Genomic DNA, 57671 nt, shown 5'->3' with positions numbered 1-57671 from the left:
TGTATACACAATGCAACCTTACTTCATGATGATGTTTTGGATGAAAGCAAGGTGCGTCATGGAGTTAAAACAGCAAACAAAATATGGGGAAATAAATCAAGTATTTTAGTTGGTGATCTGTTGTTGACTCTAGCATTTCAGTGGCTTATAGAATGTGGAAATTTAAATATTCTGTCTATTTTATCTGAAGCATCCCACTTGCTTGTGAGAGGTGAAATAAAGCAGATGAGAACACTTTTTGACCCCAGCACAATGAAGAAAAATTATTTTGATATCATTGGAGAAAAGACAGCATCTTTATTTTCCGCGTGTTGCGAAGCTGCAGCTATGGTATCTGGTGCTACAAATGATGAAACAGATAGGCTAAAGAATTTCGGTTTTAATTTTGGTATGGCATTTCAAATAATCGATGATGTGCTTGACTATACTGCCGATCAAAGCACTTCTGGAAAACAAGTTGGAAAAGATTTTTTTGAAGGTAAAGTGACATTACCTGCTATTATAGCATATGAAGAAGGCAATTCGGAAGAGCAAAAATTCTGGCAAAAGTGTTTTTCTTCAGCTGAGCGTAATTTTGATCAGGCAATGCGTTATATTAATTATCGCAGTGCGATTCAGCTTTCTATTGAAAAAGCAAAGCACTATATTAATGAGGCACAAAACAGTATAAGCACTTTTTCTGACTCTCTTTATAGGAATGCTTTAGTTGACTTTTTAAATGTGAACATAGAAAGGAGAATGTAGTTGATATTTTTAGATTAATTGCTATATATTTATTAGATTCTTGAAGGATAGCGATATGTCAGATAATGGTAAGGAAAAAAAGAAGAAGTTTGTTGATATGGTAAATAAACACACAAGTGATGAACAACAAGATGATAGCAATAAACAAACTGGTGACTTGAACGAAGATCTGAACATATTGAGAGAGCGTGCAGCTCAGCTTGAAGATCATTTACGCCGTGCTGTTGCGGATAATGAAAACGTTAAACGCATAATGCAAAAACAAATTAGTGATGCAAATGACTTTGCAGTTACAAAGTTTGCACGTGATATGATCGATTCGTGTGATAATTTAAAAAGAGTAATAGAAATTTTGAAGGATGACGACCCTGTACATGAAGGAATAAAAGTTGGTAATCAAAAAATTATAAATGATCTAAAAAAACATGGAATAGAAGAAGTGAATCCACTAGGTGAGCCTTTTGATAGTAATTTTCATCAAGCTGTTATAGAAAAAGAGGACAATGAAAAAGAGTTAGGCACTATTGTGGAAGTCTTACAAACTGGTTACACGATTAAAGGTAGGTTGCTCCGCCCTGCAATGGTGATTATTTCTAAAAAATCAGGTGGAAATTAGGGAATGTTTAACAAACTATACGCGTCAAGTTAAGAAGCAAGGGTAAGAAAATTCAATGAACTTAAGGTTAGTCTTTCTATACCTGTCTTTCACAGAAAATTGTTGGTAACCGTTCACGGAGTATTTTCCAACTAAGTAGGAATAGCGACTAAATTCTGTAATTTCTGGACAGGATTCTGATTATTCAAGCGTGCAGTCAAAAATATCGAGAGCATTCTTTAGACCTCCTGCGAAAAGGTAGAAAGTAGGTAAAACGACTAAAAAGCATGTAAAATGAAAGTTTTAGAAGAGGGAAGATGGCAATAAGTTACGTAAAAATAGCAAAAACACCATATGTTTTTAGACAATTGACAGGGCTCACAACATCTGAATTTGAAAAAATTGTGGCAAAAGTGCGTCCAGAATGGGAAAAAATGGAGGCGAAAAAGAAATGTCACGGAAGAAAATCGCATGTTAAGGTGCTAGAAGACAAAATTTTATGTGTTCTAATTTATTACAGAACGTACATAACGCATCCATTTTTAGGGTTTTTGTTTAATTTGCACAACTCAAATATTTGCCGACTTTTGAAGAAAATGGAGCCATTATTGGCCAAAAAAATTGCGATAAAAAAGGATAGAACGCTGACTCCAAAAAGGATTTAAAAATTTTAGCAGATGTCACGGAGCAACCGATACAGCGGCCAAAAGACGCAAAAAAACGTAAAAAATCTTATCCCAGAAAGAAAAAAATGACCACAATAAGAACCGAAATTGTGATTGAGGGAAATGGGCAAATTTTGTCGATTTCAAAGTCACATCGAGGTCGAATGCATGATTTTCGCATAAGGAAACAGGAAAAATTGTTGCCCAAAGATAGCATAAAATATGCTGATTCTGGCTATCAAGGTTGGCAAAAACTGCAGAAAAATGTTGTGATTCCATACAAAAAACACCGTAAAAAACCGCTAACGGAGGGGCAAAAGGAGCATAATCGAAAATTGGCATCGTTCAGGATGCGAGTGGAAAATAAGATTCGCGAGATCAAAATTTTTAAGATTATGTCAAATATTTACAGAAATTTTCAGAAGAAATACAACATGAGATTTAATATTATTGCGGGTATTGTGAACTTGCGGCATAGTTTTTAATAATTTTTGGGCTGGGGATTTCTTACCAGATTTTATCAGCAACTTGCTTTACGTTGTTTCGCAGGGGGTCTGGTGCAACTATTGCATATCTTGCAGGAGCTGCTACTTTGCCTATTATTGCCGCTATTGCAGTATTTTCTGCCGTTTCTGGTGCGTTAATGGGCTGCGGCATTGCAAAGATTTGTGAAAAAGTAAGTAGAAAGAGGCAAAATGACCCTAAAATGGGTATATTGACTGCTTTGAGTATTGTGCTTACTCCTAAATGGTTGAATGGCAATGTTGCTACAAAAACCTAGGCCATCTTATAGATAGCAGAACTCTTACATAACCTACTTTCTGAACGTAATTTTGCCGTCAAAGGTTATTCATTACAGCCCCATAAATTATAGTTGCAATAAGTTAACCTTACTACTGCCACTCTGTAAAGTCTTTGTTGCTTCAATTTGACAAATGTTAAGATTTTTGATAATATTAAGATGTGTGTGAATAATGAAAAGAGGTAATAGATATGTTTGCTAATTCTAATAATAAAGCTAGAAATATTAATGATATATTATCTCATGCACGCTGTAGCTTTGCAAGCTATGAATCAGGGCAGGGAATTCGTTTAATTGTCTGAAGCAGAAATTGATATCATAAAGAAAACTGCTATCAAAGGCATTGTAGAAGTGCGTACTAGGCTGATGATAGCACTTGATAATCTTGACTTAGAAAAATATGTGAGTGAAGGCAAGGTAGAAATGCTAGAAAAATATTTAGATATGGTTGGACGATATTTCAAAATTACTGCAGATATTTTACATGAGCGTGAAGCACTGGATGATAAGGACAAATCTGAATGTGAGGATTTAGTAGCAAAAAAGCTTAAGAGAATAAAGAAAATTTTAAGTGAGAATGCACAGAGTCAAAATGGTCCAAAGACAAATGGTGATGATGAGAGTGAAGCACAGAATGAAAGTGAACAGCCTCAACAAAGAGCACAATCTGCAGATAATATTCCCAATCAAAAGATAAAGAATGAATCAAATCCACAAACAGATCCTCACGAACCACAAAACACTTATGATAATGGGATGTACTGTGCTGTAGGTGTTGCTGCTCTTGGTTTCACATTAATAGGAGTGATATTATGTGCTACAGTTAATCCTATTGCTGGTGGGATAATTATTGCAGCAACTACAGTTTCCTTAGTTGGAGTAGTAGCAATGAAAACTTATGAAAAGAAAAAAGAAAAGCCAGAAATGGATACGTGGACTGCCTTTAAAGAAGTGTTTACTTTTAAATGTATGAGTGATAACGATGTTGTAAATCCTAGTCTTGGTACGTCAAGAGGTGCGTAAAAAAAATTACTGGCGACCTATACAGAGTGCGCTCAATTTCTGGTTTATTTTTCAAGAATCCGTTAAATCTTATTTACTTTATCTATACAACAAAACTTATTAGTTTATTACAAACTTCTTTTCATGTATAAATCTATAGCGGATTTGTACAGAAGGTCTTTTTTATGAGCAAAGTTATAGAAATCAGAGCACCAAAAACTCTTGGTGGTGAATCAGTTACGGAAGGTATAGTAAAAATAAAGAAAAATATTGGTGAGGAAGTAAAGGTAGATGATTTAATTTTCGAAATTGAAACCGATAAAACAGCACTTGAATTAACAGCAGAAGTACCGGGGAATATAACTGAATTCTTTGTTAAGGAAGATGATGTCATAAGCCCAGACCAATTATTAGCAAAGCTTTCCATTGGAGAGCTGAAAAAAGAGGAAGTGAAAATAGAAGATAGAAGTGAAAGTGCTGACAAAAAAGATGCTCCATCAGCTTGCAAAATTATGGAAGAAAATGCAATTAGATCAGAAAACGTCAAAGGAACCGGCATGGGAGATCGTGTTACCAAAGCAGATGTTATAGGTTATATGAACAAAAGCGTAGCTACAGAGCAACAAAAGCAATATGAGTTACCAAAAAGTATAGCAAACGGAGAAAGAAGAGAAGAACGAGTAAAAATGAGCAAAATAAGGCAGGTGATAGCTGCTCGCTTGAAGGCATCACAAAATACTGCTGCAATACTGACCACGTTCAATGAAATCGACATGAAAAATGTGATGGATTTAAGAGCTAAATATAAAGACACTTTTGAAAAGAAGTACGGAATAAAACTGGGCTTTATGTCATTTTTCATAAAGGCGGCGGTGCAAGCGCTGAAAGAGATTCGCGAAATTAATGCTGAAATTTCAGGTGATGAGATTATATACAAATATTATTATGATATAGGTGTTGCAGTTGGCACTGATAAAGGACTTGTAGTACCGGTTATTCGAAATGCTGACCAGATGTCATTTGCTGAAGTAGAGTTAACATTAGTGTCACTTGGTAAAAAAGCTCGAGAAGGCAAATTGCAAGTATCAGAAATGGAAGGTGCAACATTTACTATTTCAAACGGTGGAGTATACGGTTCACTACTTTCAACCCCTATAATAAACCCTCCACAATCTGGAATACTTGGAATGCATTCAATACAAAATAGGCCGGTTGCTGTTGGTAATTCAATAGAACTAAGGCCTATGATGTATATTGCTTTATCCTATGATCACAGAATAGTGGATGGTAAAGGAGCAGTAACCTTCCTTGTGAAAATTAAAAATTATATAGAAGATCCAAGTAGGTTGGTTTTGGAAATATAAATGTATCCGTTCACCCAATGGTGTCAACTTAAGGGACTTCATTAGCAAAATCTCCTAAAAACATTATGACGTTTAGGCTTATCGACTTTTTATTGGTGAACAAATTCCAATAAACGCCTGATATGGTTAACTAAGATAAGGTTTACCTAGATGAATTCTATGGTAAGATGATAGATTGAATAATAAAGAGATGGAGTTAGAGCCCTTCTCCCAATAATCAAAATGATTCATAAGAAGGTAGAATCAACAGCCAGGCGGAAAGATTTAAAGATAGGGATATTTTTCCTTGCTCTATTTTAATAGGAAACCACTGGTGCTCAATTTATTAAAATCAGGAAAATACGTCCGAGATTCCCGCAAGTATTCCAGTGCAATAAGCAGCATATTCTCCCCGCTCAGTTTATTTTTTCTACCGCCTTTAGCCTTCTTTTCCTTATTTGCCTTCCATAAAATCTCTCTCCTTTTTTGCAATATCCATACTCATAATCCTCCGTGTTGTCTATTCCAGATTCATCAATATATACGAGATTATCAGGAGGTTACGTTGCTATAACTTTCAAGAATTCTGCTCGTTTTTCTTCGCTTCTTTCTTTGTATCCATAGGTCTTTTTTTCGTGTAAATCCAATATTTTTGAGGGCAGGGTGGATCGTTTGGCGGCTGATATTGCCCCAAAGTTCAGCCATCTCTGATTGAGTTTTACCTCCATGTTTTTTCGCAAATTCAGTGAACGCATTCCTGTCGGTAATTTTATGATTATAGCCTACACTTCCCGGCTTTTTCGATGCAAAACTCCCGTTTCTTTGCGCCTTACTTGCCATTCGTATAAAGTTGTTTCTCCTATCTTAAATCTTTTTGCCACAACTGCCCTGCTTGCTCCTTGCGTCCAGAGCCTCCATTGCTTTTTCCTTAAATCGTAACTATATCTATATGCTGCCGGCATTCAACACTCCTCATACCCTAAATCCTTAGCTTACACTATTTGGATTATTGGGAGAAGGGGTATAACTATACTAATTAACTTTTTATTTAAAAATAGTTATCCAAAATAAGTTGATCAGAGTAAACTGTTTTACCGGATACAACAGTGCGTACTACGCGTCCTTTTACCTTACGCTCATCAAATGGAGAATTTTTTGATTTGCTAGCAAAGTTTTCAATCTTAATTTTCCACTCATGACTTAAGTCAACTAGGATTAAATCTGCTGCTAAGTTTTTTTGTATGCGCCCACGTGGTACATGTATGATATTTGCAGGTTTATATGTAAGCTTTGCAAGCACGTCAAACAGACTCATCTGCCCACTGTGGTAAAGCTCAAGTGAAAGAGGCAACATCGTCTCAAGACCAACAATACCAAACGCAGCATTTTCAAGTGGCAAATCTTTAGAACTCCGGTCGTGCGGAGCATGATCAGTTGCAATGCAATCAATCACACCATTCTTTAAACCTTCAATCATAGCCAAACGATCTTCTTCTGTGCGCAGTGGCGGATTCATCTTTGCGATTGCTCCATGTTGTTTTACTATATCCTCGGTCAAAGTGAAGTGATGTGGCGTTACTTCGCAGGTAACGTTCAGCCCTAATTTTTTTGCATGTTCAATTGCATCAAGTGAATCCTTAGAAGAAATATGTAGAATGTGGTAGTGTACATTTTCAATGTCTTTCATTAGTAGTATATCGCGATTTACCATGACAGATTCTGATGCACTTAAAATTCCTTTAACTCCTAGCTCTTCAGAAATTTTGCCTTCGTTGATTGCACCGCCTGCTGATAGATTTAAGTCTTCTGCATGTTGAGCAATGGGAACATTTAACATACTTGAGTAAAGTAGTGCCTCCCTCATAATCATTGGATTCATAACTGGCATACCATCGTCAGTAAACCCAACAGCACCTGCTTCCTTTAAAAGTGCCATTTCAGTTAATTTCTCTTCTGAGGTGGTGATTTTAGCATAAAATTCAACGTTTACATGCGAAGTTTCAAGTGCTCTATATTTTAGGTACTTAGCCAAAACAACACTATCAATTGATGGAACAGTGTTGGGCTGGCAAACTACAGTTGTGACGCCACCTGCAGCTGCGGATTTACTTCCTGTATGTATAGTTTCCTTATGCTCCTGACCAGGTTCACGAAAATGCACGTGAATATCAACAAGGCCCGGCATCAGAACAAGTCCTTTGCAATCTATAAGTTCATCAATACCACTTGGAACGCCATTTGAAAACAGCGATTCACTAAAATCAACAATTTTACTTCCTTCTGTTAAAAGTGAGCCATTTATATCAAGTTTTGTCTCAGGATCAATAATACGAGCGTTTATATATGCTATTTTGTAATTTTCTTTCTGCCCTGTTTCTAATAAATTCCAAATTTGAGTCATTATATTTGAGTGCTAATTGTACAGTAAACCTAAAGGTTTTTAGAATTAAATGCAATTAAAACTAAACAATAAGCCTGTCTAGTAGAGATCATAACTTTAAATCCTCCTATTAGATTTAACTGCCATGATCTCCCAAGGCTTTGTTACATACCCAATGAGGTGCTATGCAACAAAGCCCCAGAATTGGGGTTTGTAGGCTATTGCCAACTAGTCAATATTTTGTTAGTAATTAGGTAAAATGAGGTTATTGTGTTCAGATTAGGTAATAGAAAATTCTTAGTTACTGGTGCGTCGGGTGGAATAGGGCAAGCAATTGTAAGAGTTATGCACGAAGCTGGAGTAACTTTGTGTATTTCTGGCACAAAAAAAGAGGTGCTTGAAAAAACTTCTAAGCAATATGAAAAAAATATACATATACTACCTTGCGATTTATCCAATTCTGAAGAAGTAAGTCAATTAATAGGCAAGGCAAGTGAATTAATGGAAGGTTTTGACGGACTGATATGCAATGCTGGCATCACACAAGATAGCTTGTTAATGAGAATGACGGACGAAGCGTGGCAGAAAGTAATTGATATTAATTTAACTTCCACTTTTAAGCTGAGTAAAGAAGCATGTAAAAAACTAATTAAAAATAATTGGGGAAGGATTATAAATATCTCCTCAGTAGTAGGACTAACAGGGAATGCAGGACAGGCAAACTATGCAGCTTCCAAAGCCGGAGTAATAGCTATGAGTAAATCTATAGCAAAAGAAGTTGCAAGTCGCGGTATAACAGTAAATTGTATTGCTCCTGGGTTTATAGATACTAAGATGACCGAAGTTTTAAACAAAGAGCAAAAAGAAAAAATACTAGATAATATTCCAATGAAAAGGATGGGAACAGCAGAAGAAATAGCAGCAGGAGTAATGTTTTTGGCAAGTGATGAAGCTAGGTATATAACAGGGCATGTATTAAATATCAATGGTGGGCTATTTATGTAGTTCCAAGGGCAAAATCAATAAGAAAAAATTATTATAAACTGGGAGTGTTAAATAAACCATACGCGTCAAGTTAAGGAAAAGTGAGAGGAAAGTTGACGGAGAGAAGGAAAAAATAGGGTATAAGTCCTCTTAAACTTATCAAACAAAACAAGAGAACTTATAATGAGCAAAATAACTAATTTATCGAAAACTCTCAACGAATTTTTTAATGAGAAAGCAGATGAAATATCAATTACAACAGGAGACCCCCCTGCGAAACAACGTGAAGCAAGTTGCTGATAAAATCTGGTAGAAATCCCCAGCCCAAAAATTATTAAAACCCGTGCCTCAAATTCACAATTCCTGCTATAATATTGAATCTCATGTTGTATTTCTTCTGAAAATTGCGGTAAATATTTGACATTATTTTGAAGATTTTTATCTCGCGAATCTTATTTTCCACACGCATCCTGAACGATGCCAGCTTCCGATTATGCTCCTTTTGCTCCTCCGTTAGTGGCTTTTTACGGTGTTTTTTGTATGGAATCACAACGTTTTTCTGCAGTTTTTGCCAACCTTGATACCCAGAATCAGCATATTTTATGCTATCTTTGGCCAACAATTTTTCCTGTTTTCTTATGCGAAAATCGTGAATTCGGCCTCGATGTGATCTTGAAACAGACAGAATTTGTCCACTTTCCTCGATCACAATTTCGGTTTTTATTGTGGTTGTTTTCTTTTTTCCGGAATAACTTTTCTTACGTTTTTTGTTGTCTTTCGGCCGCTGTATCGGTTGCTCCGTGACGTCTGCTAAAATTTTTAAATCCTCTCTCGAGTCAGCGTTCTGTCTTTTGTAACGTTGTCAGACCCGTTAATTGCCTGAAAATATACTGGGTCTTTGAAACTTTTGCATAACTTATTGCTATTTTACTCTTCTAAAATTTTCATTTTATACGCTTTTTAATGTTTTTCATCTGTTTTCTACCTTTTCGCAGGGGGTCTAATGGTATTCAATTCACCAACCAAGAGCGCCATAAATATGCTTTTAAACATATATTTGCCGACTTTTGAAGGAAATAATATCGAGCATAGGCTTACAAAAATCAGCCATCCTTGGACAAATGGCCAAGTTGAGCGTATGAACAGGACCATTAAAGATGCCACAGTTAAGAAATATTACTACAAGTCCCATAAGCAACTTAAAGAACACTTATACAACTTTGCTATGGCCTATAACTACGCAAAAGACTTAAAACTCTTAAAGGTCTGACTCCTTATGAGTTTATATGTAACCAGTGAACACTATCTACAGAATTATTTATACTTAATCCATGCCATCACACTCCGGGACTGTATATCTAAAGGCATTACATATGGAAAATAAAATAGATTATATGATCATTAAATTGAAATAAGACCGTGTATTATAAAATTATATCCTTCAGAACCTGCATCTTGAATTTGTTGATAGCTTAATTCAGCTCCATATTTTCCAACTGCATTACCACTCTCATCATAAAACGTTAAGTTCATATTGAAATGATCAGACTGATTATCATATTTTTCCTCAACTCTAATCTTATTACCAGGTGCTGTGTCTTCTGCCAAACCATACTCCATAGTTCTTGTGCAGTGATCATTTACACACAATTGTTCATATCTAGTACTACTAAAGTCTACCTTATAATTATCAGATGATTCGTATAACGGATTATCACCAGAATAGACTGCAAAATTCACGCTATCATCTTGCTGTTGATTAATTTTTAAAATATGATCTCCCTCTCTATTTTGTTCTAGCTGACCTGCTAAAAATTCGATTTCATTCATTAAATTTTTATTAGCAACGCTCATAAACACCTCTTGTTAATTTAGTAACTCATTATATAAATGTAATAAATAAAAGTCAACCTCATATTAAAAAAACTTGCCTTTAGGTGAAAACAATTATAGATTTTAATAAATTAGAGTTTTACTAAAAATAATGAAGAGCTTAAAGGAATTATCCTTAAGAATTAAGACTATTAAATCTTCACAGAAGATCACGAAAATAATGCAGATGGTTTCTGCAGCAAAATTATTACAAAGTCAAAAAAAGCTATCAAATTCAAAGTTATATATATCTAAGCTCCGTGGCATTATTTCCTTATTGATGCTGATTGCTGATGAGGAATTACTAGCGAAAATTTTAAATGTCAGTAGCGAAGCTTCTTGCTTAGCATTTATTATAGCGTCTGATCGTGGCTTATGCGGCAATTTCAACTCTTCTGTTATCAAATTTAGTCAAAATAAATTAATCAGAAATGGTGAAAAAGTAGATATCGTATTTCTTGGTAAAAAAGCCTTTGATATGGGTAAAAATAGATTTGATTCTAAAAATATTTTAAAAACTGATAATAGCAAGGGAATTACGCTAAAAGATGTAGGTAATTTAATTAGTGATATAGACTTGAGCAAATACAGTAAGGTTAAAGTTTTTTATAGCAAGTTTTATAATACTTTTACGCAAAAACCAATGATGGAAACAATAAAGCCATGGGGTAACGAGTCGTCTTTAATTGATAGCTCTTTGATTAGTGCAACAACGGATTACAACTATGAGTATGAGCCGCAAAATATTGAGTTCATTTTAAAATCTTTGATTCAAGATTATGTTGCAGTTGCTCTTTACTCTTCTTTGCTTGAAAGTGCAACAAGTGAGCATAGTGCTAGAATGGTGGCTATGGAATCAGCCAATAGAAACACTAAAGAAATGTTGAACAAATTAGCACTACTTTATAATCGCTCTCGTCAAGCAGCAATTACAACTGATTTGATTGAAGTAATAGGTGGTGCAGAGTCTTTATAGAAACTCAAGGAATAAAAAATGAATATACTAAATATTGCAGCAGATATCACTAAGCTAATAAAAAAGCAAAATCTTGATGCGGAGGTAACTATATATGAAACTAATAAAATCTCAGTTTCTCAGCGTCTATCAAAGATAGAGCAAATATCGCAATCTAAAAATTGCACTGTAGGAATCAGAGCTATAGAAGATAGAAATAAAGTTGCATATATTTCCACTAACGACCTAAATAACCTTAGCGATACGGTGAGTCAAGTAGTAGAAATGGCAAAAAATGCTCCAGAGGACCCTTATATTAATTTTGCTGTAGAGATTGGTAGCCATATCTCTTCTGCAGATTTAAATATTTTGGATCATAATGTTGTAACTATTGATAATCTAAAAGAAATTGCTGAAGCTGCAGAAAATTCCGCTCTTTCGCATGAAAATATCACTAATTCTGAAGGAGCATCTTCTTCATATGCCTTAGTAAATACAGTATTATCCACTGTTTCTGGTTTTGTAGGCTCATTCAGTAAATCGACTTTTGCTAACCAGGTCTCTGTTGTTGCTGGAAAAGAAAACGAAATGAAGGTTGGCTATGACTACGATGTAGCATGTAATTTTAACGATTTAAAGTCACCAGAGTTAATGGGGAAAGAAGCGGCAAAAAGAGCAATTGAACAGCTAAATTCACGTACAATAAAAACCGGTAAATTTCCGGTTATTTTTGAAAAAAGGGCAGCAAAGGCGCTAGTAAAAAGCTTTGCTTCTGCTATAAATGGCAATAGTATTGCAAGCAATAGCTCTTTCTTACGGAATAGTTTAAATACTCAGATCTTTAGCGATAGAATTAACATTATTGATGATCCACTGCTCTCAAGGGGCATAGCATCAAAGCCGTTTGACGGAGAGGGTATAACCAGTAAAGAAAATATATTTGTAAAAAATGGAATACTACAGAACTGGATTTTAGACCTATATTCAGCTAAAAAATTAAACTTAAAAACAACTGGCAATGCAACTCGTGCAAGCAATGCTGCGGTTACTCCTGCGGCCAGTAATTTCTACATTGAAAATGGCAGTATATCATTCGATGAATTGATTCAGGAAATAAAAGAAGGAATATATGTAACAGATTTATTTGGCTTTGGTGTCAATTTAATTAATGGTGATTATAGCCAAGGAGCATCAGGATTTTTTATAGAAAATGGAAAAATAACCTACCCAGTGCATGAAATTACAATTGCTAGCAACTTAAACTACATGTTTAGCGACTTAGTTCTTGCAGATGATCTCACATTTTGTGGGCAATTTAATTCACCAACAATTAAAGTTAATGAAATGACAGTTGCTGGTTCGCTTAGTAATTAAAAAATTTAGTTGCGTCAAGATCAATAACTGTGTATTATAAATCTATAATGTTAAGAATAGACTATGGAGTATAAGAGTTTAGTTTCAAGAGCTAGACTTAAGACATTCTCAATCGTAATTTCAAAGTTTTTCATCACATTAATAATATTAGTTAATAATTTAGGAGTAGTTTAAATGGAATATGGTAATGTAAAGTGGTTTAATCCTGAAAAAGGCTATGGTTTTATCACACCAGAAGGTAAAAGTAAAGGAGTGGACATTTTTGTGCATATCAGCGAGCTAGAGCGTTCAGGAATAAGACCTGGGGACCTTAGAGGAGAGAATAAGGAAAAAGGAATAAAAGGAGAAAGAGTCAGTTACGAGCTTAAAGAGGAGCGCGGTAGAAACGGAGAAGACAAAAAGTCTGCAATAAATTTAAAAATAATCACAGCAGATGCAGGTTAATCTATTATGAAACTTTTTAATATAGTTAACATATTGTGAGTAATTTTCATGAGATGGGCCTCCCAGTCTCGCTTAAGCAAGCGCTAGATAAAAACAACCTTTCCGTTCCAACTCCGATTCAGATGCAGGCAATTCCTTTAGCTTTGCAAGGTAAGGATATTCTTGGGTCTGCACAGACTGGAACAGGGAAAACTCTAGCGTTTGCTATTCCACTGGTTGCAAAATTACTGGATGAATCTAATGCTGGGTTAGCTTTAGTTATCGTGCCTACCAGAGAGCTTGCAGGTCAAGTAAAAAGGGAAATAGAAGAAAAGCTTCTACCCAAAGGTTCAATTTTTAAGCTTGCTTTGTTAATTGGTGGAGCGCCTATCTTTGAACAAATAAAGCAGCTTAATGTAAGACCTAAAATTATAGTAGGTACACCAGGTCGTATTATTGATCATATTAAACGCAAAACTCTATCCGTTCGCAATATTAGTACTCTTGTACTTGATGAAACGGATCGTATGTTTGATATGGGCTTTGGAGTTCAGATTGAAGAAATTATGAAACATTTGCCAAAAATAAGGCAAACTCTTATGTTTTCTGCAACTCTTCCCGGAGATATAGTCAAGCTTGCTGAGAAATATCTTGATCAACCAGAACGTGTTTCTGTTGATTGTCAGGTTACAACTTCTGTAAAAATAAAGCAGGAAGTTATTTATGTGTCAGAACTCGGAAAATATGAGAAACTCCTGGGACAGTTATGCCAGCGTGAAGGATCAATCATTATTTTTGTAAAAACAAAGCAAGGAGCAGATCAACTAGCTAGCAAGCTATGCAAAGACGATTATAGTGCTTTAGCGATTCATGGTGATTTAAGGCAGCAAAAACGCGAAAGGGTCATTAATTCTTTTCGTCGTGGTCGCAACCAAATCATGGTTGCAACGGATGTAGCTTCTCGTGGTCTTGATATTCCGCATATTCAGCATGTTGTCAATTATGACGTACCACAATCGCAAGCTGATTATATTCACCGTATAGGAAGGACCGCGCGTGCTGGAGCTGAAGGATTTGCATTATCTTTTGTTACACCACAGGATAAGAGAAAATTGCCTGCGTTAGAGGAAAAGGAAGGAGAGCTGAATTTTGATAGTAAAGTACCGTTTAAAAAACACAATAGCAAAGGCAAAAAGGTTTTTAAAAGACCAGGCGCATTAAATGTTAAATATGGTAGGAAAAAGGTCAATACTTTCAAAAAGAAAAGCCGAGTATTAGAAAAAGCTTATTAATGCCCTTAACCATCCTTATTTTAATAACTTTACTATTTCTGTCACATTCTTGTTATAACTTTCAACACTTATGCAGTATCTCTGGGAGTGTACAGAAGTTTATTGTGTAGTAAAATGAACAGGCCCTGAGTTTATCATAATGACTACACGTTGCTACATAAAAAAGTTGAGATTACATAATTTTCGTAACCACTCAGACTTTGAATTAAACTCAGACGATAGCTCTGCTGTTATAGTTGGCAAAAATGGTGTGGGAAAAACTAACATACTTGAAGCAATCTCGCTGCTTGCTAAAAGCAATGGAATGAAAAAAGCAAAAGCCAGTGAGATACAAAATAGATTCAGCAATAAAGATTGGGCGGTTCATTATGATTTTTTTAACGGAATGGGTTTTAGTTCTATTGGCATTGCAAAGAGCTTTAACAAGAAGTTGATTCAGATTGATGGCAAAACGCAGCCAAATCATTCTTCTATATATAAAATATCTAATGTAATATGGTTGATCCCACAAATGGATCAAATACTTCTTAATTCTCCAAGTGATAGGCTGAAGTTTTTAGATCGTATAGCTTCGCTATTTGAAGAAAATTACACTTGCTGCTACATGAAATATAGAAAAGCTAAGCATGAAAGGAGCAAACTGCTCAAGGAAAACATTTTAGACGAAAATTGGCTCTCTAGTCTTGAAAATGTAATGGCTGTTAATGCGGTTAATATTGTACATATGCGATTGTCTGTTCTAAAGATGTTACAAGATACAATCGACAATCACTCCACTGAGTTTTTTCCTAAGGCGCTCTTAAGGTTCAGCAGCCAGCTAAATTCGAATGATACCATAGAATATTCTCAGAATCGTTTCAAGGAAAATAGACAAAAAGACTCATTAACTGGTAGAGTAAATTTTGGTGTACATAATGATAATTTTCAGGTGTTCTGTCAACAAAGAGACATGCCAATAAACTTGTGTTCTACTGGAGAGCAAAAGCTGTTACTGCTTTCTATTATTTTATCGAGTGTGAAAGCAAGGTGTATTCATCACAATAAAGCACCACTTCTTCTGCTTGATGATATAATGTCTCATTTGGATAAGCATTATAGAAAAGCATTAATCGAAGAAGTGCTAAATGTGCAATGTCAAACTTGGATAACTGATGTAAATCAAAACAACTTTAACGATTACAGAGCTTCTTTTAAATTTTTTGATTTGTGATTCATAGATATACCAAACAAGAAACAGAACGAGATATTTAATTCTAGATTTTTATTTTTTAATATAATTTATTAAAATAATCACCATTATTAATCGATCATTAATATTTTGCTTTTACCATGGTTAATATGTTAATGATAATGAGGATTAAAAATGGCTGAAAGTCAAGATGTAAAAGAAAATAAAAAACCTGGTTTAGGAAGTACAATACGAAAATATACACCATGGAGAATAGGGCTAACAATTGCAGCTTTTTTTATACCAATTATTGGTCCTATTATTGGCGCAGTTGTTGGAATCTTAGCATATGGTCATTATAGGAAAAAAAATAGGACTGATTCTACTCCCAAACCTGGTGATGAGAATCATAAATCCAATAATAATGAAAGCAAAGAGGAAAGCAAAAAAGAAACTACACAACCACCAGGTCTTGTAAAGAAAGCATTATATAGAGCTGGTGCTATTGCAGCTGGCTTTATGCTTGGAGGTCCAATTGGTGCTGTGATTGCTGGAATTTTTGTAGCTATTGATATAATGTCAAATGGTAAGATTATTCAAGGGACGGAGAAGATATTAGATGCTTGTTACGATGCACTAAGTTGGTCAGGAAAGAAAGCATTAGATATGGAAAAGTGGGCAGTTAATAAGGTGAGAGGCTCTGAGCAAGAGCAGGAAACAGCACAGAGCGTTGCAGGAAAAGAGCAGGTAGCAGGGCGAGGCGTTACAGAAGAAAAACTAGGAAGAAGTGGACAAAATGGACCAGGCGCTCCAGGTGCCCCAGGTGAGATATCTCATTCAGTTGATGGTAGCCCTACAAATATGTCAACTGAAGTAAAAAGACAGGTAGAAAAAGCAGCAGCACCATTAGTGCAAGCAGCAAAACCTGAGGATGGTGTAGAAGTAGCACAGAAAGATTTACAACAATCATCTCTAACAAATAATCAAGAAGGTGGTAAAAACTTTATTGCTGGAAAAGAGGTCAAAGGAACGCAAAGTGCAGATGTATTAACACAAAGAGAAAGAAAAAGTCAAGTGCCACCAAGTGTTGAGAGAACCTGATCGCTGTGTAACAGTAGATTTTTAGCGGGTTTTCGCTTATTGGCAGTTATGGCTGAAATACGTAAATTTCTGGGCGTTATACCGCGATTTATTCGCGATATCTCAGCATAGATCCCGTTAACAAGTAGCGGGATGACGGTTGTGTGCTTATCGTAATGCAACATTTAACATTAACAGAAACTATACAATTTTTATGCACGATGTTGTTTTGATAATTAACGGAGAGTAATATGCCGGGTTTTAGTTTTAAAAAACAAAATGGAATAGATAGTGCAACAGGTCTGGGTGATACTAAAGTTATAATTTATGAGGACGCATCAAGTAATAAATATACTTTTGGTGTAGATGGTAGTGATGTATTTAATACTTTTAAATATGAACCTAGTAGTGGTGTAGAAGTTGATTATAGTGCTTTGGCAACACAATTTATGTCTGTAGGTGGAGTTAATGGTTTGTTAGGTGCAATAAATGCAATAAATACTAATGTAGGAACAATAAACGCTAATGTTGGTACAATAAATACTAAAGTAGGTACAATAGAAACTACTGTTGGCACAGTAAACGCTAATGTAGGAAGTTCTCCTTTAGCACCTATGTTTACAGGGCTAGCACATGAGGCTACATTAACAACACTAGATGGTAAAGTGGATGCAATAAAAACTCAAACAAATCTAATACCTGCTGATCTTACAGCTCGCTTAGATGCACTGAATCTAGCAGATGCTAATGCTCAGGGCACATTAGGTAAAGCTCTCAGTGAGTTAGCTAAAGCTCAGAAACTATCAGAGCTAGATACTAAAGTAGGAAATCTAATACCTGCTAATCTTACAGAGCGCTTAAATGCACTGAATCCAGCAGATACTAGTGGTGGTCTAGGTCAAGCTCTAAAGGGTATTCAGGATAAGACAGATAAACTTGATCTAGCAGATTCTGAGGACACATTAGGTGGAGCTCTCGGTAAGTTAGAAACTGGACTAACCATAATAACAGGTCACACAACTACAATGTCTCGTGAATTTACAAGTCTCTTACAAGGACAAGGACTAGATATTAGCAGTGCTGGCAATGAAAACATGTTGGGCGAGTACTCCCCCGATCAGTTTCTAGGATAGGTAAGATTTACCGATTAACAACACCGTCATCCCGCGGCGTGTTCGCGGGATCTACTTGAGATACCGTGAATAAATCACGGTATGACGCCCAGAAACCTTACTTACGCTAGCTATAGCACAACCATAGATCCCGCTATTTGTTACACAACTGTACGAACATCCCGTAAAGCGACAGGACAAGTGTTAAACGTCAACTAACGGTATCATCTAAGTAGCCCTCCTCTTGTCATCCGAGTAGCGTGACACTGGGATGACAACATCTTCTGTACTTTTGCCTTTGAAGATGCAACGTTCGTACAGTTGTGGATTTATTCGCGGTATCTCAGCGTAGATCCCGCTAACATGCCGCGGGATGACGGTCTTATTAATCGGTAAATCCTATATAGCTTGTTTTTATTAAAAGGGCAATGTTACTTAGGCTTTGCTACCAAAATGAACAGTGAGACCAACCCCTATGCCATGCGCACCAAAAAAGCTGTTGGCTATAACCGTGTTTTGGTCTACTAGGTTATCTATTCCTATCGCTTTTGTAAATTTCGTTTCAATATCAATAGTGTCAAAGTGTCTATATCCAACACGCACGTCAGTATCTTCGGTAACGTGGAAAGTTCAGTCCAGCTTTTAGTTGATATGCAGGTCTGATTGATGGGCTATCAAACATCTTAATTCTGCTTAGCCCAACTCCGGCTCCGACATAAGGTGAGAAAGAAAAACGGTCATTTTTCCAGTCATGGTAAAAGTTAATCATTGCAGAGGTATTTTCGACTTCATCGTGGCAGAGGTATTTTCGACTTCATCGTGACTTAATGGAATCATATAATTACTTTTAGATTCACTATATTTTATAAAAATCAAATCATTATTTAGGCCAATATTGTTCGCTTTTACTTGAAAATGAGCGAATTCTAACTCAGCTCTATAATTGTGATCTTTAATTTGTCCAGCGTAACCGAATGCTATACTTGCAGGAAATGGTGTATGATAACTCGGCTTATATTTACTCAATTCTTGCTCAGCTGTCTGTTTATCATTCATATCATTTACCTTAGCATTAGTAGCACCTGCAGGTGTTTTTATTTTCAGTGTACCAGCATTATAAAAAAACTGGCCATAAGTACTTGCACTAATATAACGTTTTGGCTTTTCGTACCCAAAAGATTGGTGCGACAATAACAAAGCAAACGCTGCCATTGCTAATTTCTTCTTATTGATCATTACTATGCTCCTATTCAAATTAGCTAATCTAATATTAATTAATTAAAAATATCTATATATCGAAAACATAATTCCTTTTACTTTATAATCAGTATTTTCTATATTGTAATTATTAAACTTATGACCTAAAAGGAGTGTTATCTTGAGTTTATTCAATAACCTTTATAAAGGCTTGTTAAAAACTTCTTCTCGCTTTAGCGGGGGAGTGAAAAGTATTTTTTCTACTAAAAAAAAATTAGATCAGCTGCTTTTGAATGAGTTAGAAGAATTGCTAATCAGCATGGATATAGGCCATAAAACTTCTAGATTAATTATTGATAGGCTGGCAAGTACTAAATTTGAAAAGGAAGTTGAGCACGATATTATCAAAAAGCAATTGATGAACGAAATAGAAGCGATATTGAACCCAGTTGCTGAGCCACTAATTTTAGACAAAAAGCCCCATATAATAATGGTATGCGGAGTAAATGGTAATGGTAAAACCACAACTATAGGCAAGCTTGCATATCAATACACAAAGGCGGGAAAATCCGTTATGCTTGTTGCATGCGATACATTTAGAGCTGCTGCTAACGAGCAGTTGAATGTTTGGGCTGAGCGATCTGGTTGTTCTATTGTGACAGGAGAGCACGGTAGCGATTCTGCAAGTGTAGCATATAAAGCTGTAAGCCAGGCTATAAAAGATAATATTGATGTTGTTCTGATCGACACAGCAGGAAGGCTGCAGAATAACGTGAACCTTATGGAAGAATTATCAAAAATATATAGAATTATAAAAAAATTAGACAACACTGCTCCTCACAATGTGATTTTAGTTCTTGATGCAACTACAGGCCAAAATGCGTATAGCCAATTAGAGGCATTTAGTAAAATGGTAAATGTTACAGGGTTAATAATAACAAAGCTAGATGGCACTGCCAAAGGTGGAGTAGTAGTTGGGTTAGCGCAGGAATACAAGGTAAAGTTACACGCCATAGGAATTGGTGAAAGTATAGAAGATTTAAGAGTGTTTACTGGTAAGGAATTTGCTGAAGCGTTATTGAATGATTATAATTAATGAGAGAAACTCTATCATGAAAAGCGTGAATTAAATTGAGCATTTGTACTATATATTATACAATAGACGTTCCTTAAGAAGCATATCATGGACAATGCTATTATAAGAAAATACGATATTAGAGGTGTGGTAGGAAGAGATTTACAGATCAGTGATGGGTATGAGATAGGAAGAAAGTTTGGACAAACCGCAGCTAGTGTTTGCGTTGGTTATGACAGCAGAATAACTTCACCAAGTATAGAAAGAGAGCTAATTAGTGGCTTAACTTTATCCGGAGCAAATGTTATACGTATTGGACTCTGTTCCTCTCCTATGCTCTACGCTGCAACACAAATTATGCAGGCCGATCTTGGTATTATAATAACTGCCTCCCATAATCCCAGTGAATACAATGGCTTTAAGTTTTCTAGCAGCAAAAAGATTTTTTCAGATCAAGAAATAAAAGAAGTGATAAGTAGCTCAATTAAAGAGAGTACAAAAATTGGCAGCATAGTTAATACAAATATATATAGCCAATATATCAGCATATTAAAAAGTGCATTAAAAAATAACACTGAACGAAAATTAAAAATAGCATGGGATTGTGGCAATAGTCCAGCAAGTGGCATTATAAGATATATTGAAAAGATCTTGCCAGGTCATACACATATAGTAACTAACAACTCCATAGATGGTGCGTTTCCACTACATGATCCAGACCCCATAGAAGAAAAAAACCTTACTCAATTAATTGGCATTGTGAAAGAGTTTGAATGTGATCTTGGCATTGCGCTGGATGGTGATAGCGATAGAATACGCCTTATTGATAACAAGGGTAATATTGTTTCCAATGATCACTTATTTATGATTTTTGCGCGTAAAACATTAGAAGAATATCCGAAAAGCAAAGTCATTGCCAACGTAAAAATGAGTATGAAAGTGCATGATTTTGTTAGCAAATTAGGGGGCCAAGTTATCACGTGTGCTACTGGACATTCACTAATTAAGAAAAAAATGGTAGAAGAAGATGCAAAATTTGCTGGTGAATTAAGCGGGCACTTCTTCTTTTCTGAATTGGGTTTTGACGACGGATTATATTCTGCTGTTAAAGCTGTTAACATTTTACTTGAAGGACAACAGAGCATGTTTCAAGTTATTGAGGATTTACCGAAAGTATATATTACCCATGAGATCAAGATTGTAGTAAAGGAAGAGAAAAAATTTCAAATAATCGAAACAATAAAGAAAACATTGGAGAAGCAAAACATCGTGTTTTCAGACCTTGATGGAGTTAAGGTAATCTCTGATAATTATAAAGATTGGTGGTTATTAAGAGCATCAAATACGCAAAACTGTATTACAGCAAGGTGTGAGGGGGACACACCAGAAGGATTTGAGCTCATTAAAAAGGTTTTATTCTATTACATTAATGAGGCAAAGTCTTTAAATTAGGCTATTAGACATTTGCATAGCTGTTTTCAACCAAAGACACCGCTTTTTCCCTTAAATCAATACTGCTCTTCCTCATATACCTATAGCTAACCAAAAAAAGCTTTCCCGGATTAAATTTTGGTGATAATAAAAAGTAGCCCCCCTGCGAAACAACGTGAAGCAAGTTGCTGATAAAATCTGGTAAGAAATCCCCAGCCCAAAAATTATTAAAAACCATGCCGCAAATTCACAATACCCGCAATAATATTGAATCTCATGTTATATTTCTTCTGAAAATCTCTGTAAACATTTGACATAATCTTAAAAATTTTTATCTCGCGAATTTTATTTTCCACACGCATCCTGAACGATGCCAACTTTCGATTATGCTCCTTTTGCTCCTCCGTTAATGGCTTTTTACGGTATTTTTTGTACGGAATCACAACGTTTTTCTGCAGTTTTTGCCAACCTTGATAGCCAGAATCGGCATATTTTATGCTATCTTTGGCCAACAATTTTTCCTGTTTTCTTATGCGAAAATCATGCATTCGACCTCGATGTGACTTTGAAATCGACAAAATTTGCCCATTTCCCTCGATCACAATTTCGGTTTTTATTGTGGTCATTTTTTTCTTTCCGGAATAACTTTTCTTACGTTTTTTTGTGTCTTTTGGCCGCTGTATCGGTTGCTCTGTGACGTCTGCTAAAATTTTTAAAATCCTTTCTGGAGTCAGCGTTCTATCCTTTTTTATCGTAATTTTTTTGGCCAATAATGGCTCCATTTTCTTCAAAAGTCGGCAAATATTTGAGTTGTGCAAATTAAACAAAAACCCTAAAAATGGATGCGTTATGTACGTTCTGTAATAAATTAGAACACATAAAATCCTGTCTTCTAGAGTCTCAACATGCGATTTTCTTCCGTGACATTTCTTTTTCGCCTCCATTTTTTCCCACTCTGGACGCACTTTTGCCACAATTTTTTCAAATTCAGATGTTGTGAGCCCTGTCAATTGTCTAAAAACATATGGTGTTCTTGCTATTTTCACGTAACTTATTGCCATTTTACTCTTCTAAAATTTTCATTTTATACGCTTTTTAATGTTTTTCATCTGTTTTTTGCTTGTTTTGCAGGGGGTCTCTATTGTAGAAGTGGATATCAAGAAGTTCTACGATAATATTCAGCATAAATGGCTAATGAGATGTTTGAGAGAACGAATAGCTGACCCAAATTTACTGTGGTTAGTGAAGCAGTTCCTTAAGGCTGGAGTCATCGAAGCTGGACATTATGAAGCAACCACACAAGGAGCACCTCAAGGAGGAATAGTAAGCCCGGTATTAGCTAATACATACTTACACTATGTACTAGATTTATGGTTTGAAAAGAAAGTAAAACTAGAATCTAGGGGATATATGGAGCTGGTTAGGTACGCAGATGACCTTCTGGTGTGCTGTGAAAGTGAGGAAGACGCTAAAGAATTTTCTAGAGTCATTGAAACAAAGACTAGCCAAATTTGGTTTGGAAATATCTGAAAACAAAACAAGGATAGTAAAGTTTGGAAAGAAGGAATGGCAACAGGCAATAAGAGAGAAAAGAAAAACGGAAAGCTTTAATTTTCTTGGATTTACACATTACTGTGGGAGAAGTCGAAATGGTAGACTTATGATGAAGCAGAAAACTTCAAAAATAAGCCTAGCCAGAAAGATTAAAGAAATCAAAGAATGGTTGAAAGCGATTCGAAATCTTATTTGTCTCAAAGACTGGTGGCAAATACTCAAAGCTAAACTAAGAGGACACTATAACTACTTCGGGATTAGCGGAAATTATCGATGGCTCAATAAGTTTAATTGGGCAGTAATGAAACTAGCATTTAAGTGGATAAACCGACGTAGCCAGAAAAAGAGCATGAGTTGGGAACAATTTGAGCACTACACACAAGTCAATCCACTACCAAAGCCAAAAATAAATTTTTCTTTATATACATAGGAGGTATATCGTGAACGCTATTATTGTGAAGCCGTGTGCGGGAAATCTGTAAGCACGGTTCTTGTGGGGGAGTTATAGAAGTAAAACTCAACAAAGGGGGATAGGACTATAACTTCTACCGAACCCAGATTTATATATTTTGCTTCTGTAAGTGGCTTTAAAATGAGATTTTTTTCAAAATCAATTACTATAAAAACGTAGTAATCCCTTTTGCAGCAGGTCTTTAGATGCATGCGCGTTAAGTTAAGGAAAAGCCTAAACGTCATCATGTTTTTAGGAGAGTTTGCTAATGGAGGTCTTAAGTTAACGCCATTGTCCGTTCACTGTGGAAATATAATCTTTTCATTCTTGATTTATTCCAGAACAGGACCATTTGTGTGCTGATGAGCACCTTCAGGCTCAAAAGAAGAATCAGCGCCATTAAAAAGCTTCTCAACATTAAGTATAAGAAATACAGCACTATACATTATGCCAATTGTTATACTTAAATTGAAATTATAGATTACGCCATTACCTAGGTCCATTGGTATTGTTGCAATCTCTACTCTCTTTAATATAAAGTTCAGTAAACCTAATGAAAAAGTTAATGTGCTAATCATAAGATCTTTCCTACACTCAGAAGATTTATTTGGATCCTTATTGTCCAAGTACTTTTTCCATGTGTAATAATAGCTTATAGGTTCTGAGATAAACAAAAATAGAACTGTTGACGCCAATCCAAAATGACCTAACACATTCGAATTATAGCCAGCAAAAAAATGGATAATTTTTAATAGCATTAATACTTCTATGATGCTATTTGCCAAGTTAGCCGATTTACCTATAATTTTCGCTAATTGTCTTTTTTTAGGATCCTTATAATTTTCTATCAGGCTTTGCAAGGTAAATGCAGAATGGGCAATATATAGAATAGATGTTGGCAGCTTTAGAAATCGAGCAATATTCCGTGTCAGAATGATATTTGATCTATTGTTATCAATAAATTCGCAGCAAAATTGTAGTGAAATTTTGCATAGTAGAGTTGTTAAACCGGTTAATACACAGACCCATCTTCTAGCATCATATCTATAAGCATCGCGGACTACCTGCGAAAGTGTCGTTGGGTTTCCTTTTGCGCTACCTAGCATAAAATAGTTAATTAAGCGTTAATCTCTTTATTATTTTATTACAAAAACACCTTAAAGAAAAGCATTATATAGCTAATTCAGTACCGATTAATCACACCATCATCCCGCTACTTATTAGCGGCTGAAATACCGCGAATAAATCCACAACTGTACAAACATCTAGTTCTGTGGACAAAATTTAAAAAGAGAAGGAAAAAGCGGTAATTTACTGAATTAGCACAAACAAAAATTACCATGGATAAAAGAAAACAATAGGAAGCAAATTTTAGAATTCTTTAAAAGCGAAAAAGGCATACATAGCAAAAACGAAAAGAAATTAAGAGTACTCATGGAAGCAATATAGTATATGGTCCGAAGTGGCTGCCAGTGGCGGCTTTTACTGAAAATCCATGGTATACCCCTTCTCCTAATAGTCCAAATAGTGTAAGATAAGGATTCAGGATATGAGGAGTATTGAATGCCAGCAGCATATAGTTATGATTTAAGGAAAAAAGCAATGGAAGCTCTGGACGCAAGGCGAAAGCAGAGAAGTTGTGGCAAAAAGATTTAAGATAGGAGAAACAACTTTGTATGAATGGCAGGTGAGGAAGAAGGAGACGGGAGATTTTGCATCGAAAAAGCTGGGAAGTGTAGATTATAATCACAAAATTACGGACTGGAATGCTTTTGCTGAATTTGCGAAAAAACATGACTCAATCGGAAATAGCTGAACTTTGGGGCAATATCAGTCGCCAAACGATTCATCGTGCTCTCAAAAACATTGGATTTACAAGAAAAAAAAGACCTATGGATATAAAGAAAGAAATGAAGAAAAACGAGCTGAATTTTTGAAGATTATAGCAACGTAAGCTCCTGATAATCTCGTATATATTGACAAATCTGGAATAGACAACACGGAGGATTATGAGTATGGATATTGCAAAAAAGGAGAAAGATTTCATGCTCTTAAATTTGGGTCAAAAAGTCAGCGAATTAGCATGTTTGCAGCACTAAGCAAGAGAAAAATAGTGGCTCCATTGACTGTTGAAGGATACTGCAATACAGAGCTTTTTAACGCCTGGTTTGAGCAATTTTTAACTCCAATTTTATAGCCTGGGCAGACGGTAATTTTAGATAATGCGAGTTTCCATAAGTCCAAGAAAATGAGTGAGCTTGCCAAAGGAGTTGGTGCTGAAATTCTTTATCTTCCTGCGTATTCTCCTGATTTTAATGAAATTGAGCACCAATGGTTTCCTATTAAAAATAGAGCAAGGAAAAATATCCCTCTCTTTAAATCTTTCCGTCAAGCTGTCGATTCTGCCTTTTTATGAGCCATTTGGATTATTATGAGAAGGGCTATAAAATCTGGTAAAAAATCCCCAGCTCAAAAATTATTAAAAACTATGCCGCAAATTCACAATTCCAGCAATAATATTAAATCTCATGTTATATTTTTTCTGAAAATTGCGGTAGGTGTGAGTCAGCATATTTTATACTATCTAGTGGTGGTTGTTTTCTTTTTTTCCTGAGTAGCTTCTCTTACATTTTTTGTTGTCTTTCGGCCGCTGCATAGGCTGCTCCGTAACGTCTGCTAAAATTTTTAAATCCTCCTCTGGAGTCAGCGTTCTGTCTTTTGTAATGGTGTCAGACCCGTTAATTGCCTGAAAATATACTGGGTTTTTGAAACTTTTTCGTAACTTACTGCCATTTTACTCTTCTAAAATTTTCATTTTATACACTTTTTAGTGTTTTTTATCTGTTTTGCTACTTTTCGCAGGGGAAGTGGTGGAGTTTCTGAGTCAAAGGAAAAAATTGCAGCACTTTTGGAGACAGGAATAGCACATTATATTGCTGACTGAACGTAGGAAAGAGTTTCAAAAGAAACTCTTAATAGAAACTTGACGATGAATCATCATTGCCAAATTTTGGCCTGCTTCTGTTACTTAAACCAGAACGAGGACGTGGGGGCTTCTTGTGATTATTTCCTCCAGGTTTGCTGTTGAATGAGCTATTGTGATAGTTATTCCTATCATTTGCTCCATCTTTTCTTTCTTCATTATAAAGTTCACCTTCAAAGAACTCTCCTGTTACTTGATCAACACGACGTCTTGACAATTTTGGACATCCACCCTTTTCAAAATCAATAATTAGCGCCTTAAAAATATCACCTTTTTTTAGTATACTATCTATAGATTCTATATGCTCATTAGCTACTTCACTTATATGCATTTTCCCTCTTCTTCCATTGAGCAACTCAAGCTCTACAATAGATTTCTCTATATTGGCAACTTTAGCGTCAACTATAGAACCTTGCTCTAGCTCAGTTACTGAATCAATCATCATATTTTTTGCGATTTCAGCTTCAGTGCTACTCATAGCAAAAACAGAAACTTTTCCATCATCTCCTATTTCAATCTTCGCATTACTTCTTTCACATACACTACGTATATTTTTCCCTTTAGCACCTATAGCAGCAGAAATCTTGTCTTTATCTATATAAAACGATAACATTCTTGGTGCATGCTCTTTTACGTCATCACTGTGTTCTGAAATTACTGCATTCATTTTTGCCAAAATATGTAATCTACCAGCTTTTGCCTGTTCCAAGGATTTCTCAACAATTTCAAAACTTATGCCAGAAATTTTCATATCCATTTGCAGTGCTGTAATCCCTTCACTAGTTCCTGCAACTTTAAAATCCATATCACCAAGGTAATCTTCATCACCTAGTATATCAGAAAGCACCACATATTCGTCTTTCTCTTTGATAAGACCCATAGCAATTCCAGCAACTGGAGCTTTTATCGGCACGCCTGTATCCATTAGCGCAAGCGATGTTCCACAAACAGTTGCCATGGATGAAGAACCATCAGACTCAAGTATTTCAGATACTGCTCTAATTGTATAAGGAAACTCAGATTTATCTGGCAAAACAGGATGAATTGCTTTCCAAGCAAGTTTACCATGACCAATTTCTCTTCTTCCCGGTCCACGTGAAGCAGAAGTTTCTCCAACGGCAAATGAAGGGAAATTATAATGTAACATAAAATGCTCGCGTCTATCTCCTTCAATATCATCAACAATTTGTTCATCTTGTGTAGTACCAAGAGCAGTAACAACTAATGCTTGAGTGTTGCCACGAGTAAATAAAGCAGAACCATGAGCTTTAGATAAAACATTAACTTCAACTTCTATCTGGCGTATCTCATCGTGTTTACGACCATCTATTCTTACACCATCTTTACTAATTCTTTCACGCACTAAAGACCTTTCAAAGTCTTTTACTGCATGTGCAATCAGATGCTCATTTTTACCAGCTTCTTTCATAGCATTCACTATGTTATTTCTAATCGCTTCCAAAGCTTGAACTCGGTCTTGTTTTACTGTGTGTGAATATGCTTTTTCAAAATCTTTACTATATTTCTTAAGCTCCTTTGTTATGTCTGAATCATCAACAGGAACGAAACTTTCAGGTTTATTTCCAACTGTATCAGCAAACTCTTTTATAAGCTTAATAACAGGTTGAAGGTGCTCGTGACCGAATTTTATTGCGCTGAGAACATTTTCCTCAGAAAGCTCTTTTACTTCTGATTCAACCATTAAAATTGAATGCTTATCACCAGATAAAAATAAATCTAAGCTGCTTGTTCTCATTTCTTGAACAGAAGGGTTGAGTATATAGTTATTGTTCTCATCATAGCCAACCATAACTCCTGCTATAATAGACTGAAAAGGAACACTAGAAATTGCAAGAGCTGCAATAGTACCAACTAACGCAGGCACCTCTGGAGCATTTACCATATCATAAGTTAATAAGTTACATACTACACTTACTTCATCATGAAACCCTTCTGGAAATAATGGCCTTATGCTTCTATCTATTAGCCTTGAAATTAAAGTTTCTCTATCAGAAGGCTTCCCTTCTCTTTTAAAAAAGCCACCAGGGATTTTACCTGTAGCATAACTTTTTGCAATAAATTGTACATATAAAGGTAAGAAATCAATGTTTTCTTCCTTCTTTTTTCTTACAACGGTTACTAGAATAGAAGTACCACCATAATTTACAACTACTGAACCGTGAGCTTGACGTGCTATTTTTCCTGTCTCTAAAGATAAGGGACGACCACCCCACTCTATAGATTTTTTTATAATTTTAAACATATTGAATTCCTCAATTATTTTCTAATGCCTAACTTCTCTATTAATTCCTGGTAGGCTTCATTACCAAATTTACGCTTTATATAATTTAAGTGTTTGCGTCTTCTACCTATCAATATAAGTAAACCGCGCTTTGAGTTGTGGTCATGCTTATGTACTTTGAAATGCTCAGTTAAGTTACTAATCCTCTCAGTTAAAATTGCACATTGTACAAAAGATGAACCTGTATCATCTTCTTTAATTGCATATAAACCAATTAAGCTCTTTTTCTTTTCGGATGTTATCGACATCTAAAACCTCATAATAGCAAATATTAAAAACACGAATAGGTTTCACAGAACCATAAATAAAATTACAGATTGCAATAGGTACATTACCCACTATCACATAACAAATATCATAATTCTTTAAACTACACAAGTCATTTAATGTAATTTCCTGACCGTCTCTGATTTTCCTGGCTTCTTCCGCAGAAATTTCAACTTTGAACATTGATTTAAAAGCCTATTCAATGGAAATAATAATACCTGTTTTCATGAAAATTAATTATGCAGTGGAGTCGCCAGATGCAATGATACAGAAGCATGTGCTGCTATCCCTTCCATTCTTCCAATCGAGCCTAATTTTTCTGTAGTAGTTGCCTTAATGTTTACAAACTCATCATCAATTTCTAATATCTTTGACAGAACTTTTTTCATTTCTACTTTATAAGATGATATTTTTGGTCTTTCGCAAACTATGGTCACATCTAAATTGGATATACTATATCCTTTCTCTCTTGCTTTTTTAGCAGCAAAGTCAAGAAAATGAAGCGAATTGCAATCCTTCCATTCTAGTGAATTAGGAGGAAAATGCTCTCCTATATCACCACATCCAAGAGCTCCGAGTATTGCATCAACGATTGCATGTATTCCAACATCGCCATCTGAATGTGCTTCTATTGCCATATTATGTTCAATTTCTATACCGCAAATTTTTATAAAACATTTAACGTTATCTCGAGCTTTAATAAATCTGTGTATATCATATCCAGTTCCAACACGAAATTTTGGTTCTTCAAAAATAAGCTTTGCCATATTGATATCCTCTTCCCTAGTTAGCTTAAAATTGCTTTTCTCACCTTGAATAATTGCAACGTGCTTTTTGTGCTCTACCAACAGTGATGAATCATCAGTGAATTCTTTGAGTGATTTGTGACATGATAATAATTCTTTGAAATTAAAAATTTGAGGAGTTTGTATAGCTTTAAGTTTTTCTCTTGAAGTCGTAGATTTAATAAAATTATTATCTACTACTGATACAGTATCTGCAAGTTCTATTGCTGGCACTACTCCTATATGTTGATTATTAACCACGAATTCAACTAGCCTATCTATTAGATTATTTGATATAAAAGGCCTGCAGGCATCGTGTATTATTACAAACTCAGGGTTAACTGTTTGTAAGCTTTCAAGCCCCAATTTAACAGAAGCTTGCCTGCTTTTTCCTCCATACACTGAACTAAATAATTTAGTATCTATGATTGATGAGATCGCTTCTTTATAAAAATTTTCGTGTTCTTTATTAATCACTACTCTTATATAGTCTATATATTGATTAGCTAGAAATTTTTTCACTGTATGAAATAAAACAGATTTGCCTGCTAGTTTTATGTACTGTTTAGGGATTCTGGTGCTGCACCTACTTCCTACTCCCGCTGCAACTATTACTACTGCTATCTTGTATTTCTTAAGCTTAATGTTAGGTATATTCATCACTTTGAATCTATAGCATTTATGTCTATTGCAATAACAATCTGCAAAGAAGTCTATTTTAGGCTAAATTCCTGAATCGGTTAAATTGTCTGGAAATAAAATGCCATGCAAAGCAGATAACATATTAATTTGCTGATCTAAATCAGCGTACTCTGCCTCCACATTACAATATGAAATATTATTTTTGCCAGCATAAACAGATAATGAGCCATCATCTTGGTCTTTTTCATTATCCTGTAATATTACATTAAAAACTTTTTTTTCCTTTAGAGAGTTAAACCAGTCTTCAACGGTTGTATAAAGAAAATCGCCCGTTCTTATTTTTGGGCGGACTTCTGGATAAGTTTTCTTTACATTATTAGAAAGCGGTGGAAAAAAATAGCTTTCAAATGAATAGCTGAAAGAGTCGCGATTGTTATGCAGAGCAATAACATGATTTTGACCATGGAGTGAAAAGTTTAGAATTTTTTCTGCAAAATCTCTAACTGCTTTTAAAGCATCTTCGGAAAAGTCACCAAATTCTCTTAAACTACTTTCTGCACCTACATCATCAAATATGCGATTAGGGTCAAATTCATATTTTCCATCGTTTAAGTTAAACCTTACATTACGTGAAGTACCGTCTCCATGACTAATATATAGCATTCTACCACCAAATTTTTGAATAATATACTCACCAGCTTCTTTTGAAGTAATTTCATTTTGGTGTACATTAATAAAGTTAATTCCACTGATATCAGTGCTTTTAATAAAAAGCTTCACTGTAATATCGCCTAAAGACAGGTCATATTCTTCAATTGACGTTTTACACTACTATTGCGATTATGACATGATAGCAATGCAAATCCAAGAGCAATTACAATTATGGAAAATAAAATAGCTTTAGAATTAATATTTAGCACATCTACTACCTATATAAAATTCGTAAAATAATGTAACTGAAATGAGCTAAAAATACAAAGAAGAAGTTTTGCTTACCTTAATCAAAAGGTAAAAAGAATTTAAATATCTTAAAATTTATACTGCAATATCTAAAAATCTTAAACAGGCTTTTCCCTTTGTTGTGATATTATAGTACTTTCTAATCCATAGTTCGGGTTAGACATGTAGAGCTAACTTCAGTACCGATTAATAACACCGTCATCCCGCTGCTTGTTAGCGAGATCTACGCCAAGATGCCGCGAATAAATCACAGCATTCGGCAAACTTTATCTATGTTAGCTATATAATTTGCTTATTAGATTACGTCATGATCATGAGTATGGTAACTTGGACAATCAAACATTTTTCCTCCTAGCCCACTGATTAGGTAAGATTCATATTCACTATGTGGATCAGACAGTTGTATAGTGTCCAGCGTTTCTAAGCTAAAACCGCTTGTATCTGATAGTAATTCATAGCTTAAATTATCTACTCTGCTAACATTGCTTATCACTCTACCATTCTCATTAGTTATAACCAGATCATAGTCATTCCCGAGCTTCATTATCTTGATAGAGATTTTATCTTCAGGTAACACTATAAGCTTCTTTGCATCATTATCATGGATTACAAATTTACCATCTTTAAAGTAGTATTTGTCTTCCGGTAAATCACCGACCTTATACTCTGACGTATGCAGTTTGTTCCAAAACTTTAAAACAGAACCTTTGTCGTCTCCCTCTGCCTTATCATACAAAGCTTTTACGTCGTAATAATCTATGGCCACATTTGCTTTGTGTTTTCCTTCCGAATCCTGATAATAACTTTTTTGTACTTTTAAAATTGTATCTTTCAGTATTATTTGCTCTTGCTTTTCTTCCGATGGTTCTGATCTTCTTGATCTTGCTAAGCTTTGAGATGGCATTGGCTGATCAGATTGCATTCCATCTTCTCTACTCACTCCCGCTAAACCTCGCAACGAGGATGAACCACTGGAAGGCTGCACTTTACTCTCTACTTTTACTTCAGATCTTTCTTCTTGGCTATTACTACCTGACCACCAATTAGATATGCCAGTCCAAACATCACTGGCAATATCACTAGCAGCTTGTGCAACGACACCAGGAGTGCCAAAATCATTATAGTTCCAATCTGATTGATTATCTTCTGGAGCAGATTTCTCTTCTGCTTTACCAGGTCTTTGTTGTACTCTCTGCTCTTCTGGCTGAGGAGAGATGTGATCACTGCCATTAAGTTAAGAGAAAAGGATGGACTATATTAATAAATCAAGTAAAATTCCTAAACTTAAAGGAAAAATAATATGAGTAAAAAAAACAATAATCGAATTCATAAAAAATAAATTGATAAGTTTAAACTTTATAAATGATCACAAAGTATCACCAAAAGACTTTCTACGAAAAAGAAAATTGCCTTTTATTGATGTATTCATTTTGATTTTCAGAAAAAGTGTGAAATCATTACAAGTGATGCTCAATGAATTTATTCTGTACACGATGAGAGATTATACAGTTACTGCAAGTGCTTTTACCCAAGTAAGACAGAAGCTAAAGTATACTGCATTTTCAGAACTTAATGATGATGTAGTTTCCCTATATTACCAGGATCAGGAGTTTAAAACTCACCATGGTTTCAGGGTACTTGCATTTGATGCTTCTATATTAATTCTACCAAAAAGTGATGAGGTAATAGAGTAGTTTGGCTTAAGAGCAGTATGGAATGGAGTTCAGAGGTTTGAAGATTATACAAGTGCAACCTTTGAAGCTTGTTATGATGTGCTAAATAATATTGCAATAAAATCGGTGTTAAGTAGAGGTGACAGTTATGAAGTTGATTTAGCAACCGATATGCTTGAAAGCCTCAGTTCAGATGACTTACTAATCTGTGATAGAGGGTATGTATCTTATCGATTTATTGCCGAGCTTACGGAAAGGAAAATTAATTATGTAATTCGTTGTCCAAGTTCATCTTTTAGTGAAGTAAACGATATGTTTAAGCCGGGCAGTCCCTCTAGTACAATAGCAGTAGCTACTGCACCTATTAAAGTGGCAAGGCAGCTAAGAAAGCTAGGATTACCTGATGAAATGGAATTTAGGCTAGTTAAAATCATACTTTCCTCTGGTGAAATTGAAGTGCTAATTACATCATTATTAGATGAGCAGCAATTTAAGGTTGAGGAATTTGAAGAGTTATACTACTTACGTTGGGGAATAGAAACATTTTTTTCTAAACTCAAAGGAAGGTTAGGCTTAGAGAATTTTACAGGTAAAAGTGTTGAAACTATTAAGCAGGATTTTTGGTCAACCATTTTTATTAGCAACCTAGAAAGTATTATGACAGAAGATGTAGAAGAGGCATTGAATGCAGACCTAGCTGATAGTAAGCTTGAAAAAAGCATTAATAAATCTGTTTCATTTAATGCAATTAAAAACTTAGCTTTCGATATTTTTTCTACAGAATCGGACATGGATTGCGTTATGGAGCAATTATCTAAGTTATTTTTAACAAACACTTTAGTTGTAAGGAAGGGGAGGAAAGTTGATCTTCATAAGATATCTGATGTTCGTTCACTCAATTACCAAAAAAGGGCTAGAAAACACGTATTTTGAATACTACCCTACTCATTTCTGAAAGACAGTATTCCTGGAGCAACTTTTGTCAAATCTTCTGTAAAATGACTTTTAAATAAGCTATTTCTTAACTAATTTACATCTAAGAGTTTATCTACTTTAAAGTTTGCTCTATTTTGTTTTAGCATTTGCCATAACTCCTTAATCACTACAAACTTTTTTGTTCAATTTTTAGCCATTCCTTCCTTAACTTAATGGCAGTGATGTCAATAGCCCCCCTGCGAAAAGCAAAAAATAGGTGAAAAACACAAGAAAGTGTATAGAATACAAATTTTGGTGGATGTTGCTGAGCAGCCGATACAGCGGCCGAAAGACAGCAAAAAACGTAAGAAAAGTTATTCCGGAAAGAAAAAAATGACCACAATAAAAACCGAAATTGTGATCGAGGGAAATGGGCAAATTCTGTCTGTTTCAAGATCACATCGAGGTCGAATGCATGATTTTCGCATAAGAAAATAGGAAAAATTGTTGGCCAAAGATAGCATAAAATATGCCGATTCTGGCTATCAAGGTTGGCAAAAACTGCAGAAAAACGTTGTGATTCCGTACAAAAAATACCGTAAAAAGCCATTAACGGAGGAGCAAAAGGAGCATAATCGAAAGTTGGCATCGTTCAGGATGCGTGTGGAAAATAAAATTCGCGAGATAAAAATTTTTAAGATTATGTCAAATGTTTACAGAAATTTTCAGAAGAAATATAACATGAGATTCAATATTATTGCGGGTATTGTAAATTTGCGGCATGGTTTTTAATAATTTTTGGGCTGGGGATTTCTTACCTGATTTTATCAGCAACTTGCTTCACGTTGTTTCGCAGGGGGGCTTGTCTTTCCTCTTTTTCCCACTCTGGACGCACTTTTGCCACAATTTTTTCAAATTCAGATGTTGTGAGCCCTGTCAATTGTCTAAAAATATACTGGGTCTTTGAAACTTTTGCGTAACTTATTGCCATCTTCCCTCTTTTAAAGCTTTCATTTTACATGCTTTTTAGTCGTTTTCACCTACTTTCTACCTTTTCGCAGGGGATCTCTTCTTTTTAAGTGCATTCTTGTAATAAATTTATATTCCTTTTCGTCAAACTCAGCGGAAGTCCCTGTTTTTGCAATTCCCCTATCAAATAACAAAATATCCTCTTTTTCAACTTTAGCTTCATTAATCGCTCTTACCAATTCTATCTTCGCTACCTTCTTCTTGCCCTTTGCAAAATCTTATACTTGTTGGCAATTGATTCTTTAATCCCACACTTACCTTAACTTGACTGTCGTTACTCTACTTTTAACCCATCCTTTATAAGATATCCTGATAGATTTATAATTGTTGAATCGAATCTGTGTAAATTATGTGACGTTTTTTTTGGTAATAGTTTTTCAACTTTGTTCATCAAATCAGTATATACTCCCTAAAAATAATCAGGGTTTATAAATTTTAGTCTCTTTGATAAACCACTATATGTTACTTTGTTTTTATCATCATTTTTGTCCATCACACACCTATTTATTACCATCTCTAGCGCTCTCAGGCTTGTTTTTTGTCCCATTAATATTAGTCTCATTAAACCCTTGAATACCATCTTATCAACTATTTAGTATTATATTTATCCACCTCATTTAATTTTCCTAGGCTCTGTGAACAAAATTTTATGAGAGCCATATAAGTGCCCCAACGAAGTTCAAAAATCCCATAAAAACCTCAGCAGTTTTATCAAAGCGGGAGAAAATCCGTCTGAAGTTTTTGATTTTACCAAAAAAACATTCGATCAAATGCCGCTCTTTATAGATATGCTCATCATAGTACCTCTGCACTTTTCGATTCTTTTTTGGAGGAATAACAACTTCGTATCCTTTGCTCTCAAGACTAGCAACAAAAGCATTACTGTCATAGCCTTTATCAGCCACTACAGTGGAGTTAGTGAAGTTTTTAGTGAGAACTTCAGCCTGCGTAATTTCGTTCCTCTGGCCAGGAGTTAGGATAAATTTCAGCGGATTACCAAGTGCATCAACAAGTGCGTGAATCTTGGTTGTGAAACCACCTTTGCTCCGTCCAAGTGCTTCTTGAGCCTGAGAATCTTTTCCATAACCAGCGGCACAAGCATGGGCTCGAACGATCGTTCCATCAATTATATGAACTTCCAAATCTGGATTCTGTTGCGTATATTGGAGCAACTTTCCCCAAATTTCTTTTTCGCACCACTTTTTAAACCTCCTGTGTATTCTCCTGTAATTGCCGTATATTTTTGGTAAGAGCCGCCACTGGCAGCCACTTCGGACCATCTACCACACTGCCTCTATGAACATTCTTAACTTTTCCTCATTTTTGCTGTGTATGCCTTTTATTCTCCTTAAGAATGAAAAAATTTGCTCCCAGTTGCTTTCTTTTATATGATATTTCATGGTAGTGTTCTTTATATGTCAATTATAGTAAACTACTGCTTTTTCCTTGTTTCTGCTACTTTTTCTTTACCTTATTTTCTCACGGTAGCATTTTGTTCACAGAACCTAGGCTTGTGTATTTATTTTCCTCTAAATCTTTAATTATTACATCGAACTTTCTTCTTAAAGGACTATTACTATCATCTAAATCAAGATCATTAAATTCTTTGTAAAAAAGTATGCCACTCATAACTCTAAGCCTCACTTTAACCCAATAGACACTATTTTGAAACTACCATAAATACTCTGATTTGTCAATTTGAGGGTTATGTTGAAAATATACTAATCACTATAGTACTTTCTAAATCAGTGGTTTAGTCTGCGGCTAATCGCCAGCACCTTCTGCTATTAACCTTACTGCTTCTATGTAACATTTATGCTCCTCAGCTAAAATACGCTCTGAGAGGCTGTGAATCCCATCATCTGGTAACACTTGCACAGCATTTTGGGTAATTATAGCACCGGCATCGACCTCAGGGGTTACGTAATGTACAGTACAACCTGTAATTTTTACACCTGCTTTTAGAGCTTGTTCTTGAGCGTTCAGTCCTCGGAAAGATGGAAGTAAAGAAGGGTGGATATTTATGACCTTATTATTCCATTTACTTAAGAAATCAGCTTTGAGAATTCTCATAAACCCTGCAAGACAAACTAAGTCAACCTCATGTTGAGTAAATATTTTATGAATTTTATCAGCATCAAGTGGCTTATCTTGAACAACAAACACTGAAATTCCGGCCTGTCTTGCTAATTTTAAACCACCAGCTTCACTATTATTTGTTACAACACATGCAACTTCTGCAGGAAAATCTTGATTTTGACACCCCTCAATCAAGGTTTGCATGTTTGATCCTCTACCTGAAATTAGTATGCCTAGTTTAATCTTTTTCATTATAGCACAGTTAATTTAAAATTTAGTTTAAGAGTTAATATTAACAAAATAGCTCAAAAAGAAAACCTAAAACATAAATTAGTTATACAAGAGGCTCATTGCTCTAGCCATAAAAATGTGGCTGTTTATCTTGCAGTATTTCACAAATCGTCTGCTCGAAAAGCATTTTATGGCTCAAATCAGTTTTTTTGCATGTAACTTCTAAGTTTATCAAATTTTCCAAAATCTTTTTAAGTTCTGAAAGTTGAATGTTTTTTAAATGAGATTTAAAGTTTTGTAACTGTTTAAAAAACAATGGTGGACTCAACTGATCAATTGCATTTTGTTCGTTCGTTCCACCTTGCATCAGCAGCAAAACACTCTCAAGGCGCAGAAAATAATTTGATATAATACGAATCAACGCTATTGGTGAAAAATTCTCTTGTGATATAAATATGCCAGAAAACTTAATAAAACGAGTCATATCTTTATTCGCTACGGCAGAGCATAAATTATCAAGTGTAGCATAGTTACTTCCAGAAGTTGAAAAACATGACTCTACGTCAATAAGTTTCAATTCTTTACTTTCTCCCAAATATAATACTAACTTTTCAAGCTCTGAATATATAGGCAACTTACTATGGTTAAAATAAGATTGCAAATGATAGATTGCTTCATTTGTATATTTTATATTATTTTCTTTCAAGTGACCTGAGATGATATCATGAAGGCTGCTGTTACTATCTTTATAGCAAGCAACTGCACCAAAATTTTTCGAGCTTTCCATATAAATTTTAGTTGCAGAGTTATATGGAAGGTCGCTCGCTATCAGCATTACATAATTGTCCCCTAAATTAGAGTCCAATACGCTTTTTAACTCCTTAGATATACTTGCGCTCACATTTATCAGCTTAATTAACTTTTTGCTAGTAAACATTGAAATGTTTGCCAATTCAGAAAACAGTAAACCAGGTGACTTATTCACTACCGCAAAATCCATTACCTGGACTGAATAACCACTCAGATTAGCAACTATTTCTCGTGCATAAAAATCAACTCTACTGTTGTCATTTCCATAAAGTAACACACCACTTAAAGCTTTAGGCCTCTCTAGGAACTTTTTAACTTTCGATAGTGTAAGCTTCATACCCTCTATAGAACATCATTATCGCCAGATGGCGGAATGTTATGTGGATCAGCTGAAAAATCTGCGTTCACATCCGCATTGACCTGTGCATGATCTGATTCTCCTGATTTTCCCATAATCTTGTTGTAAAGATTTGCTGTAGGCTGAGATATATACTTATCAAAAGGTTGAGATATCCATTCATTAAACAATTCTTTTATCATATTTACTACTCCATAAAATTAACTACGTAATATTAGTATACTGACCATAATATAACAAAAATTATTTTATGCTAAAACAATTTTTATTCTACAAGCAATGTATTGCTAAAATATTAACTTGTCTAATGTTAATTTAGTAATTATATATTAATATTACGTAAAATATATGAGAAATCCTGCTGCGTCAATCCAGAAAACGCGAATAGATAAAAACAGAGAAAATAAAATTACTATTATAGTTGGATCTTTGCTTTTAATCGCAGTGGTTAGTGCAGTAATTTTGGGAATTATGTTTCCAACAACCATACCATATAGTTTAGAAATTTTGAGGTGGTCTGCATTATTTTTGTTAGCTGCAGTAGTATGGCGAGATGTGTCTAATGCTACGGATATTGAGAAAAGCAAGCAGCACCATCGTCACCAACATAGCTTGTAAAACTTATATAGATGTATGCTAGTTTAACAATAATTAAATAAATTTATATTAGAATATTAGTAATTTTATTATTAGGTAGTTTTTTATGAGTAAAAAGAAACATGTTTTTAAGATAGTGCAGGGAGAACCCCTTAGAATGAGTGATGATTTTTTTGGAATTAACGGAGAACTTTCTGTCGTTTCTTTTAATAGCCCAGAAAATAAACTTAACTTTAAAGATTGTAAATTCTCCAAAATGCATTTTTCAGAATTAGAAAGTGAATCCTCTAGTTCGAATTTGAAGCTTTATCAACCTCCATACTTAGGAATTTACTACATTGGTCGTGAAACCGCTAAGGTATTTGGTGATAACGGATATGTAGATGCTTTTAGAATGTACAGTCTTTTTGAAGAAGACGGTAGTGTAAAAAGAACATTTTATAACTATAGCAATATTCTAGGTGATGTGATAAAACTCAACATAAAAGAAGATAATGCTAACGGTCATTATTTAGAACGCTGTTCCAGTTCTTTTTGTGCAAAAGTGTATGAACCTTCGCTGACTCCTAGTACTGCAGATATTGATGTCAGTAAGTATTTTACCGAAAATAAACAGCCACTTTATTTATCAACCCATGGTCAAATCTCTGAAAGTAATGGTGGAAATCCGTTGTTTTTGCTGGAAAAGTCTTCTGTGCTATTTGTTAATAATAGACTTGTCTATGCTTCTCTAAAATCAAATCAAGAATTAGAAATTGAGCCTTTAGATCATGAATATATTACTTTTGAGGAAGATTTGGACCGTAATTATCATAAGTATTACTTTTCGGATTTACAAGGAAAAAGAATTGAAACACCAGATAATATTGATGTTTGTTTATCAAATATGATGCGTGATAGGAATTTGAATGTAGAACATAATTTTATGAAAGAAATTCTTAGTTCTAATGAAAACTTAAAGATTATAATTGATAATTTATCTGATAGTAAGCTGAAAGGCCTTGCTACTCTTTTTAATAATGAACAAGTACAAAAAATCTTTTCTGAGCTTAGCCCAAACCAGTTGCAGATTTTAGCAAAGTGTCTAACCGACACTCAACTCCAAACCCTAGTAGAGCATTTAACTGAACATCAATTAAAAACTCTTGCTCAGGACCTAAATGAAACTAAACTAAAAATCATTGTTCCTGCTTTAAATGAAGCTCAGCTTGAAGCTTTGGTTAAGGATCTAAAGCCAGATCAGGTGAAAGACATTTTACCTCACTTAAAAATGGAGCAATTTAAGGCGCTCACTCAAAATCTAAGTAATGAGCAATTTACAGAACTTGCACAAGACTTGGCTGAGCATCACTTGACAATACTTTCTAAACAATTGGAAGGTGATCAACTAAAAGCTCTAGTGAATGGCTTGGAGGGAGGCAAGCTAAAAGATTTAATTAACAAGCTAGATCATGATAAACTGCAAACCATAGCACAAGATTTAACTGATGCTAATAGAATTCAGATAATTATTGAGTCTTTAATCACGAATCCAGAAAAACTTCAGGCTTTTGCAAATAGTATATCTGATCAGCAATTTACAGATCTTTTAAACAAGCTAGATTCAGATACGCTGATAAAAGTTATTCACAATTTACCTCATGAAAAGGTAATGAGTGCTATTGGTAATCTAGAGAATGAAAATCAATCCAGTGCTATTATTATTAAGATGCTGGCAGAGCATTTAAAAGAAGATGATGTTAGACAGGAAAAGGTTGTAGCAATGATTAAAGAATTAGTTACAAGACTTCCAACCCCTCATGAAGGTGGTATCGATCTGGATGATATGTTTGGTAAAAGTGCAGAAGAAAGCTTGCTTTATGAATATCCACATGCAGATTACTTTGGGCTAGTTGCCTAGATATTGTATAATTAATTAATGGAGTTGAATATGGTTGAGTATATAACAGCAGAAGGTCTTAAAGATACCTTTAAAAATTTTAAAGTAAAAATGGAGTCAGAAATGGAGAAAAAAATAGGAACATCAAGCGATGAATTAAATAAATCTATATTAAGCATAAGTAAAACGGTAGAGGCTGCAAAATCAAGCATAGAGGCGGCAATAAATACTACACAATCAGGTATAGGTAAGCAAATAGATAAAGTTCAGCCAGGAATAGAAGAGAAGATAAATAAATTGCAAGAAGCATTGATGGAACCTATAGGCAAGATAGAAAAAAATCTACCAACTGCTGCTGATACATCAGGTATATTAGATGATATGTTCGAAGAGGAATCACAGCTCTCTCCAGGACTCAACCTTGTTGGATGATAAAACCACTACGATCTTTGAAGGAAGCAATAGCCCATTTGCTATTGCTTCCTCCATCTTTATCAATCAATTAAACTAGGAGAAAAATGACAAACGAGAATCCCGCTAAAGAATTAACTGTGTGGCAAGCGATAGAAGTTTTAACAAAGGCTATATCACACAAAACAAAGTTGGAGTTAAAAATGCACAACCAGATAAATGAATTAGGTAAGCACCTCGATGTTATTGAAGCTGAAGTGCGCGATATAAAATCTTCACTACACTCTGAACTAAATGGAGCATCGCATGTTTTGATAGACACTGATGCAACCAACGTAATATTCATTACTTCTGCGGATCTACATAATTTATAAGTAGCTAATACCAAGTCCCATTAGAACAGGTTCTTACAAAACGAATCCAAATTCTGTTTCCAAAGGTAAATAATTTACTAACGCTCGTGCACAAATAAAAAATAAATTATGCACGAGTGTAGCGCTATAAATACAGCGTGTTATATTAAAGCTTACCTCACTATTAAAGCTATCGGTCAGATTAGATTAAAAACCTAATCTGACCGGTTTCTCTATAACCCTCTAAACCCTGATATCATTATAGGTGAATTAGTTTAATTAGTGGTTAAGAGCAATTACATATAAATTGATTTTATCTGTACATTGATATAGCATAAACTATATTGGTTTGAACTATCGTGCAGCTTTATAAATCGTTATTGTTACTTTTGCTAGCTATATCAATAGTTATAGTTTTGAAATTACCTGAAAATTTAAACAGCGCGTTAAATTGGTCTCAATCAATTCTAGATTTTGATCTATCCTTTCGCACCATATTAATATCTTTTTTATCAGTTGCATTTTTGGTTGTTCTACCCGCCAGAACTCTAAGTTTCTCAGAGACGATATCTTTTTTTGCCTACACTACCTGTTCACTCGGTGCAATTTTATCCAAGCAGATGATATTGGTTATAATATTCTGTGAACTGATGAGTATTAGTGCATTTTTTGTCATTGCAGCAGGTTCCAAGGATAGTGGACCCGCAATAAGGTACGCTTGTGTACATTTCTTTGTTGGAGTTGCATTAATAGCAGGGCTAGCGCTCGCACCTATCCACAATGAAAATACACTTAACCTCATAATCATAGGCCTATTGATAAACAGTGCTTGTTTTCCTTTTTCATTTTGGGTTGTTGATGCATATCCTGCTGCATCGCTACATGGTACTACCTACCTATCTTTATTTACCACTAAAGTCTCTTTTTTAGTTATGCTTTTACACACTTATGGTTTGTGGCAGAATCATACTGAAACATTAGCGTTTTTAGGTTCTATTACTGTCATTTACAGCATTATATTTGCTTCTCTTGAAAAAAACATTCGCAGATTTTTGTGCTATAATGTTGTGGGACAAATGGGCCTGCTAATTATTGCAGGAAGTTTGCTTAGTCCTTCAGAGAGTGCTATACCAAGCCTCACGCTACATATAATTTTCTCTCTTTTTTATCAATCATTATTATTCGTGGTTGCAAATTCAGTTATTGCGCGAACAAAATCAACTAGCTTTAATGGTATTGGTAAATTTATATCAGTGGAAGGCATGTGCGCTATAATTGCAATACTCACAATGGCTGCATTTCCTGGAACCGCTGGATTTATTAGTAAATCATACATCGCAACTGAAATTGAAATGAACGCTGCTGCCTTAAAAGTATATAAAAATTTATATAAGATCCTAAATTTACTGCTTTATTTGAGTGTAGGACTAAAGTTCATTTATTACATATTTATTGCTAAAGGTAAGTCAAAACTCTCAGCAGAGAAAGAAAACAAGCTACCTATGATTACTTTGGCGTTTATATGCGTGGTTGCTGGCAATCCTTATTTGTTTATTTACAATCAGTCTTCAATTTTTGATCTGGTATACACCACAAAAAATATTTGGTCTCAATTTAATTTATTACTATGTACTACTCTATTGTTTATTCCACTCAGAAAGTTATTTTACCCGAGAATAAACTTTAAAATGGATGTCGACTGGATTTTTAGAGCTTTTGTGCCATATATTATCTCATTATTCAATAAATTGGCCTCTAAAATAAAGGGAATGTTTGCCATTCTATTGCAAAACTTGACTAATTTGCTTACTAGTATATACTTTAATAATATTACTAAACTTGAAGGAGTGCTGAGTTATAATTCAGTAAGTTTTGTTTCAGCTGCTTCTCTCTTTTTAATTAGTGTTCTACTAGTGTTATTATGTTTAAATCATTAACCGATAGTTTAAATTCTGTATTTAATAAACTCAAAGGAAAGTCAGTTATTTCCGAGGATGACTTTAACCTTGCTATGCGTGAAATACGTATAGCTTTAATTGAGGCTGATGTTGCACTCGAAGTAGCCAAACAATTTATCAATGACATTAAAGATAAGGTGGTTGGAGAAAAAGTCATAAAAAGTGTTTCTCCGGCACAAATGATAATCAAAATTGTTCAGGATAATTTAGTTTTAGTTCTTGGATCAGAAAAAAGTGATTTGAATTGCGCAGCTAAAGCCCCTAGCGTAATCATGATGGTGGGTTTACAAGGTGCAGGTAAAACAACCACTTCAGGAAAGCTTGCTTTAAAACTAAAAAAACAAAAGAAAAAAGTGATGCTCGCTTCACTGGATATTTATAGACCAGCTGCTCAAAAACAGCTTGAAGTGCTAGGTAAACAAATAGATGTTAACACTTTGCCTATAATAATGGACGAAAAGCCACTTTTAATTGCACAAAGAGCATTAGAAATAGCGAAAAACGATAGTTATGATGTATTGATACTGGACACTGCAGGTAGGCTTCATATTGACGATAATATGATGAACGAACTGAAAGAGGTGAAAGAAGCTACTTCGCCTGCAGAAGTTATTTTAGTGACCGATGCTATGATAGGTCAGGATGCAGTAAATATCGCCAAATCATTTAATGAGACAGTAGGTGTAACTGGCATTATTCTCACGCGTGTTGATGGTGATGCACGTGGTGGTGCTGCTCTTTCCATGAAAATGGTTACTAATTGCCCAATTAAATTTATTGCTTGTGGTGAAAAATTAAGCGACCTTGATGATTTTTATCCGGATAGAATTGCAAAGAGAATACTTAGTATGGGTGATGTCGTTTCATTAGTTGAAAAGGCTGCAGAAATTGTCGGTCAGGAAGAAATTGATAAACTACAAAAGAAAGTAAAAAAAGGTAAATTTGACCTAAACGATTTAGTAGGAATGCTAAGAACTCTTAATAAAATGGATGGCATGGCTGGTATAATGAAGTTCATTCCCAGTTCATTCACGCAAAAGCTAAGCAGTGGTGTGCCAGATGATAGCAAAGTAAAAAAATATATCGCTATCATCAACTCAATGACTGAAAAAGAAAGGCAAAATCCAGATATTTTAAACGGAAAAAGAAGGCTCAGGATTGCAAAAGGCTCTGGAACAAGCGTACCAGATATTAACCTCTTAATTAAGCAATATGACCAAATGAGCTCCATGGTAAATAAATTCAGTAAAGTTGATCACAGCAAACTCAAAGAGTCTGATTTGATGGACATGCTGGGTAAAAAGTAGAGATTAATATAAAAAAGGTATATTAAAAAAGCAAGGAAAGTTGAGTGATTCGTCATCAGACTTTATGATTCGTTTTTTGAGATTAAAAATGTATAAATATTTAACACTCCCGTGACATATTTTATAACCTAGCCATACAAAAACTTCAACCTTGCAAGTGCTTCTCATAACATATAAGATTAGCTTTGTTTTTTTGTCAAAATAACGTCGTATTTCAATGAGTCTGGTATTGGTTTCAGTATTATTAATAGTTTTTATTTTATTGGTTTTGTCGTTTTTGTTTTCAGGAGCAGAAATAGGTTTAACCTCAATTAGCCGTTCTCGAATTAATAAGCTAAAACTAGACGGTAACACAAGGGCCAAGATAATAGACCGCTTGTTAAATCGAAAAGAATTAACAATAGGTACAATATTGCTTGGCAATACAGTTATTAACATTACTTGCTCTGCATTGTTTACAGCAATGTTTATAAATCTTTTCGGAAATGAGAGCATTTTTCTGTCAACAATTATAATGACATTTTGTATTCTGCTGTTTTGTGAAGTGCTGCCAAAAACTTACGCTATTCAAAATCCTGAAAAATTTGCGTCGTTTTCTGCGTATTTTTTGTTGTTTTTTGTGAAAATTTTTTCTCCACTTACGTTAGGTATTCAATTTATCGTCAATCTCATCCTGAAATTATGTGGGTTACATAAAGACAAAGAAGTGATATCTGCAGCAGATGCAATGCGTAATATGATTACCTTGCATCGCAGTGAAGGAACTATGTTGCAGCAGGATTTGGATATGTTGAACAGCATACTTGATTTAGCTGAAACAGAAATATCGCAGATCATGACCCATAGAAAAAATTTGTTTTCTCTTGATATAAATCTAAATAAAGAAGATTTGATAAGGGAAATTTTAACCAGTAGTCATAGTAGAATTCCTTTGTGGCAAAAAGAACCAGAGGATATTATTGGTGTAATTCATGTGAGGGATCTAATAAATGCCTTGCGTGAAAAGAATAACAAAACAGAGGAAGTTGATATCGCTCAAGTGATGTCGAAACCTTGGTTTATACCAGAAAGTACGCTGCTCAGCGTGCAACTTCACAACTTTCGTAAAAATAGGAAACACTTTGCACTTGTTATTGACGAATATGGAGCATTGCAAGGGATCGTAACTCTTGAGGATATATTAGAAGAAATTGTTGGAGATATTTCCGATGAGCATGATTTGATTACAGAAAATTCCATCAAGAAAGTATCTGACAACCTTTATCATATAGAAGGAGAGACACCCATTAGAGACATCAATAGGCAGTTACATTGGGACCTGCCTAATGAAGAAGCCTCAACTTTAGCTGGTATGATTGTGAATGAAATAGAGCGTATTCCTGACGAAAGTGAGGAATTTTCTATGTATGGTTTTCATTTTAAGATTTTAAAAAAAGATAAAAATGTTATTACTATTGTTGAAGTGCAAGTAAAAATTGATAATACTGATAAGAGCAGTTAATTAGTGGAGTTTTATGGAAGACACAGTTAAAGTAACAGCTGAAGAGCTGAAGGGATATATAGAAAGAATTGAAAAGCTTGAAGAAGAGAAAAAAGAGGTACAGGATCATATCCGCGATGTATACCTGAAAGCAGCCGATGAAGGTTGGGATACAAAGGTTATGAAACAAATTATCAAGCTAAGAAAGATGGACGATGATGACAGGGAAGAGCAAGAAATATTGCTTGATACATACAAACGCGCACTTGGAATGAGCTGCGAAGAAGAGTTAAGTGAATAACAGAATTGTAATTGGAATAAGTGGTGCATCTGGTTCTGTTTATGGTGTACGTATTTTAGAGGCGTTAAGAAATATTAACAAATCTCTTGTGCAATCCTCTGTTGCCCCTATGCTCTCTCCTATTACTTCAGCACCTTCTTCTGTCATCCCAGTGCTTGACACTGGGATCCAGGGAAAAAGAAATATAGATTCCAGGGTCACGCGCTGGAATGACACCAAACTGTGTTATGAAACTCATCTGGTAATTAGTAGTGCTGGCAAAATAACTATAGCTCATGAAATTCCAGAAAAACTCGAAGAGATTACATCACTTGCAGACTTTTATTATTCTGAGGAAAAAATAGGAGAAAAGATAGCAAGTGGCTCGTTTAAAACTTTAGGGATGATAGTAGCTCCATGCTCTATGAAAACAATGTCTGAAATTGCATCGGGTGTTACTTCCAATTTATTGACAAGAGCTGCAGATGTAACACTTAAGGAAAGAAGAAAGCTAGTCCTCATGGTGCGGGAAACCCCACTACACCTTGGACATTTGCGTAATATGTTAAAGTTGACAGAGATGGGAGCAATAATCGCTCCGCCAGTGCCATCATTCTATACTAAACCAAAATCATTGAATGATATAATTGATCATTCCGTTGGTAAAGTGTTGGATTTATTTGATATCAAGTGCCCTAATTTCAAAGAGTGGCAGGGAGTGTAGCCAAGTGACAATTATTATTGATGGTAAAAAAATAGCAAATGACCTTTGTGAAAAGTTATCACAAAAAATTGATATTTTAAAAAAAGAGCACAATATTTTCCCATGCCTTAAAGTAATTCTTGTTGGTGAGAACCCAGCAAGTCAGGTATATGTTCGTAATAAACAAAAGAAAGCAGAGTCAATAGGAATAGAATCTGAAACTATTTTTTTATCTGGCACAATATCAGAAGATGAGTTAATTGGAAAAATCAACGAACTGAATAATGATCCATCTGTACATGGCATTTTAGTGCAACTGCCTTTACCAGATCACATTAATGCAAGCAGAGTAATTAACTCAATAAGCGTAGAAAAAGATGTGGATGGTTTTCATAATGAGAATGTTGGCAAACTAGTTAAAGGTGAAAAAAATTGTCTTATACCGTGTACTCCCAGAGGTGCTTTGTATTTAATTAAATCAATTGGAGAAAACCTTTCTGGTAAAAATGCAGTGGTGATTGGCCGATCAAACATCGTTGGCAAACCGATGTTTCATCTACTATTGCAAGAGGACTGTACTGTTACTATTTTACATTCAAGAAGCAAAAACTTAGCTGAATATTGCTCCAAAGCAGACATAGTAGTTGCAGCGGTTGGCAAGCCCAATTTCGTGCAAGCAGACTGGATAAAAAACGATGCAATAGTAATTGATGTTGGCATAAATGGCATGCAAATAGATGGTAAAAGCAAGCTTGTAGGTGACGTTGATTTTGAGAGAGCAAAGGAAAAAGCCAAAGCTATTACTCCAGTGCCAGGTGGTGTTGGGCCAATGACAATTGCATTTCTGATGATGAATACTTTTACTGCTGCTTCTTTGCAAAAGGGTTTGGCAGCTAAGAGCTTGTCCACAAACTAGTAAATCAAGCATATTCCCTACTTAACATAACTTTACTCATAGCTAAATATATAAAATTTTCTGTTGAAGTTGTTAGCAGATCATATTCTTTTGATAATCTCCTATTTCTATTAATTCCCAAGCAAAAGTTCTTTCCACAACCCATCTTCGCGGCTGTACTATAGGTGTGTCTTGATGTACCCAAAATCTGCACGGAGAGCTCTTAACAATTTCAATGTCTATTCCATATTCTTTCTTTATATGATCCTTTAAGCCTTTTCCTTGATACCCCATATTAGCCCACATTTTCCTAATATTAGTATATTGTTTCTTCATGTTATTCATTAGACCTCTTTCAAAATTCATATCATCAGCTCAAAATTATGAATTCCAGCAATAAAATTAAACTTCAAACCGAAGCGTTTTTGCCTATTTCTATATCTGTCTGCGATAATTTTAAATCTTTTCAGCAAACCAATCACATTTTCCACCACCACTCTTTTGCTTACAAGCTCTTGATTTTCTTTCTTTTTTTCTTATCTAATGGCTTCTTTTTCGTCCTTCTATGCGGCAGTTCCACGTTTGCGTGAATTTTCTGCATCCCTCTGTAACCGCTATCTGCTAGGACTTTTATGTCCTCTAACATGTGAATTTTGACTCCTTGAAAAGCCAAAATCATGTTTTCTACCATTCGCTCAATTGTTACCTCTTTTACCCCTGTCAAACGCAGGAATTTCTCCCCTTTCAACTTTTCTATTTCTCTGTATCTCATACCTTTAATTGTATGTTTTTATACTAATTTTTCCCTTTTTGTCAATTTTGAAAGAGGTCTAATGTTTGCTACTTCTCTTTTTGAGTTCTTGTAAAACCCGCTGAGTGCTGCAATTGTTGACTTAACTTTTGGGCCAAATGTATCTGTGGTAACGACTTCTGTCAGCTTGCTACTTTTTCTTTTTCCACATTTCCTGCAACGTCCACGTTCCAATTGATACTCAATTACATACGGTTTTATTTCTGGAAGATCTACTTTTTGATGAATGTATGGCTCTTTTGATATTGCAATTTCTCCATCACACTCTCACGCATTTGGCAACCCTATTTTCACTACTTCATTCGCATTCATTTTTGGGCGACAATGACCTTCATGCCCAACCTGTGCCCCTATTGCTCTTTGGCTTATCTTCTTTGGTTTTGTATAATTCTTTGGAGCTTGGTATCGATGAATTTTTTGAATTTAAGCCGAGCTTTTCTCTTAATTCAGCATTTTCGATCCTTACTGCCTTATTCTCAGCCCTCAAATTTTCGTTTTCTATCTCCAATCCCTTTATTTCTGCTTTTAGCTGCTCTATTTCTGTTTTTAAGTTTTTTGAGAAGACTTGCTAGTAGATCAGACATACTTACCACACATACCACCTATATTTTTAGCATTTCTTTTCTACTACTTATTTTACCGCTCCGCTGAACGGATACCTTTTTCTGGGTAAAGTCACTTACTTTGAGAAGTACTATATACTAACATTTCCCATTCATGATTCATTTTCCACTAAGTTACTCTGAATTTTGGTTATATTGTTTGTAGATTTTACTGCTGAAATCTCAAATTTCGAGTGAGTTTTCAAGAAGGATTCAACTGACTTACCAAAAAAATCATATCTCCACCCCTTAAATAATTTATCTGTCTGTCCAGATATTGATTTGATCAATTCATCTTTTGAAGAAACTAATTTTCTTGATATATTACTTTCTTTGCATTTATTCTCTAAAATAATTGATAGTATATCAAATACTGATTTATCATAACTACTTGGCATCGGCTGTATCCACTTTTTCTCATTTGCATCAAAAATATTGATAAGCTCTAGCAAATCTTCGTCTTTTATATTTCTTGTATTTTCTTTTATATCGTCCAGAATTTCACTAAGATTTTCTACGTTTTTTTCAATCAAATTAGTTATCACAGAATTGTTAATCACCTTGTTACGATTCATATTGTAACGTTGTGCTAAGGTTTCTTGCCACTCACAAACCGCTTTAATGGTTAACATTAATCCTGGATTTGCTTCACAATTACATTTTATTCTCTTCCATGCATCCTTTGGGCTGTGTAGATATTTATCTATGTCAGCTATCGACTCCATTTCTTCTTTAAACCAGTAAATTCTGTCATTTTTTTCAAGCTTATCATGCAATATTTGGTGTAGTTCATATAGATATATCACATCGTTTAATGCATAGTCCAGTTGATCTTCGGACAATGGTCGTTTTAACCAATCTGAATTTTTAGCTTTAATTTTATCTAAAACCACCCCCCTGTATTGTTCTATTAATTTTGAATAACCGATAAAGTCGTAATAATACTGACACAACATTGCAGCAATTTGGGTGTCAAAAATGGGAGTTGGAATACATTTAAATACAGTAAATAAGGACTCTATGTCCTGTCTGCAACTATGAAATACCTTAATTATTCCTTCATTCAGCACTATCTTCTTAATAGGTGATAAATCAATTTCTTGAGCTAATGCATCTACAATAAAACCTCTATCTCCGTCAAAAATTTGAATTAATGATAATTTTGGATAGTAATTTATGTTATTTCTAATAAATTCTGTGTCAACTGCTATAAATTTTGGTTTTCTTGCTATTAATTCTTTACATATATCTTCCAACTCTGATGTTACATTGATTAGCATATACTTTTTATTCAGCCAGTCCATTTTACCACTTATATTGGATTTTTACAACCTTAAGTGTTACTACGCAGGTGACACGTTTTGAAGAAGACTCTATTATTGGTAAGCAGTTTGATACATATATGAGCACTAACAAACAATTAGACGTGCTGGCTTTCTTAAGTAGAGATGTGGAGAATATACCTAAATTCCATTCTACAATATTAACTAAACTTTGTGGCAATATTAGAGCAAAAGACCTATTATTTTATAAGCCACTCAACTATGTGGATAGAAGAAAGTCGTTATCCGGTGCACAAATTGGAGAACTTGCGAGCTTTATTGCAAAAATTCATGAGCATCAGCCACCCACTCTAAAGGGCAGGCCATATAAGATAATTGTTGAAAGTGAAGGTCAGTATGTCTTCATAGTATTTTTTAGTTATTCAGTTAAATATTTACACAAATTATTTCCAGTTGGAGCTTCTGTGATTATCAGCGGCAAACTTGAAAGTTTTGCCGAATACTTGCAAATTACTCATCCAGATTATGTATCACTTAACATCAACCAATTTAAAGAAATTGCATGTATAGAGCCTGTGTATCAATTAAATTGTGGTATTACTAACAAGAGCATTAGAAAAATAATAAATTCTAATCTGAAAGAATTGCCTGATTTGCCAGAGTGGATAGATGATGCATTGATTGGACAGAAAAAATGGTTCAGTTGGAAAGAAAGTATCATAAAGTTGCACAAACCTGAATCGTTGGCTGAAGCGGAAATTTGTAGGAAAAGGCTTGCTTATGACGAGTTGCTTGCATATCAACTGGCACTGAAATTTGCACGAAAAGACAAACTAAAGGAGAGAGGAAGGGAATTTGTAATATTAAACAAGTCTAAAGAACAAATTTTAAATGAGTTATCATTTCAATTAACTAATGATCAAATTCGCGCAATAGATGAAATTTCAGAAAAACAAAAATCCAAGTATCGTATGATAAATTTGCTGCAAGGCGACGTCGGCAGTGGCAAAACAGTGGTTGCACTTTTTGCAATGATAAATGTAGTGGAAAATAATCTGCAGGCGGCTCTTATGGCGCCAACTACTATTCTTGCAGAACAGCATTACAATTGGATTGAAGAAATTTTGTCTGCTACTAACATAAAAGTTGCCTTGCTTACTGGTAAAACTGCGCGCAAGGAAAAAAAGACGATTATGAACGAGCTTGCAAGTGGTATTATAGATATAGTAATCGGCACTCACGCACTTTTTCAAGATAAAGTCATATTTAAGGATTTAGGTCTTGCAGTAATAGACGAACAGCAACGATTTGGTGTGATGCAGAGAAATCGTTTGGTAGAAAAAGGAGAAAATGCTGATATACTTTTTGTTACTGCAACACCAATTCCAAGAACTCTGCAGCAAGCTATCTATGGCGATGTTGAATGTTCAATTTTAAGAGAAAAACCAAAATCCAGACTGCCAATAAAAACCGTAATTATCAATATCAAAAAGGTCGCAGAAGTTATTGAAAAACTGAAAGGTGCCATAAATAGAGGTGAAAAAGCATATTGGATTTGTCCTTACATAGAGGAAAATGAGGATTTATCCACGGAAGTAGAGTTTCAAAAGAAGTCTATTGCTGCGGTAGAGATGCGCTTTAAGGAATTACAAAAAATATTTTCTGATAAGGTTGGCATAATACACGGAAAATTAACTCAAGATCAGAAAGATCAGGTTATGTTTTCTTTTAAAAGAAATGAATTTTCTCTGCTGGTTGCAACCACTGTTATAGAAGTTGGTATAGACATACCAGATGCAACTATTATGATTATAGAAAATGCAGAGCAATTTGGGTTATCACAATTACATCAGCTAAGAGGCAGAGTAGGACGAGGAAGTAAGCCATCTTTTTGTGTGCTATTACACGATGCTTTAAGTAAAAATTCACATTCAAAGCTAAAAATTATGTGCGAGTCACAAGATGGATTTTACATTGCTGAAAAAGATATGATGCTGAGAGGCAGTGGGGATATTTTAGGAACGAGACAATCAGGATGTATGGAATTCAAGTTCGCCGATTTATATAAAGACGGGGAGCTGCTGAATCTTGCATATAATAATGCAAAAGACATCATTGCTGAGAATAAGTCTTTTGAGTTACTTCTCGAGATATTTGAATATAGAAGTAGGTTACATTTTTCAAAATTCCAGTAGGTAGAACGATTTTAAAACTCAATAGATTTCTTGTATAGCTGGAACTCAAAGAAAAATCAGTTGATGTCATTCCAGCGCGTGACGCTGGAATCTAGGTTTTTCTTACTGGATTGTATATTAATATATGTTCCTATTGTAAATATTTTTATATCTTGATCCCAGTGTCGGAGCACTGGGATGACACCATTTTTGGGACAACTGACCTAAAACGCAACGTTCGTACAGCTATGTATAAAGTACTGGGATGACACCTGGTTATGCAAGAAGTCTAATCTCTTTCTAGCTAGATCTAGTATTACAAGTATTTTAATTATTTGTATGTAGAAATACAGAAATATGAACAATTTTGAGACAAGCATATGAATAGATATAATCAAGAAGATAATAACATAAAATTGATGAAAGGCACATCAATCGGTAGTGGTAATATGTATAGAGCTAAGTTAATTGATAGCTCTGGTGGAAAACTTGTGCCCAACTCCTCTTTTAATTTTTCCAACCTTTCAGAGCGCCTAGTAGTACCAACTACGAACCAGCCATATTTGATAAGTAACCTTGCTAGACTTTCTCCAATGCCAGATGATGCTCCTGTGATCAGACAAACTTTTCTGTTCAAGGATAAACCCTTCTCAACCGACTACATGTTGCTTCTCGCTTTCCTTGCTAATACCTACTTTGCTTAGAGAGGAGGATACTCCTCTTTCCTGCTCCTTGGAAATGATTTCTTCTAACATCGTAACTTCGGTCTTCATTGACTTGCCCTTAGCAACCTCTAGAGCATTGGTTGCAAATTGGAATGCCTCTCCTACTTTTCCATTTTTTAGCAACACTCTACTCATTAATATCGAAAATTGAACACCTGTTTTAGTTTCTTTCTTTATACTTAGATCCCCTGCTTCAGCTTCAATTTCATCCAACGATTTTTTCCCTTCTTCCATAGCAGCTCTGAGGTAACGAATTGCAGTACGATCATAATCATCATTAGAGCCTATAGCTTTGAATAATTTCTGAGCTTCTGAATAATGTTTTAGTGCAGAATCGAAAGCTTCTGAATCGAAAGAGCTGTTTAAATCATGCTCTAAAGCCCCTGCGTTAAAATGCACTTTAGCTTTAGTAAAATTGCTAATATTAGGTTCAGATAACAACTCTAACGCCTTTTCTGTGTTGCTATTTGCAAACTCTTTATATTCTTTCTGTTGTTCTCCTGATGTTTTTAAGGCTAATACTCTGTATATTGCTGAAATTAAGTAAAAACTTCTAGCCTGCAATTCTTTATTTTCAGCTTTAGTAGCTTTTTCCAAAGCATCCTTTGCGATCTCTAGTGCTTCTTGATGTTGACCTAAGTAATAATAACAACTTGTAAGTCTGCACTGAATAAGCGCTGAATATACATTTGTAATTTCACTATCTTTTAAAGCTTGTAAACCAAGATTAATTATTTTTCCCCATTCCTCAGATTTCTTAAGAGCACCGTACTCTTGGAAAAATTTTTCAAGAAAATTATCATTACCTTTTGACTCATTAGGTTGTAACATACTCACTGCCATTAAGTTAAGGAAGGAATGGCTAAAAATTGAACAAAAAAGTTTGTAGTGATTAAGGAGTTATGGCAAATGCTAAAACAAAATAGAGCAAACTTTAAAGTAGATAAACTCTTAGATGTAAATTAGTTAAGAAATAGCTTATTTAAAAGTCATTTTACAGAAGATTTGACAAAAGTTGCTCCAGGAATACTGTCTTTCAGAAATGAGTAGGGTAGTATTCAAAATACGTGTTTTCTAGCCCTTTTTTGGTAATTGAGTGAACGAACATCAGATATCTTATGAAGATCAACTTTCCTCCCCTTCCTTACAACTAAAGTGTTTGTTAAAAATAACTTAGATAATTGCTCCATAACGCAATCCATGTCCGATTCTGTAGAAAAAATATCGAAAGCTAAGTTTTTAATTGCATTAAATGAAACAGATTTATTAATGCTTTTTTCAAGCTTACTATCAGCTAGGTCTGCATTCAATGCCTCTTCTACATCTTCTGTCATAATACTTTCTAGGTTGCTAATAAAAATGGTTGACCAAAAATCCTGCTTAATAGTTTCAACACTTTTACCTGTAAAATTCTCTAAGCCTAACCTTCCTTTGAGTTTAGAAAAAAATGTTTCTATTCCCCAACGTAAGTAGTATAACTCTTCAAATTCCTCAACCTTAAATTGCTGCTCATCTAATAATGATGTAATTAGCACTTCAATTTCACCAGAGGAAAGTATGATTTTAACTAGCCTAAATTCCATTTCATCAGGTAATCCTAGCTTTCTTAGCTGCCTTGCCACTTTAATAGGTGCAGTAGCTACTGCTATTGTACTAGAGGGACTGCCCGGCTTAAACATATCGTTTACTTCACTAAAAGATGAACTTGGACAACGAATTACATAATTAATTTTCCTTTCCGTAAGCTCGGCAATAAATCGATAAGATACATACCCTCTATCACAGATTAGTAAGTCATCTGAACTGAGGCTTTCAAGCATATCGGTTGCTAAATCAACTTCATAACTGTCACCTCTACTTAACACCGATTTTATTGCAATATTATTTAGCACATCATAACAAGCTTCAAAGGTTGCACTTGTATAATCTTCAAACCTCTGAACTCCATTCCATACTGCTCTTAAGCCAAACTACTCTATTACCTCATCACTTTTTGGTAGAATTAATATAGAAGCATCAAATGCAAGTACCCTGAAACCATGGTGAGTTTTAAACTCCTGATCCTGGTAATATAGGGAAACTACATCATCATTAAGTTCTGAAAATGCAGTATACTTTAGCTTCTGTCTTACTTGGGTAAAAGCACTTGCAGTAACTGTATAATCTCTCATCGTGTACAGAATAAATTCATTGAGCATCACTTGTAATGATTTCACACTTTTTCTGAAAATCAAAATGAATACATCAATAAAAGGCAATTTTCTTTTTCGTAGAAAGTCTTTTGGTGATACTTTGTGATCATTTATAAAGTTTAAACTTATCAATTTATTTTTTATGAATTCGATTATTGTTTTTTTTACTCATATTATTTTTCCTTTAAGTTTAGGAATTTTACTTGATTTATTAATATAGTCCATCCTTTTCTCTTAACTTAATGGCAGTGGTAACATACTCCCCCCACCAGACTAAATTATTTCCTCAGTATATTGCTTTTTTACATAAAAACAATACTTTTGTTTCCATATTCATTAGACCCCCTGCGAAACAACGTGAAGCAAGTTGCTGATAAAATCTGGTAAGAAATCCCCAGCCCAAAAATTATTAAAAACTATGCCTCAAATTCACAATTCCTGCTATAATATTAAATCTCATGTTGTATTTCTTCTGAAAATTGCGGTAAACATTTGACATTATTTTGAAGATTTTTATCTCGCGAATCTTATTTTCCACACGCATCCTGAACGATGCCAGCTTCCGATTATGCTCCTTTTGCTCCTCCGTTAGTGGCTTTTTACGGTGTTTTTTGTACGGAATCACAACGTTTTTCTGCAGTTTTTGCCAACCTTGATACCCAGAATCGGCATATTTTATGCTATCTTTGGCCAACAATTTTTCCTGTTTCCTTATGCGAAAATCATGCATTCGACCTCTATACGACTTCGAAATCGACAGAATTTGCCCATTTCCCTCGATCACAATTTCGGTTTTTATTGTGGTTGCTTTCTTTTTTCCGGAATAACTTTTCTTACGTTTTTTGCTGTCTTTCGGCCGCTGTATCGGTTGCTCCGTGACGTCTGCTAAAATTTTTAAAATCCTTTCTGGCGTCAGCGTTCTATCCTTTTTTATAGTAATTTTTTTGGCCAATAATGGCTACATTTTCTTAAAAAGTCGGCAAATATTTGAGTTGTGCAAATTAAACAAAAACCCTAAAAATGGATGCGTTATGTACGTTCTGTAATAAATTAGAACACATAAAATCCTGTCTTCTAGCTCCTCAACATGCGATTTTCTTCCGTGACATTTCTTTTTCGCCTCCATTTTTTCCTACTCTGGACGCACTTTTGCCACAATTTTTTCAAATTCAGATGTTGTGAGCCCTGTCAATTGTCTAAAAATATATGGTGTTCTTGCTATTTTTACGTAACTTATTGCCATCTTCCCTCTCCTAAAACTTTCATTTTACATGCTTTTTAGTCGTTTTTACCTACTTTCTACCTTTTCGCAGGGGGTCTTCAGTTGTTTTTTTCTTTAAAAATTCAGCCCAATTGTTCATGTCAGCGTTTGCAAGTTCAGGTTGATTACGTAAATTAATTAGTCTATGTTCGCGCACATCTTTATCAGCATGAAGGCAAATAATCCGGTTATTTTCCATGTTCAATCTTTTAAGAGGTTTCATTGCA

At 34.8% G+C, this 57671-nt stretch carries 54 protein-coding genes and 13 pseudogenes (2 of these 67 cut by a window edge); 32 read left to right on the top strand and 35 right to left on the bottom strand.

Features of this window, described 5'->3' with window-relative positions:
- From AAGD89_RS06420 to odhB, 6 genes and pseudogenes are all read left to right on the top strand, one after another.
- Positions 1-744: the 3' portion of a polyprenyl synthetase family protein gene (locus AAGD89_RS06420; RefSeq protein WP_341808204.1), read on the top strand. The gene continues 243 nt to the left of window position 1, outside the view; the window shows 744 of its 987 coding nt (coding positions 244-987); its start codon lies beyond the left edge, outside the window; its stop codon occupies positions 742-744.
- A 55-nt stretch (positions 745-799) separates the two neighbouring features.
- Positions 800-1360, top strand: coding sequence for a nucleotide exchange factor GrpE (locus AAGD89_RS06415; RefSeq protein ID WP_341808203.1), 561 nt, complete (start codon positions 800-802; stop codon positions 1358-1360).
- 296 nt (positions 1361-1656) lie between these two features.
- Positions 1657-2489, top strand: a pseudogene (locus AAGD89_RS06410) (transposase family protein).
- A gap of 53 nt (positions 2490-2542) precedes the next feature.
- Positions 2543-2785 carry a hypothetical protein gene (locus AAGD89_RS06405; protein WP_341808202.1) on the top strand — a complete coding sequence of 81 codons (243 nt, stop codon included), beginning with the start codon at positions 2543-2545 and terminating at the stop codon, positions 2783-2785.
- 315 nt (positions 2786-3100) lie between these two features.
- The gene (locus tag AAGD89_RS06400) at positions 3101-3829 is read left to right on the top strand and encodes a hypothetical protein (protein WP_341808201.1); all 729 of its coding nucleotides are present in this window, start codon (positions 3101-3103) and stop codon (positions 3827-3829) included.
- A 164-nt stretch (positions 3830-3993) separates the two neighbouring features.
- The gene (gene odhB / locus AAGD89_RS06395; RefSeq protein WP_341808200.1) at positions 3994-5172 is read left to right on the top strand and encodes a 2-oxoglutarate dehydrogenase complex dihydrolipoyllysine-residue succinyltransferase; all 1179 of its coding nucleotides are present in this window, start codon (positions 3994-3996) and stop codon (positions 5170-5172) included.
- Between the two features lie 336 nt (positions 5173-5508).
- Here the strand turns inward: odhB and AAGD89_RS06390 are convergent.
- The 4 genes and pseudogenes from AAGD89_RS06390 to AAGD89_RS06380 all read right to left on the bottom strand — a co-directional run.
- Positions 5509-5637 (bottom strand): annotated as a pseudogene (locus AAGD89_RS06390) (IS5/IS1182 family transposase); the annotation flags it as partial.
- Between the two features lie 66 nt (positions 5638-5703).
- Entirely contained in the window at positions 5704-5991 is a 288-nt protein-coding gene (locus AAGD89_RS07365; RefSeq protein ID WP_410541852.1) for a hypothetical protein, read from the bottom strand.
- A complete protein-coding gene (locus tag AAGD89_RS07360; protein WP_410541851.1) occupies positions 5934-6113 on the bottom strand; it encodes an IS630 transposase-related protein in 180 nt (59 codons plus the stop codon). Before AAGD89_RS07360 ends, AAGD89_RS07365 begins: the two co-directional genes overlap by 58 nt.
- Positions 6114-6199: 86 nt before the next feature.
- Complete coding sequence (locus tag AAGD89_RS06380; RefSeq protein ID WP_341808199.1) at positions 6200-7552, bottom strand: dihydroorotase; 1353 nt, start codon at positions 7550-7552, stop codon at positions 6200-6202.
- Between the two features lie 249 nt (positions 7553-7801).
- On the opposite strand from AAGD89_RS06380, the gene fabG reads away from it, so the two are divergent.
- Positions 7802-8536, top strand: coding sequence for a 3-oxoacyl-[acyl-carrier-protein] reductase (gene fabG, locus AAGD89_RS06375; RefSeq protein ID WP_341808198.1), 735 nt, complete (start codon positions 7802-7804; stop codon positions 8534-8536).
- A 313-nt stretch (positions 8537-8849) separates the two neighbouring features.
- Here the strand turns inward: fabG and AAGD89_RS06370 are convergent.
- Positions 8850-9376: pseudogene (locus AAGD89_RS06370) on the bottom strand (transposase family protein); the annotation flags it as partial.
- Between the two features lie 214 nt (positions 9377-9590).
- Here AAGD89_RS06370 and AAGD89_RS06365 point away from each other — a divergent pair.
- Positions 9591-9877 (top strand): annotated as a pseudogene (locus AAGD89_RS06365) (integrase core domain-containing protein); the annotation flags it as partial.
- A gap of 39 nt (positions 9878-9916) precedes the next feature.
- On the opposite strand, the gene AAGD89_RS06360 reads toward AAGD89_RS06365, so the two are convergent.
- Positions 9917-10369, bottom strand: a complete 453-nt coding sequence (locus AAGD89_RS06360; RefSeq protein ID WP_341808197.1) for a hypothetical protein — start codon at positions 10367-10369, stop codon at positions 9917-9919.
- Between the two features lie 130 nt (positions 10370-10499).
- Between AAGD89_RS06360 and atpG the strand changes: the two genes are divergently transcribed.
- From atpG to AAGD89_RS06325, 7 genes are all read left to right on the top strand, one after another.
- A complete protein-coding gene (atpG, locus tag AAGD89_RS06355) occupies positions 10500-11363 on the top strand; it encodes an ATP synthase F1 subunit gamma (RefSeq protein ID WP_341808196.1) in 864 nt (287 codons plus the stop codon).
- 18 nt (positions 11364-11381) lie between these two features.
- On the top strand, positions 11382-12716 hold the full coding sequence (locus tag AAGD89_RS06350; protein ID WP_341808195.1) for a TldD/PmbA family protein: 1335 nt from the start codon (positions 11382-11384) through the stop codon (positions 12714-12716).
- Positions 12717-12890: 174 nt separating this feature from the next.
- Complete coding sequence (locus AAGD89_RS06345; protein ID WP_341808194.1) at positions 12891-13160, top strand: cold-shock protein; 270 nt, start codon at positions 12891-12893, stop codon at positions 13158-13160.
- 35 nt (positions 13161-13195) lie between these two features.
- The gene (locus AAGD89_RS06340; protein WP_341808193.1) at positions 13196-14431 is read left to right on the top strand and encodes a DEAD/DEAH box helicase; all 1236 of its coding nucleotides are present in this window, start codon (positions 13196-13198) and stop codon (positions 14429-14431) included.
- 139 nt (positions 14432-14570) lie between these two features.
- Positions 14571-15641, top strand: a complete 1071-nt coding sequence (recF, locus tag AAGD89_RS06335; protein WP_341808192.1) for a DNA replication/repair protein RecF — start codon at positions 14571-14573, stop codon at positions 15639-15641.
- 153 nt (positions 15642-15794) lie between these two features.
- A complete protein-coding gene (locus AAGD89_RS06330) occupies positions 15795-16700 on the top strand; it encodes a hypothetical protein (RefSeq protein WP_341808191.1) in 906 nt (301 codons plus the stop codon).
- Between the two features lie 230 nt (positions 16701-16930).
- On the top strand, positions 16931-17812 hold the full coding sequence (locus AAGD89_RS06325; RefSeq protein ID WP_341808190.1) for a hypothetical protein: 882 nt from the start codon (positions 16931-16933) through the stop codon (positions 17810-17812).
- Positions 17813-18395: 583 nt separating this feature from the next.
- Here AAGD89_RS06325 and AAGD89_RS07355 read toward each other — a convergent pair.
- Positions 18396-18560 (bottom strand): P44/Msp2 family outer membrane protein, encoded by a 165-nt coding sequence (locus tag AAGD89_RS07355; protein WP_410541849.1) that lies wholly within the window; start codon positions 18558-18560, stop codon positions 18396-18398.
- A complete protein-coding gene (locus tag AAGD89_RS06320; RefSeq protein ID WP_341808189.1) occupies positions 18557-19027 on the bottom strand; it encodes a hypothetical protein in 471 nt (156 codons plus the stop codon). Before AAGD89_RS06320 ends, AAGD89_RS07355 begins: the two co-directional genes overlap by 4 nt.
- A gap of 139 nt (positions 19028-19166) precedes the next feature.
- On the opposite strand from AAGD89_RS06320, the gene ftsY reads away from it, so the two are divergent.
- Both ftsY and AAGD89_RS06310 read left to right on the top strand, forming a co-directional pair.
- On the top strand, positions 19167-20084 hold the full coding sequence (gene ftsY / locus AAGD89_RS06315) for a signal recognition particle-docking protein FtsY (protein ID WP_341808940.1): 918 nt from the start codon (positions 19167-19169) through the stop codon (positions 20082-20084).
- Between the two features lie 87 nt (positions 20085-20171).
- Positions 20172-21515, top strand: coding sequence for a phosphomannomutase/phosphoglucomutase (locus AAGD89_RS06310; protein ID WP_341808188.1), 1344 nt, complete (start codon positions 20172-20174; stop codon positions 21513-21515).
- A 206-nt stretch (positions 21516-21721) separates the two neighbouring features.
- On the opposite strand, the gene AAGD89_RS06305 is transcribed toward AAGD89_RS06310, so the two are convergent.
- On the bottom strand, positions 21722-22555 hold the full coding sequence (locus tag AAGD89_RS06305; RefSeq protein WP_341808187.1) for a transposase family protein: 834 nt from the start codon (positions 22553-22555) through the stop codon (positions 21722-21724).
- A gap of 37 nt (positions 22556-22592) precedes the next feature.
- On the opposite strand from AAGD89_RS06305, the gene AAGD89_RS06300 reads away from it, so the two are divergent.
- Positions 22593-23024 carry a reverse transcriptase domain-containing protein gene (locus tag AAGD89_RS06300; protein ID WP_341808186.1) on the top strand — a complete coding sequence of 144 codons (432 nt, stop codon included), beginning with the start codon at positions 22593-22595 and terminating at the stop codon, positions 23022-23024.
- Positions 23011-23478: a hypothetical protein gene (locus AAGD89_RS06295; RefSeq protein WP_341808185.1), complete on the top strand. Its 468-nt coding sequence runs from the start codon at positions 23011-23013 to the stop codon at positions 23476-23478. The genes AAGD89_RS06300 and AAGD89_RS06295 overlap by 14 nt, the downstream gene beginning before the upstream one ends.
- 353 nt (positions 23479-23831) lie before the next feature.
- Here AAGD89_RS06295 and AAGD89_RS06290 read toward each other — a convergent pair whose 3' ends face one another.
- On the bottom strand, positions 23832-24605 hold the full coding sequence (locus AAGD89_RS06290; RefSeq protein ID WP_341808184.1) for a hypothetical protein: 774 nt from the start codon (positions 24603-24605) through the stop codon (positions 23832-23834).
- Between the two features lie 457 nt (positions 24606-25062).
- Here AAGD89_RS06290 and AAGD89_RS06285 point away from each other — a divergent pair.
- A pseudogene (locus AAGD89_RS06285) lies at positions 25063-25915 on the top strand (IS630 family transposase).
- Between the two features lie 177 nt (positions 25916-26092).
- On the opposite strand, the pseudogene AAGD89_RS07350 reads toward AAGD89_RS06285, so the two are convergent.
- The 7 genes and pseudogenes from AAGD89_RS07350 to AAGD89_RS06250 form a co-directional block, all read right to left on the bottom strand.
- Positions 26093-26227: pseudogene (locus AAGD89_RS07350) on the bottom strand (IS5/IS1182 family transposase); the annotation flags it as partial.
- Between the two features lie 244 nt (positions 26228-26471).
- On the bottom strand, positions 26472-28745 hold the full coding sequence (gene pnp / locus AAGD89_RS06275; RefSeq protein ID WP_341808183.1) for a polyribonucleotide nucleotidyltransferase: 2274 nt from the start codon (positions 28743-28745) through the stop codon (positions 26472-26474).
- Between the two features lie 14 nt (positions 28746-28759).
- Entirely contained in the window at positions 28760-29032 is a 273-nt protein-coding gene (gene rpsO / locus AAGD89_RS06270; RefSeq protein WP_341808182.1) for a 30S ribosomal protein S15, read from the bottom strand.
- A 252-nt stretch (positions 29033-29284) separates the two neighbouring features.
- Positions 29285-30496 (bottom strand): bifunctional 2-C-methyl-D-erythritol 4-phosphate cytidylyltransferase/2-C-methyl-D-erythritol 2,4-cyclodiphosphate synthase, encoded by a 1212-nt coding sequence (locus AAGD89_RS06265; protein WP_341808181.1) that lies wholly within the window; start codon positions 30494-30496, stop codon positions 29285-29287.
- 63 nt (positions 30497-30559) lie between these two features.
- Entirely contained in the window at positions 30560-31258 is a 699-nt protein-coding gene (locus AAGD89_RS06260) for a hypothetical protein (RefSeq protein ID WP_341808180.1), read from the bottom strand.
- A gap of 475 nt (positions 31259-31733) precedes the next feature.
- Positions 31734-32396 (bottom strand): hypothetical protein, encoded by a 663-nt coding sequence (locus tag AAGD89_RS06255; protein ID WP_341808179.1) that lies wholly within the window; start codon positions 32394-32396, stop codon positions 31734-31736.
- A gap of 41 nt (positions 32397-32437) precedes the next feature.
- Positions 32438-32668, bottom strand: coding sequence for a hypothetical protein (locus AAGD89_RS06250; protein WP_341808178.1), 231 nt, complete (start codon positions 32666-32668; stop codon positions 32438-32440).
- A gap of 89 nt (positions 32669-32757) precedes the next feature.
- On the opposite strand from AAGD89_RS06250, the pseudogene AAGD89_RS06245 reads away from it, so the two are divergent.
- Together AAGD89_RS06245 and AAGD89_RS06240 are read left to right on the top strand one after the other, a co-directional pair.
- Positions 32758-34044, top strand: a pseudogene (locus AAGD89_RS06245) (IS4 family transposase).
- A 285-nt stretch (positions 34045-34329) separates the two neighbouring features.
- Positions 34330-34818: pseudogene (locus tag AAGD89_RS06240) on the top strand (transposase family protein); the annotation flags it as partial.
- A gap of 22 nt (positions 34819-34840) precedes the next feature.
- On the opposite strand, the gene AAGD89_RS06235 reads toward AAGD89_RS06240, so the two are convergent.
- The 8 genes and pseudogenes from AAGD89_RS06235 to AAGD89_RS06200 form a co-directional block, all read right to left on the bottom strand.
- Entirely contained in the window at positions 34841-35017 is a 177-nt protein-coding gene (locus AAGD89_RS06235) for a hypothetical protein (protein ID WP_341808177.1), read from the bottom strand.
- Between the two features lie 49 nt (positions 35018-35066).
- The gene (locus AAGD89_RS06230) at positions 35067-35234 is read right to left on the bottom strand and encodes a hypothetical protein (RefSeq protein WP_341808176.1); all 168 of its coding nucleotides are present in this window, start codon (positions 35232-35234) and stop codon (positions 35067-35069) included.
- 230 nt (positions 35235-35464) lie between these two features.
- A complete protein-coding gene (locus AAGD89_RS06225; protein WP_341808175.1) occupies positions 35465-35635 on the bottom strand; it encodes a hypothetical protein in 171 nt (56 codons plus the stop codon).
- 67 nt (positions 35636-35702) lie between these two features.
- Positions 35703-36455 (bottom strand): annotated as a pseudogene (locus tag AAGD89_RS06220) (IS5 family transposase).
- A gap of 79 nt (positions 36456-36534) precedes the next feature.
- The gene (locus AAGD89_RS06215) at positions 36535-36684 is read right to left on the bottom strand and encodes a hypothetical protein (protein ID WP_341808174.1); all 150 of its coding nucleotides are present in this window, start codon (positions 36682-36684) and stop codon (positions 36535-36537) included.
- Between the two features lie 135 nt (positions 36685-36819).
- The gene (purN, locus tag AAGD89_RS06210) at positions 36820-37386 is read right to left on the bottom strand and encodes a phosphoribosylglycinamide formyltransferase (protein ID WP_341808173.1); all 567 of its coding nucleotides are present in this window, start codon (positions 37384-37386) and stop codon (positions 36820-36822) included.
- Positions 37387-37489: 103 nt separating this feature from the next.
- Positions 37490-38512, bottom strand: a complete 1023-nt coding sequence (gene holA / locus AAGD89_RS06205) for a DNA polymerase III subunit delta (protein ID WP_341808172.1) — start codon at positions 38510-38512, stop codon at positions 37490-37492.
- 5 nt (positions 38513-38517) lie between these two features.
- Entirely contained in the window at positions 38518-38715 is a 198-nt protein-coding gene (locus AAGD89_RS06200; RefSeq protein WP_341808171.1) for a hypothetical protein, read from the bottom strand.
- Positions 38716-39236: 521 nt separating this feature from the next.
- Between AAGD89_RS06200 and AAGD89_RS06195 the strand changes: the two genes are divergently transcribed.
- From AAGD89_RS06195 to folD, 9 genes are all read left to right on the top strand, one after another.
- On the top strand, positions 39237-41030 hold the full coding sequence (locus tag AAGD89_RS06195; RefSeq protein ID WP_341808170.1) for a magnesium transporter MgtE N-terminal domain-containing protein: 1794 nt from the start codon (positions 39237-39239) through the stop codon (positions 41028-41030).
- A 30-nt stretch (positions 41031-41060) separates the two neighbouring features.
- A complete protein-coding gene (locus AAGD89_RS06190; RefSeq protein ID WP_341808169.1) occupies positions 41061-41441 on the top strand; it encodes a hypothetical protein in 381 nt (126 codons plus the stop codon).
- A gap of 86 nt (positions 41442-41527) precedes the next feature.
- Positions 41528-41794, top strand: a complete 267-nt coding sequence (locus AAGD89_RS06185; RefSeq protein WP_341808168.1) for a hypothetical protein — start codon at positions 41528-41530, stop codon at positions 41792-41794.
- Positions 41795-42132: 338 nt separating this feature from the next.
- Positions 42133-43710 (top strand): proton-conducting transporter membrane subunit, encoded by a 1578-nt coding sequence (locus tag AAGD89_RS06180; RefSeq protein ID WP_341808167.1) that lies wholly within the window; start codon positions 42133-42135, stop codon positions 43708-43710.
- Positions 43695-45038, top strand: a complete 1344-nt coding sequence (gene ffh, locus AAGD89_RS06175) for a signal recognition particle protein (protein WP_341808166.1) — start codon at positions 43695-43697, stop codon at positions 45036-45038. The genes AAGD89_RS06180 and ffh overlap by 16 nt, the downstream gene beginning before the upstream one ends.
- Positions 45039-45255: 217 nt before the next feature.
- Complete coding sequence (locus AAGD89_RS06170; protein ID WP_341808165.1) at positions 45256-46539, top strand: HlyC/CorC family transporter; 1284 nt, start codon at positions 45256-45258, stop codon at positions 46537-46539.
- A gap of 13 nt (positions 46540-46552) precedes the next feature.
- The gene (locus AAGD89_RS06165; RefSeq protein ID WP_341808164.1) at positions 46553-46819 is read left to right on the top strand and encodes a DUF2312 domain-containing protein; all 267 of its coding nucleotides are present in this window, start codon (positions 46553-46555) and stop codon (positions 46817-46819) included.
- A complete protein-coding gene (locus tag AAGD89_RS06160) occupies positions 46812-47522 on the top strand; it encodes a UbiX family flavin prenyltransferase (RefSeq protein ID WP_341808163.1) in 711 nt (236 codons plus the stop codon). The genes AAGD89_RS06165 and AAGD89_RS06160 overlap by 8 nt, the downstream gene beginning before the upstream one ends.
- 4 nt (positions 47523-47526) lie before the next feature.
- Positions 47527-48417 carry a bifunctional methylenetetrahydrofolate dehydrogenase/methenyltetrahydrofolate cyclohydrolase FolD gene (gene folD, locus AAGD89_RS06155; protein ID WP_341808162.1) on the top strand — a complete coding sequence of 297 codons (891 nt, stop codon included), beginning with the start codon at positions 47527-47529 and terminating at the stop codon, positions 48415-48417.
- Positions 48418-48421: 4 nt separating this feature from the next.
- Here folD and AAGD89_RS06150 read toward each other — a convergent pair.
- The 5 genes and pseudogenes from AAGD89_RS06150 to AAGD89_RS06135 form a co-directional block, all read right to left on the bottom strand.
- Positions 48422-48741 (bottom strand): annotated as a pseudogene (locus tag AAGD89_RS06150) (transposase); the annotation flags it as partial.
- Between the two features lie 17 nt (positions 48742-48758).
- Positions 48759-48878, bottom strand: coding sequence for a hypothetical protein (locus AAGD89_RS07345; RefSeq protein ID WP_410541876.1), 120 nt, complete (start codon positions 48876-48878; stop codon positions 48759-48761).
- A gap of 23 nt (positions 48879-48901) precedes the next feature.
- Positions 48902-49168 (bottom strand): hypothetical protein, encoded by a 267-nt coding sequence (locus tag AAGD89_RS06145; RefSeq protein ID WP_341808161.1) that lies wholly within the window; start codon positions 49166-49168, stop codon positions 48902-48904.
- Positions 49169-49228: 60 nt separating this feature from the next.
- Positions 49229-49745, bottom strand: a pseudogene (locus AAGD89_RS06140) (IS66 family transposase); the annotation flags it as partial.
- A gap of 177 nt (positions 49746-49922) precedes the next feature.
- Positions 49923-51089, bottom strand: a complete 1167-nt coding sequence (locus AAGD89_RS06135; RefSeq protein WP_341808939.1) for a ribonuclease D — start codon at positions 51087-51089, stop codon at positions 49923-49925.
- A gap of 122 nt (positions 51090-51211) precedes the next feature.
- On the opposite strand from AAGD89_RS06135, the gene AAGD89_RS06130 reads away from it, so the two are divergent.
- A complete protein-coding gene (locus AAGD89_RS06130; protein ID WP_341808938.1) occupies positions 51212-53287 on the top strand; it encodes an ATP-dependent DNA helicase RecG in 2076 nt (691 codons plus the stop codon).
- 373 nt (positions 53288-53660) lie between these two features.
- Here AAGD89_RS06130 and AAGD89_RS06125 read toward each other — a convergent pair whose 3' ends face one another.
- The 5 genes and pseudogenes from AAGD89_RS06125 to AAGD89_RS06105 all read right to left on the bottom strand — a co-directional run.
- Positions 53661-53903, bottom strand: a complete 243-nt coding sequence (locus AAGD89_RS06125) for an SDR family NAD(P)-dependent oxidoreductase (protein WP_341808160.1) — start codon at positions 53901-53903, stop codon at positions 53661-53663.
- A 13-nt stretch (positions 53904-53916) separates the two neighbouring features.
- Positions 53917-54822 (bottom strand): hypothetical protein, encoded by a 906-nt coding sequence (locus AAGD89_RS06120; protein WP_341808159.1) that lies wholly within the window; start codon positions 54820-54822, stop codon positions 53917-53919.
- Between the two features lie 227 nt (positions 54823-55049).
- Positions 55050-56336: pseudogene (locus tag AAGD89_RS06115) on the bottom strand (IS4 family transposase).
- 256 nt (positions 56337-56592) lie between these two features.
- Positions 56593-57426: pseudogene (locus AAGD89_RS06110) on the bottom strand (transposase).
- Positions 57427-57475: 49 nt separating this feature from the next.
- A protein-coding gene (locus AAGD89_RS06105) for an AAA family ATPase (protein WP_341808158.1) crosses the window boundary here: on the bottom strand, positions 57476-57671 show its 3' end. 290 nt of this gene lie beyond the right edge of the window; 196 of the gene's 486 nt are visible here — the last part of the coding sequence; its start codon lies off the right edge, out of view; its stop codon occupies positions 57476-57478.

The sequence above is a fragment of the Wolbachia endosymbiont (group E) of Neria commutata genome (assembly GCF_964026735.1).
GTDB lineage: Bacteria > Pseudomonadota > Alphaproteobacteria > Rickettsiales > Anaplasmataceae > Wolbachia.
The sequence above is the reverse complement of the archived record's forward strand: the minus strand, read 5'-3'. Positions and strand labels throughout refer to the sequence as shown.

What these genes read in the sequence shown, in the direction of transcription:
- AAGD89_RS06200 (WP_341808171.1), bottom strand. Translation starts at nt 38,715, where the DNA reads ATGATAAAAGAATTGTTTAATGAATGGATATCTCAACCTTTTGATAAG.
- AAGD89_RS06215 (WP_341808174.1), bottom strand. Translation starts at nt 36,684, where the DNA reads ATGAGTGGCATACTTTTTTACAAAGAATTTAATGATCTTGATTTAGAT.
- purN (WP_341808173.1), bottom strand. Translation starts at nt 37,386, where the DNA reads ATGAAAAAGATTAAACTAGGCATACTAATTTCAGGTAGAGGATCAAAC.
- AAGD89_RS07355 (WP_410541849.1), bottom strand. Translation starts at nt 18,560, where the DNA reads ATGATTAACTTTTACCATGACTGGAAAAATGACCGTTTTTCTTTCTCA.
- AAGD89_RS06145 (WP_341808161.1), bottom strand. Translation starts at nt 49,168, where the DNA reads ATGAGATACAGAGAAATAGAAAAGTTGAAAGGGGAGAAATTCCTGCGT.
- AAGD89_RS06380 (WP_341808199.1), bottom strand. Translation starts at nt 7,552, where the DNA reads ATGACTCAAATTTGGAATTTATTAGAAACAGGGCAGAAAGAAAATTAC.
- AAGD89_RS06135 (WP_341808939.1), bottom strand. Translation starts at nt 51,089, where the DNA reads ATGCTAATCAATGTAACATCAGAGTTGGAAGATATATGTAAAGAATTA.
- AAGD89_RS06130 (WP_341808938.1), top strand. Translation starts at nt 51,212, where the DNA reads ATGAGCACTAACAAACAATTAGACGTGCTGGCTTTCTTAAGTAGAGAT.
- AAGD89_RS06290 (WP_341808184.1), bottom strand. Translation starts at nt 24,605, where the DNA reads ATGCTAGGTAGCGCAAAAGGAAACCCAACGACACTTTCGCAGGTAGTC.
- AAGD89_RS06320 (WP_341808189.1), bottom strand. Translation starts at nt 19,027, where the DNA reads ATGATCAATAAGAAGAAATTAGCAATGGCAGCGTTTGCTTTGTTATTG.
- AAGD89_RS06190 (WP_341808169.1), top strand. Translation starts at nt 41,061, where the DNA reads ATGGTTGAGTATATAACAGCAGAAGGTCTTAAAGATACCTTTAAAAAT.
- odhB (WP_341808200.1), top strand. Translation starts at nt 3,994, where the DNA reads ATGAGCAAAGTTATAGAAATCAGAGCACCAAAAACTCTTGGTGGTGAA.
- AAGD89_RS06345 (WP_341808194.1), top strand. Translation starts at nt 12,891, where the DNA reads ATGGAATATGGTAATGTAAAGTGGTTTAATCCTGAAAAAGGCTATGGT.
- AAGD89_RS06360 (WP_341808197.1), bottom strand. Translation starts at nt 10,369, where the DNA reads ATGAGCGTTGCTAATAAAAATTTAATGAATGAAATCGAATTTTTAGCA.
- AAGD89_RS06305 (WP_341808187.1), bottom strand. Translation starts at nt 22,555, where the DNA reads ATGGCAATAAGTTACGTGAAAATAGCAAGAACACCATATGTTTTTAGA.
- pnp (WP_341808183.1), bottom strand. Translation starts at nt 28,745, where the DNA reads ATGTTTAAAATTATAAAAAAATCTATAGAGTGGGGTGGTCGTCCCTTA.
- AAGD89_RS06325 (WP_341808190.1), top strand. Translation starts at nt 16,931, where the DNA reads ATGCCGGGTTTTAGTTTTAAAAAACAAAATGGAATAGATAGTGCAACA.
- AAGD89_RS06185 (WP_341808168.1), top strand. Translation starts at nt 41,528, where the DNA reads ATGACAAACGAGAATCCCGCTAAAGAATTAACTGTGTGGCAAGCGATA.
- ffh (WP_341808166.1), top strand. Translation starts at nt 43,695, where the DNA reads ATGTTTAAATCATTAACCGATAGTTTAAATTCTGTATTTAATAAACTC.
- AAGD89_RS06235 (WP_341808177.1), bottom strand. Translation starts at nt 35,017, where the DNA reads ATGGCAATAAGTTACGCAAAAGTTTCAAAGACCCAGTATATTTTTAGA.
- rpsO (WP_341808182.1), bottom strand. Translation starts at nt 29,032, where the DNA reads ATGTCGATAACATCCGAAAAGAAAAAGAGCTTAATTGGTTTATATGCA.
- AAGD89_RS06250 (WP_341808178.1), bottom strand. Translation starts at nt 32,668, where the DNA reads ATGGCAGTGATCACATCTCTCCTCAGCCAGAAGAGCAGAGAGTACAAC.
- AAGD89_RS06265 (WP_341808181.1), bottom strand. Translation starts at nt 30,496, where the DNA reads ATGAATATACCTAACATTAAGCTTAAGAAATACAAGATAGCAGTAGTA.
- atpG (WP_341808196.1), top strand. Translation starts at nt 10,500, where the DNA reads ATGAAGAGCTTAAAGGAATTATCCTTAAGAATTAAGACTATTAAATCT.
- recF (WP_341808192.1), top strand. Translation starts at nt 14,571, where the DNA reads ATGACTACACGTTGCTACATAAAAAAGTTGAGATTACATAATTTTCGT.
- AAGD89_RS06225 (WP_341808175.1), bottom strand. Translation starts at nt 35,635, where the DNA reads ATGGTATTCAAGGGTTTAATGAGACTAATATTAATGGGACAAAAAACA.
- AAGD89_RS06310 (WP_341808188.1), top strand. Translation starts at nt 20,172, where the DNA reads ATGGACAATGCTATTATAAGAAAATACGATATTAGAGGTGTGGTAGGA.
- holA (WP_341808172.1), bottom strand. Translation starts at nt 38,512, where the DNA reads ATGAAGCTTACACTATCGAAAGTTAAAAAGTTCCTAGAGAGGCCTAAA.
- AAGD89_RS07365 (WP_410541852.1), bottom strand. Translation starts at nt 5,991, where the DNA reads ATGGCAAGTAAGGCGCAAAGAAACGGGAGTTTTGCATCGAAAAAGCCG.
- AAGD89_RS07360 (WP_410541851.1), bottom strand. Translation starts at nt 6,113, where the DNA reads ATGCCGGCAGCATATAGATATAGTTACGATTTAAGGAAAAAGCAATGG.
- AAGD89_RS06415 (WP_341808203.1), top strand. Translation starts at nt 800, where the DNA reads ATGTCAGATAATGGTAAGGAAAAAAAGAAGAAGTTTGTTGATATGGTA.
- AAGD89_RS06350 (WP_341808195.1), top strand. Translation starts at nt 11,382, where the DNA reads ATGAATATACTAAATATTGCAGCAGATATCACTAAGCTAATAAAAAAG.
- AAGD89_RS06165 (WP_341808164.1), top strand. Translation starts at nt 46,553, where the DNA reads ATGGAAGACACAGTTAAAGTAACAGCTGAAGAGCTGAAGGGATATATA.
- AAGD89_RS06330 (WP_341808191.1), top strand. Translation starts at nt 15,795, where the DNA reads ATGGCTGAAAGTCAAGATGTAAAAGAAAATAAAAAACCTGGTTTAGGA.
- AAGD89_RS06195 (WP_341808170.1), top strand. Translation starts at nt 39,237, where the DNA reads ATGAGTAAAAAGAAACATGTTTTTAAGATAGTGCAGGGAGAACCCCTT.
- AAGD89_RS06120 (WP_341808159.1), bottom strand. Translation starts at nt 54,822, where the DNA reads ATGTTACAACCTAATGAGTCAAAAGGTAATGATAATTTTCTTGAAAAA.
- AAGD89_RS06300 (WP_341808186.1), top strand. Translation starts at nt 22,593, where the DNA reads ATGTTTTTCATCTGTTTTTTGCTTGTTTTGCAGGGGGTCTCTATTGTA.
- AAGD89_RS06170 (WP_341808165.1), top strand. Translation starts at nt 45,256, where the DNA reads ATGAGTCTGGTATTGGTTTCAGTATTATTAATAGTTTTTATTTTATTG.